The organism is Nocardia sp. CS682, assembly GCF_004634405.1.
GTDB lineage: Bacteria > Actinomycetota > Actinomycetes > Mycobacteriales > Mycobacteriaceae > Nocardia > Nocardia ninae.
This window is the reverse complement of the sequence record NZ_CP029710.1, coordinates 400028-456298: the sequence shown is the minus strand read 5'-3', so window position 1 is coordinate 456298 and position 56271 is coordinate 400028. Positions and strand designations below refer to the sequence as shown.

Here is a 56271-nt window from a genome sequence, read left to right as displayed (position 1 = left end):
AAGGTCGCCGACCTGGCCGCCCAGCTGGTGGCGGTGCGCGAGAACGGGTGGGCAAGTGTGCGTGAGGAATTGGAGATCGGGCTGAACGCCGTCGCCGCTCCCGTCTTCGACAGCAACGGCGCGATCGTCGCGGCGCTGAGCGTCTCGGGGCCGTCGTATCGGCTCGGCCCGGACCGCTTCGCGCCGATGGCGGAACTCGCGATAGCGAGCGCCGCGGACATCAGCAGGCGGCTCGGCTACTTCGGCTGACGGGCCGGGCTGGTACGGCCGGGGTTCGCCATTGACAACGCGCGCGGCCGCCGACAATACTGAGTGCCGTATTGCGCAGTTGTTGCGCTATATGCAACAACTGAATATTCGCCGCACACGCAGCGGGAGATCTCCATCCGTTCGATGGAGAGCCGAAGGAGCAACACCTCCCGGGAATCTCTCAGGCCCAGTACCGCTGCGCATCAGGCAACTCTGAAAAGTAGTGCATCGAGGCACTCGCCGACGGGGCAAACGCACAGCGCGTGAATCTCTCAGGCCCTAGGACAGAGCGGGAGGAGCCACACTTACGCGCGCGCACGCGTCGACGAAAGGCTCCCCATGGCAGATCCCGCCGCCGATCTCCGTACCCCACTCGATGTCTCCCTGCGCGAATTCGACCCCGTGGTCGCCGCGATGGTCGATCGGGAGACCGACCGCCAGCAACGCGGGCTGGAGATGATCGCGTCGGAGAACTACGCGCCGCTCGCGGTGATGCAGGCCCAGGGCACCGTGCTGACCAACAAGTACGCCGAGGGCTACCCGGGACGCCGCTACTACGGCGGCTGCGAGCACATCGACGAGATCGAGTCGCTGGCCCTCACGCGGCTGCGCGCACTGTTCGGTGCGGAATACGCGAACGTGCAACCACATTCGGGTGCGCAGGCGAACGCCGCGGTGATGCACGCGCTGCTGCGGCCCGGTGACAGCATCCTCGGCTTGGCGCTGGACCACGGTGGTCACCTCACGCACGGCATGAAGATCAACTTCTCCGGGCGGCTGTACGACGTTGCCGCATACCACGTTCGGGCCGAGGATCAGCTGGTCGACATGGCCGAGGTGGCGCGGCTGGCCGAAGAGCATCAGCCGAAGCTGATCATCGCGGGCTGGTCCGCCTATCCGCGGCAGTTGGACTTCGCCGAATTCCGGCGGATCGCCGATCAGGTCGGCGCCTACCTGATGGTCGATATGGCGCACTTCGCCGGTCTGGTCGCGGCGGGGTTGCATCCCTCGCCGGTGCCGCACGCGCACGTCGTCACCTCGACCACGCACAAGACGCTGGGCGGGCCGCGCGGCGGATTCGTCCTCGCCACACCGGAATTGGGCAAGAAGCTGGATTCGGCGGTGTTCCCCGGCCAGCAGGGCGGACCGCTCGAACATGTGATCGCGGCCAAGGCGGTCGCCTTCAAGATGGCGGCCGAGCCCGCGTTCCGCGAACGGCAGGAGCGGACCCTCGCGGGTGCCCGGCTGCTCGCCGAGCGGCTGCTGACCGAGGATTGCCGGGCGGCCGGTATCGGCGTGGTCAGCGGCGGTACCGACGTGCACCTGGTGCTCGTCGACCTGCGCGAGGCCGCGCTGGACGGTAAACAGGGCGAGGACCTGTTGCAGCGGCTGGGCATCACGGTGAACCGCAACGCCATTCCGTTCGATCCGCGACCGCCGATGATCAGCTCGGGACTACGGATCGGCACACCGGCACTGGCCGCGCGCGGCTTCGATATCGCGGCGTTCACCGAGGTCGCCGACGTCATCGCGACGGCGCTGTGTACCGGCGAGGCCTCGGCGGCGCTGACCAAGCGGGTCGACGCCTTGGCACAGCAGTTCCCGCTGTATGTCGGAATGCGGAACCCGGCGTGACCATCAGCGTTTTCGACCTGTTCCGGGTCGGTGTCGGTCCGTCGAGCTCACACACGGTCGGGCCGATGCGTGCCGCGGCCGCATTCGTGGAGCGATTGAAAGACCTCAGCGTGCTGCACGAGACGGCCGCACTGCGGGTGGAACTGTACGGGTCGCTCGGGGCGACCGGGCGTGGTCACGGCAGTGTCGAGGCGATTGTGGCCGGACTGGCGGGTGCGCAACCCGAGAGCGTCGACCCGGACGCCATGCGCGCCACCGTTGCCACGGCCCGCGCCACCGGGCGGCTGTATCTGGGCGGTGTGCACTCGATCGCGTTCGCCGTGGACGAGGATGTCGAGTTGCTCGGGCTGACGAGGTTGGCCTTCCACACCAATGGCATGCTGTTCGCCGCGCGCGACGCGGCGGGGAGGGTGCTGCTCGAGCGCCGGTATTACTCCGTCGGTGGCGGTTTCGTCCTCGACGAGGACGAGATCGACGGGCGTACGGTCGAGGCGCCGGTCGCCGTGGCCCACCCGTTCCGCTCGGCGGACGAGCTGCTCGCGATCACCGAGGCCACCGGACTGTCCATCAGTGCCGTGGTGCTGGCCAACGAAATGTCTTCGCGCAGTGCGGATCAGGTGCGCTCGGAACTGCTCGACATCTGGGAGGTCATGCAACGCTGTGTGGCGCGCGGCATGTCGACGGGCGGGGTGCTGCCTGGCACGCTGCGGGTGCGGCGGCGTGCGGCGAACCTGTTCGAGCGGCTCGGCGCCGAAGCGGAGGACAACGATCCGCTACGCGCGATGGAGTGGGTGACGCTGTACGCGATGGCGGTCAACGAGGAGAACGCCGCGGGTGGCCGGGTCGTCACCGCGCCGACCAACGGTGCCGCGGGCATCATTCCCGCTGTGCTGCACTACATTCAGCGTTTCGTCACCGGCGCCGACGAGGACAGCGTGGTCGAATTCCTGCTCACCGCAGGCGCGATCGGCCAATTGATGAAGGAGAACGCCTCGATATCCGGTGCCGAGGTGGGCTGCCAGGGTGAGGTCGGTTCGGCCTGCGCGATGGCCGCCGCCGGCCTGGCCGCCGTCCTGGGCGGCACGCCACGCCAGATCGAGAACGCCGCGGAAATCGGCATGGAGCACAACCTCGGTCTCACCTGCGACCCCATCGGCGGGTTGGTGCAGATCCCGTGCATCGAACGCAACGGGATCGCGGCGGTCAAAGCAATCACCGCGGCTCGCATGGCGATCCGCGGTGACGGGATGCATCATGTCTCGCTGGACCAGGTCATCCAGACCATGCGGGCGACCGGGGCGGACATGCTCGACAAGTACAAGGAGACCTCGCGCGGCGGTTTGGCGGTAGCCGTCGTGGAGTGCTGAGGCCCTAGCGTGCCGGGAAGCGGATGACTCGATCGTCGCCGGCCCGGACGGTGCCGCGGCCGTCGGTGTTGGAGGTGCTGAGCCACAGCGCGCCGTCCGGTGCCACCACCGGGGTGCGCAGGCGGCCGTACTTGCTGCGCAGCTGCGCGACCGGCCGGTCCAGCGTGCCGTCGGCGCGCTGGGGGATGGTCCACAGCCGCTGGCCGCGCAGTGCGGCGACGTACAGCGTGTTCGCGGTGATCGCGAGGCCGGAGGGGGAGGCTTCACTGGTCGACCAGGTGACGAGGGGGTTGGTGTAGCGGCCGTTCTGGGTGTCGCCCTTGCCTTCCACCACGGGCCAGCCGTAGTTGCGCTTCGCCTCGATCAGATTGACCTCGTCGTAGGTGTCCTGTCCGAATTCGGTGGCATAGAGCCGGCCGGTGGCGTCCCATGCCAGACCCTGCACGTTGCGGTGGCCGAGGGAGTAGACCGGTGAATTCGGCGTTGGGTTGCCCGGTGCCGGTTTGCCGTCGGGATCCAAGCGGAGAATTTTGCCGTTGGGGCTGGCCGGGTCCTGCGACCTGTTCCGTTGTCCGGCGTCGCCGGTTCCGACATAGAGCATGCCGTCGGGGCCGAAGGCGATGCGGCCGCCATTGTGAATGTTGGCCTTGGCGATTCCGGTGAAGATCGCTTGCGGTTGTCCGTCGAGGCGGAAGCGCACGATCCGGTTATCGCCGCTGTCCGTGAAATAGGCGTAGACGTAACCATTTTCAGCATATTTCGGTGAGACAGCGAGGCCGAGGAGTCCGCCTTCGCCGCGCGCGACCACGCCGGGCACCCGGTACACCTGGGTAGGTGTGGTGCCGGGTGCGATGCGCTTGATCACGCCGGTATCGCGCTCGGCTATCAGGGCGGCGCCGTCCGGGAGGAAGATCAGACCCCATGGCGCGTCGATGTCCCGAGCCACCTCTTGCGGGGCATTGAGGTCCGGGGTGCCTGCCGCGGTGACCGGTCCCGCGAGGGAACTGGGCAGCGCGACGAAAAAACTTGCCATTACAGCGATCACAGCGGTGCCGGCATAATGTGCCGCACTTCGAAGTGTTGAAGTCATAGCTAAGTAGAGCCACATCTCGGCGGTCATCTCGACTGGAGAACGACTGGGGAAGATAACGGGTGTACGGCGTCTTACGCTCATGAAGTCCGAATCTTTCTCGAGCGACAATCGGAGGCATTCGCATGCACGCCAGCGGCCAGAACAGCATTCTCGAGGTAGTCAAGAAGACTTGGCATCGACCCGATTTCGCCTTCTTCGATACCGCCCTCGAAATCACCGCTTACGCGGGCCGTAGTTGATATCCATCCCCGCGGTTACGGAAGGCCGAATGCCAGCAGCACATTGCCCGGCATGCCGGTGGTGATCTGGCGTCCGTAACCGGAGTTGGTGAACAGCATGCCGTTCGCGACGACGGCGCCGTGACCGTTGATGGCGCCGCCGAGGCCAGGCACGCCGTTCACCGTCTTGAACGGTTTCGCGGTGTTGTATTGCCAGAGGATCGCGCCGGTGTCGGCCGAGAAGGCGCGCATCTTGCCGTCCATGCTGCCCTCGTAAACCAGGCCGGGAGTGGTGGTGACGGCGTTCGGCATGGCGAGCTGGCACAGCGGGGACATCGGTACCGGCGGCACATTGATCAGGCAGCCCTCGGTGGGATTCGGGGTGGCCCAGATCATTTCGCCGGTGGCCGGGTTCAGCGCGTACAGCGTGCCGGGTTGCGCCTGGTAGGTGGCGACGTACAGGCGGTTGCCGTCATAGCTGGCGCCCCATTGAATACCTTGCAGCGACTCCGAGCCGGGGGCGGGCAGAATCGGTTTCGGGGTGGACAGCCGGGTCTGCCAGATGATTTCACCGGTGGTGGCGTCGAGCAGGTGGTAGACACCGCTCTTCTGGCCGGCGCCGACGACCAGGCGGTCATTGATCTCGAAGAGGTTCGGGTGCGAACCGAAGTCGAAGTCGTGTCCGGGATCCGGGCAGTTCCCGCCGGGTGGTGGTATCACGCAGCGGCCGTTCCAGGGTGGGTCTCCTGGCGTCATACGTCGAACCCACCGGGCCGTTCCGGTGTCGAGGTCCAACGCGCCGATCGCTTCCGCCCCTTCGGGGTAGCCGCTGTAGGGGTTGCCCGAGGTGTAGTAGAGCGTGCGCGATGGCACGTCGAGAGTCTGCGAGGACCAGACCGGTGCGCCGCTGGGTGCGAAGTTCGGTTTGCCGCCGGTCGGTTGCGGTTGCGGAATCGTGTAGTACTGCCACTGCACGTCGCCGGTCGCGGCGTCGAGCGAGACGACACTGCCGCGGAAGGTGCAGCAGGGGTAGTGGTCGCTGGTGGCCTGGCCCAACTCCTGGCTGGACACGCCGACGTAGATGTGGCCGTCGAACACCAAGGGCGAGCCGGTGATGATGGCGAACGGGTGTGGGTCCAACTGGCGGACCCAGCGCTGCTGTCCGGTCGCCGCGTCGAGGGCCCACATCCTGGCGGAGTTGTCGCCGAAGTAGACCAGGCCGTCCGCGACCGCGGGCCCGTTGCGCAGGCCGAAGGTCGGCAGGTTGCCGCCGAGCGGCGTTTCGGCCTGGAACGACCATCGGGTCGCACCGGTGTCGGCGTCCAACGCGTAGAAGGTGCCGTTGCGGCCACCGACGTAGACGGTGCCGTCCACGACCGCAGGCTGGCTGGACGCGGCGATGGTGTCGGGGAAGGCGAACGCCCACTTCAGTTGTAGCGAGCCCACGGTAGCCGGGGTAATGGCGGTCTCGTGGGGATTGTGCCGAGAACCCTGCAGGTCGTATTGCCACATCGACCAGTCACCCTGGGCGGCGGTGGACTGGCCGAAGCTGGTGCCGGTCACCAGCAGGACAGCGGCGACCACCAGGATGGGCAGGCGCAGATACGAGCCGCGTCGGCGGGGCGTTGCGTGTGTTTTCTTGTGCATGAGGGTGGCTCCTCGCCCGGACTCAGGAGTTTGCTAAGCCATACGAATTACAGGAGCGTCAAGCATGTTACCCACGCCGCTGTGACGTTTCGGACGACCGGCGTGCGCGTTCGGCTATCGGTTCGGTTACGGCACCGAAGGCAATCATGCAGAGACTGCCGAAACCTCTCTACCCCTTATGGGGTGCATTTCCCCAGTTGCTGTGGGGCCATATTTGCTTGCGCTCAGGCGTGTTACGCTCGCGAACCAGAGTGTTCGGCTCGCTGTATTCACGCATCCTTTGACAAGCGGAGGCATTCGTATGCAGGCCATCGTCGAGAACCGCACTACCGAAAAGGTCGAGACGGGCAAGAAGGTATGGCGCCGTCCCGATTTCGCTTTCTTCGATACCGCATTGGAAATTACCGCCTACGCCGGCCGTGACTGACGCGGCGGTGACGCGAAGGGCAAAGGTGTACCGGGATGTCCACGGCCTGTGACACGGAGACTCGCTGGAGCGACGCCGAGTTCCGACAGTCGCTGCACGCGCTCGAGGCTTCGTATTGGGACCGGCATCCGTTCCACGAACGGTTGCACCACGGGCGGCTGGACAAGGACGAGTTGCGGTTGTGGGTGGCGAATCGCTGGTACTACCAGCGCTGCCTGCCGCAGAAGGATGCCGCGATCATCGCCAACTGCCCGCTGCCGGAGGTGCGGCGGGAGTGGTTGCCGCGGATCGTCTATCACGACGGGGCCGACGGCTCGCCGGGCGGCGCGGAGAAGTGGCTGCACCTGGCCGAGGCGGTGGGTCTCGAGCGCGCCGAGGTGGTCTCGGAGCGTCTCGTCTTGCCCGGGGCGCGTTTCGCGGTGGACGCCTATCTCGACTTCGCTCGACGCCGCCCGTGGTTGGAGGCGGTGGCGTCCGGGCTCACCGAGCTGTTCTCGCCCGGGTTGCTGAGCTACCGGCTGGGCCGGATGCGACAGCACTATCCGTGGATCGCGGAGCAGGGTTTCGCGTACTTCACCGCGCGCATCGACATGGTGGAGGCGGAGGGGCGTTCGCTGCTCGACCTGGTGGTCCGGCATGCCGAAACCCGTGCGCAGCAGCAGGCTTGCGTCGATGCGCTCGCCTTCAAATGCGATGTGCTGAGCGCTGTGCTCGATGCACTCGACTATCACACGGGGGCCGGTGATGGCCGAGCTGTCCGATAGAACGCTGCCGCGGCTGCGGCCGGGTGTCCGGCTCACCAGTGATTCGGTGCGTGGTGAATTGGCGCTGCTGCCCGAAGGGGTGGTGGTTCTCAACGACACCGCTGCCGCGGTGCTCGCGCTCTGCGATGGTGCGCACAGCATTGATCGCATTGTGCAGCGGCTCGGCGCGGAGTACGACGGCGTCCGTGCCGAGGACATAGCCGAGCTGTTGGCGCGGCTCGCGCAGCGACGAGTGGTGGCACTGGATGACTGAGACGTCGATCGAGGCACCGCTCGGCATGCTCGTCGAGCTGACGCATCGTTGCCCGCTGCACTGCCCCTACTGCTCGAATCCTGTCGAACTCGTCTCGCGCGCTGAGGAATTGACCTTTGCGCAGTGGCGCGATGTACTCACCGAGGCTCGTGAGCTCGGAGTGGTGCAGATGCATTTTTCCGGTGGTGAGCCGCTGTCGCGGCGGGATCTGCCCGACTTGGTCGCGCATGCAAGGGAACTCGGGGCCTACGTCAACCTGGTGACCAGCGGTGTCGGACTGACCGCCCAGCGGGCGCAACAGCTCGCGGAGCGCGGGGTCGACCATGTTCAGCTCTCGATGCAGGACGCGGATCCGCAGTCCGCCGACCGGATCGCGGGGGCCCGGGTGCACGCGCTGAAACTCGCTGCGGCCGAGGCGATCACGGGTGCAGGACTGCCGCTCACCGTGAACGTCGTGCTGCACCGGGGGAATATCGATCGGGTCGAGCAGATCGTCGATCTTGCCGTCGGTCTCGGCGCGGACCGAATCGAGTTGGCCAACACGCAATACTACGGGTGGGGGCTGCGTAATCGAGCCACGTTGCTGCCCAGCGCGATTCAGCTCGACAACGCGCGACAGGCGATGCAGCGGGCTCGAGCGAAATACGCGGGCGGGCCCGATCTGGTGTATGTGGTCGCGGACTACTTCGCGGACCGGCCGAAGCCGTGCATGGATGGGTGGGGGAGAAGGCAACTGACCGTCACGCCCGAGGGCAATGTACTGCCGTGCCCTGGTGCTTCGGTGATCGCGACCTTGCCGGTAGAGAACGCGCTCGAACGACCGCTGGCCGAGATCTGGTATTTATCGAAGGCGTTCAACGCCTTTCGCGGAACCTCGTGGATGCCCGAACCCTGCCGCTCCTGTCCCGAACGGTTCACCGACTTCGGCGGCTGCCGTTGCCAGGCGTTCCAGTTCACCGGTGACGCGGCGGCGACCGACCCGGTGTGCGGGCTGTCCCCGGATCGGCCGCTCGTCGACGCCGCATTGAGCGAGGCGGCGACGGCTTTCACCATGCGGGCGCAGGCGCCGTGAAGGTGATCCTGCTCGGTACCGCTGCCGGAGGTGGGTTCCCGCAGTGGGACTGCGCCTGTGAGCTCTGCCTGAGTGCCCGTAACGGCGAACTGCCCTCGCGCAGTCAAGAGTGCGTCGCCGTCAGCGGCAACTCGCGAGATTGGTGGCTGCTCAACGCTTCACCCGATATTCGCGCCCAACTGCTCGCCACGCCCGCCCTCCGCCCCGGCCCGGGACCGCGAGAAACCCCCGTGCGCGGCGTGCTCCTCACCGACGCCGAGGTGGACCACACGATGGGGCTGGCCATCCTGCGCGGAGCCGCCGACCTGACCGTCTACGCCAGCCCCGTAGTACTCGACGCGCTCCAGCCGCTGCGCAGCCTGCTCACTCGCTACCGCCCATGGAAGTGGCAGGACAGCACCGTGCCCGGTGTCGAACTCGCCGGCGGGCTCCGCGTCGTCGCGCACCCCATCAGCGCCAAGGCGCCGAAGTACGTCGCGACACCGTCCCCCTCCACCCACTGGGTGACCGCCCTCCGCATCGAAGACCCGGTGACCGGCGGCGTATTCGTATACGCGCCGTGCCTGGCGAATTGGCCTGTCGCCCTGGACGACCTGCTCGCCTCCGCCGACTGCGCACTACTGGACGGCACCTTCTTCAGCGCCCAAGAACTCGGCTCGGCCGTCCACTCCCAAGACCCCGACGCCGGCCAATCCCTCATGGGCCACCTCCCCATAGCCGGGCCCACCGGCTCCCTCACTGCCCTCACCCGCCACCCAGGATTGCGCCGAATCTACACCCACCTCAACAACACCAACCCCCTCCTGGAACCCTCCTCCACCGCTAGCGCTCTGGTGGCGCAAGCGGGTGTGGAGGTCCTACCCGACGGTGCCGAACTCACCGTGTGAGGTGATCGCATGGCACGACGCAGCTGACTACAAGAAGCCCGCGTCCAACGCGGCCACGAACAGCATCAGTATGGATATGAGGATCAGCCACATGCCCGCAAGCAGCGTGCCGGTGAACGTACTGAAGAAGAGAATTGCGCCGAAGAAACACCAGGTGAAGACGGTGAAGGCCAGCACCCCACCGAACTTTCGAATGCCCTTGTCCTGAGCGGAGAGCGTGCCCACCGCGACCCCCGCCCCGACGATGGCCAGGAAAGCGCCCCAGACGAACAAGCCGGCCGCGCCCGGGGCTTGCCCACTTTCGAATGGGTAGACCTGGATGGTCTGGACAATTCCCCAGTCACTGTCGGTGAAGTCAGCCAGCGGCTGTGTCAGAGCTGCCGCCCACAGCGCCGCCGCCAGCCCTACGCACCACCGAAGAAACCGGATGTCGAACTTTATCTCGCGCGGCGTCTCCTCGCCGCTGCCGCCACCAGGAACCGACTCCACAGATGCCCCCGCTCAACGCATGTACGCCACCATTGTTGCCCCGCAGCGCCATTGACGGTGCGAGAACCCCGCCATCAATCGCTGCGCGTCACCGCGGCGGGGAGTGCGAAGTGCTGTGCCCGGCCATGCTCACCACTTACCAGATCGCCGCTGCTGCTCGGCGAAAGGGGCTTTGCTGCGCCAGAATCCATGGATGAGTGAAATCGTTGTTCGCCCAGCCGAAGAGGACGATCTGGACGCGGTGGCACGGCTTCGTTGGCGGTGGGTCACGGAGAAGCGCGGCACGCCGGAGATCACTCGCGAGGAGTTCACGGCGTGGTTCGTGGTTTGGGCAAAGGACAACGATCGCTCGCACCGGTGCTGGGTCGTCGCCGACGATGGGGTCGTCCTCGGTATGGCATGGCTCGCGGTCATCCAGCGCGTACCGACGCCACATAGGCCTGAACGGGCGTCGGGCGATCTGCAATGTGTGTATGTGGTGCCGGAACGTAGGGATACCGGCTTGGGTGGCAGGCTGATTGATGCCGTTCTCGCCGAGGCGAGCCGCCTCGGACTGGAGCGAGTAACGGTGCATTCCAGCGATCGCGCAATCAATGCCTACGCACGCCACGGCTTCACCGTCTCCCCTCGACTGCTCCAGGTCGAGTAGCCGGCTCGCTAGTTCCAAATAGCCGCACTCGTTCCCGGGATCCGCACCGAATGTTCAGAGCGAGTGCGGATCCCGAGAGTAGGGGCGGATTCCGGTGCGGCGGGCTCGGGTGCGGGTGGCGCAGTCGTGGGTGAGGGTGAGGATGTGGTTCAGGAGGCCGGGGCTTACGCCGGCCATGCCGGTGGGGTGGGGGGTGGCGTCGGTGTAGGCGCCGCCTGCCATGCGGTTGTGCAGGGTGCGGAAGGTGACCAGGGCGTTCATGATTCGGATGGCGCCGTCCATGGCGTCGGCGAGTTTGGTGGGGGGTGGGCCGGTGGGGCGGTCGAATTCGCGGACGAGGCGGGTGATCAGGGAGGGGGTGCCTTCGGTGCGCTCGAACAGTCGACGCCATTGGGGGAGAGCGTATTTGACGAGGTCGTGCTGGAAGTAGCGGAGGTCGGCGTCGCCGTGGTCGGCGGACCAGACGAGGCGGTCGATGAGGTAGAGGGGGACGTGTACGGGTGCGGGACCGTAATATTGGCGGTCGGCGATGACCACGTCCGCCATGAAGGGGCGCAGTCGGGCGGCGTAGAAGTCGACCGGGTCGACGTTTCGGTAGACGTCGTTCATCAGCTCCGGCAGGGTCTCCAATTGGTCCGCCGCGGTGTGGCAGATTTCGCCGAAGGCGGTATCACCGGGGTGGATTTCGGCCAATCCGGCGATGGTCGGGGCTATGTCGTCGATGAGAATGGTACCGACTCGGACGGCGTCGATGATGACGTTCTCCTCGCGGTCGCCGAGGAACATCCGCTGACGTTTGCCGCGCGGGTTCCACACGCCGTAATGCAGGACGGTGTCGCGCGGGACCATATCCACCGAGAGCCCCCACGCGAGCAGCGCGTCCGTGCCCTCGGGTGCCGCCTCGAGCGGTTCGACGCCGTGGCGCTGCAATGAGGAGAGCAACATTCCGACATCGCGCATCGCGGCCAGTCGATCGGCGACGTCGGTCAGTTCTATTTCCCGGGCCCGCCACAACAGCTCTCGAAACGAAGTGACGAGTTGCGGCACATCGGCGGCGGCATTCAGTTCGGGCAGCCGCGCCAGCAATGCGTCGGCGGACAAGGGGTCGCGGTGCGCAACGTGCTGGCACGACGCTTCGTCGAGGCGTATTTGCTCGACTCCGCTACTGACTGGCTTGGTGTGTTCGGGCAAGCGTGACCGCTTCTTCAGGGCTGGCATCGGATCCTCTCTTGCTGCTGAGAGTCATCACAACTCACAGGTCGTCGCGCATTCGTGCCGTCACCCCGAACGGTCCGGAGCGACAGTGTGCGCAAGGCAAACAAACATCCCATGATCGCGGGCGGCTGAATTGGGCAAACTTTTGGTAAATGCCGCCTGTTTTTCAAGTGGGGAATCCCCGGATACGCGATGGCTGGTTTCGCTCGAACTGGACGTGTGACCATTAGGCCTGTTGTCGGCCACCGGATCGGGGAAGCCAATGCGAACAATGATGATGAGGGCGGTTGCCGCGGCACGGGCGCGTGCCCGGCAATGCGCGATCGGCGCCGCCGTGGCCGCGATCGCGTGTTCGGTGCTGGTCCCGACTTCGCAAGCCGCCCCGCCGGCACTCGGTCAGATTCAGGTCGAGGGTAGTTATCTCGTCGACGCGCAGGGCCGCAAGGTACTGCTGCACGGAGTCAACAATGTCGACAAGCAAGCGCCTTATGTGGAGCCCGGTGACGGCTTCACCGTGACCGACCAGGACGCGGCACTGCTCGCCCGGCACGGATTCAACACCGTGCGCCTCGGTGTGAGCTTCGCCGGACTGATGCCCACCCGCGGCGTCGTCGACACCGCCTACCTCGAACGCCTCGTCAGAGTGATCGATACCCTTGCCGCGCAAGGCATCTACACGCTGCTCGACAATCACCAGGACGGACTGTCGAAGATCTGGGGCGGCAACGGATTTCCGGAATGGTCGCTGCGTGCGCGCCCGGCCGCCTGGGAACCGAACCCCGGCTTCCCGCTCTACTACCTGATGCCCAGCATGAACCGTGGCTGGGATGAGGTGTGGGACAACAGCAATGGCGTCCTCGATCATCTCGGCACGGCGCTGGCGGCACTGGCCGAGAAGGTCAAGGGACGCACCGGCGTACTCGGTATCGAGCTGATGAACGAACCATGGCCCGGATCGGCGTTCCACACCTGCTTCCCGAACGGCTGCCCCCGCTTCGACGCCAAATATCAAGCGGCCATGCAGAAGCTGACCGATGCGGTACGTGCCCGCAACGCGAACATCCCGGTCTTCTGGGAACCGAACGTCACCTGGAACGAAACCATGCCGACCAACCTGGGCAAGAACCCGCCGATCACCTCACCCGGCATCGTCTTCGCACCGCACGACTACTGCATCCCCAGCCAACTCGCCATCTATCTGGGCCTGCCTGAAGAACTGCGCGGCGTCTGCCCGGTCCAGCAGGACAAAACCTGGGGCAATATCGACTCCTTCACCAAACGAACCGGAATCCCCACGCTGGTAACGGAATTCGGCGACGGCGACGCAACAGTACTGCGCAACACCCTCACCCGCGCCGACGAACGCTTCATCGGCTGGCAAAACTGGCACTACGCGTCCAGCTTCGGCCCCGGCGCCCCCAAACCCGACCCCTTCCTCGGCGACATCGGCCGCGACCTGGTCCGCACGTACCCCCGAGCCACCGCAGGCACCCCCGGCCGCCTCATCTTCGACCCCGCCACCGGCGATTTCGCCTACCGCTACACCCCCCAACCCCGCTCCACCCCCACCGAAATCTACGTCTCCGACCTGCATTACCCCAACGGTTACGAGGCCCGCGCCGACGGCGGCACCATCACCTCGGCCCCCGGGGCGCGAGTAGTCACCGTGCAAGGCAACAGCACCGACCCGGTAACGGTGTACATCAATCGACCCGGATCGGCGGGCGCCAAGATCCCGACCGGGGCGGTCAGCGGCGGCTGATTGCCTCGCGCCGGTCAGCGCGGTGTGCGCGCATCGGTTGGCCAGATTCGGTCGATGAGGCCGTGTCCGACGATGAGCCGCACCGCCTGCCGGGAAATGGTGCGCGGAGTGAATGTGCTCAAGAAATCGGGGAGACGTAGGTCGTTGTAGGAGATCGCGCGAAAGTACTTGTACATCAACGTTGGCATCGAATAGGCAAGTGGTGTCAGTATCACGCCTATGACGATGGCGAGTGTCGGCGTCGAGCGCGGGCTGAGTATTGCGGCGGCGATTGTCGCGGTCACCAGCGTGAACACGGCCGCCACGGTGACGAGAACGTCGGCCAACCAGCGCGAAATCAGGATGGGCAGACCTACTCGGACGGGTAGGGTCGCCCACAGCATGAGGGCGGCCATCGCAATCAGCGCACAAACCCAATAAGGCGCTGCGTGCCAGGGTATTCCCCACATTCTGCCGACCAGCAAGAGGGCGAGTGCGGTCGCGATCAGGAGGGCAGCGTTCCATATCGCATGCGGCTTGGCGCCGTGGTCGAGCCAGTGGTTCCCTCGCCCGTCGAATGCCGAGGTACTGACCGGGATGGTCTGCTGGAGTGGTTCCACAGACGACCGAGTCTGTCTGAGCAGCAGGAGGAGGTGCGGTTTCCGGGCGATCAAGACGTCGGCAAAGAAGATTCGTCTGCCGTACACCATTCGGCTTCGGCTCACGTATGTTCCGCCTTCGAGACACCAGGTCATGGAGACGAAGACGATACCGAGAAAGAAGCAGTAGGCGGCGAGCTCGAGCACGATCGGCCATTCGGTTTCGATGCGCAGGCCGAACGGCGGCGTCCAATCGTCTTGACCGGGCCACACCCAGTTCCAGGGCCATTCCCACTGCCAGGGCAGGTCCCAGTTCCATGGCCATTTCCATTCCCACGCAATGTCTTTGCCGCCTCCGGTGGTCGGCGGCAAGCTGAGGCCGAGGAAGGCGCGCAATGGGTATCCCAGGCCGACCGCCGCGACGACCAGCCAGCCGATGATCGGCGGTCCGTGGCGGCGTGGATCGCACGCATCGAATCGGTTGCGTTCGACGCTGCGAATCCCCTCGTACAACACCGCTATCGCCAAAACCCCTGCCGCCAGGGGGATCACGTGATGGAAGAAGGAGACAAACGGGAGTCCGCACAGGATTACCGTCAGGACAACGCGTGCACCGATTGCCCCCAACGTCGCGTAGGCCGCCACTCGAAGACCCGCCGCCCGGGTCGGGATTCTGCCGCGCTGCGCGGCATTCGGCGACACCTGATCCTCGTCCAGCCCGCGTAGATCATTGAGCTGATATCGCCCCTGGTAAATCAGAATCTCCAGGATGAACCACAGAACGAGCATCCGTGGAACGAAGTAGGGGACCTCGAGCACCGACGGCTGCATCACGATCAGGGTCAGCGTCCCGATCGGAAAGAACAGTGCCTTGCTCAAATCCATCGGCCGGGGCAGCAGCAGATATGACAGCAGCTTCCGCTCACCGGTCGGCGATTGCGCCAGTGGCAGCAGTGGCGTTGCTCGGCGAGCCCTGGTGTCACGCACCAGCTTCAGGAAGTAGGAACGTCCGTTCACGGTGCCGTTACCCGCTTCCACCACCAGCAAGACGATGACGGGTAGATAGACCACCAACATGATGAACTGAAGATAGAACGCATACTGCCGGGCCATGTAGCACAGCAATCCCAGGAAGATGAACTCCAACGACAACATGGCGACGAGCTGCAGGATTCGCGGAATGCGGTAACCATGGCTGAGCGAGTTGAGCTCAGCGATCATTTCCCGGTACATGACCGGCCGCAGCAGCGGATAGCCGGCCATATCGGGCTTGCCCGGCGGCAGCAACTTCGCCAATTCGCGTTCGAGGGCACGGGAATAGAAGCTGCGCACAGTGGCCTGCGAGGCGGTGACTTGCAACATGCAAGCCAGCGCCAACGGAATGAGCGGCACCGCGGCCGCGGCCGCGTCATGGATGTGGTTGGACGGCTCGTTGCCGCTGACGAAGGTGACGAAAGCGCCGAACAAGGCCAGCGTCGTCACCACGCCACCGAAAACGCCGACGAGCTGGTTGTTCAGCTCGCGCTCGTCATCACGGGCGGCGACATAATCGGCGATCAGCGCATCGAAGTAGTTCTGTTCACGATCCACGTTCCGCGCCCATCGTCACCTACCGTCGCAGTCGACTGGGCCGAACGGCTGCAGCGCTACCTGCGTGTACCGCTCAGTGTGGCAATCGCATCCGGTGATCGGTATCCGTTGTTCGCACGACCGAACCGTTCGGCGGGTTGCTCCTGGCGGTGCAGGACATCGAAATTCGAAAGCTGCGTCGGCGAGTAATCCATCGGCGACACAGGGGTTTCGGGGTGGGTACGGTGGGTGGGGTGGGGCTCGGCGATGGGGTCTCATGGGTGGGCGCGGGCGGCGTGGGCGCGGGACGTAGGGAGGGCAGGATGGGCGAGATCGAGGCTCAGGATCAGGTCGAGCTGTTGGGGGCGGATTTTTTCGAGGATCCGCACGTGTATTACCGGCGGTGGCGGGAGCGGGGGCCGGTGCTGCGGGTGCAGTTTCAGCGCGGCGTGTCGCAGTGGCTGGTGATCGGGTATGCGGAGGGGCGGGCTGTGCTCGCCGACCCAAGGATGCACAAGAACCTGGCCGAGGTGATCGAGGTGTTTCGGCAGAAAGACCCTGCGGCGCTGATGGATTCGCCCGTGTTGCCGCTGGTCGCGCACATGCTGAACACTGATCCGCCGGACCATACCCGGCTGCGCAAAATGGTCAACAAGGCCTTCACCGGCCGCCGGGTGGCGGCATTGCGGCCGCGCATCGAGGAGATCACCGCTGCGCTGCTCGATCGAATGGCCGAGCACGACGAGGTCGACCTGCTGGAGGCCTTCGCGGTGCCGCTGCCGGTCACCGTGATCTGCGAGCTGCTCGGGGTGCCGTTCAGCGATCGGGAGTCGTTCCAGCACTGGACGAAGGTGCTGGTCGGGGCGGTCGGCGGGCTGGAAGAACGCAACCGTTGCTCGGCGGAGATGGCGCAATATCTCGCCGCCCTGGTCCAGACCAAGCGCACCGACCCGGGTGAGGACCTGCTCTCCGGACTGGTGCAGATCCGCGACGGCGGTGACCAGTTGACCGAGAACGAATTGATTTCGATGGCGTTCCTGTTGCTCATCGCCGGACACGAAACCACGGTGAACCTCATCGGCAACGGCACATACGCATTGCTGCGCAACGAATCCCAATTTCAGGAACTACGCGCGGATCCGTCCGGCGTGCCCGCCGCGGTGGAGGAGTTCCTCCGCTTCGACAGCCCGGTCGACTGGGCCACCGTGCGCTACACCTCCGAGCCCGTGCAGGTCGGCGACGTCGAAATCCCGGCGGGCGAACTCGTGTACGTCGCCCTGTCGGCCGCGAACCACGACCCGGCCCGCTACCACGACCCCGACCGACTGAACGTCACCGGCGACGCCGGGGGTCACCTGGCCTTCGGCCACGGCATCCACTTCTGCGTCGGCGCCCCCTTGGCCCGCGTCGAAGCCGAAATAGCCTTCACCGCACTGCTGCAACGATTCCCGGACCTCACCCTGGCCCCCGACGCCACCACGCCGACCTGGCAACACAGCCTCCTCATCCGCGGCCTCACCGCCCTGCCTGTCCGGTTGCGCAAGGAGGCGGCGGTCACGACGGGGGAGTGACGGCCAAGTAGACGCTGCTCCAGAGCTGTGCCGCATTGGATTCGGTGACATCGGCTTCGCTGGCACCGAAGGGTGCGACGCGATAGCGGTCATTGTCGAAGCGCCAGCTCCACAGTTCGGAGTTGGCCATCGACTCGGCCGCCTTGATCGCCTCCCAGAGGGTGCGCTGGGCGCGCACCAGCCGGTCTCTGACCGGCTGGGGTAGGTCGGTGCGGTCGAGTTGGCGATCGAGACCGCTGGCCAGCGCGGCCTGCACCCAGGACCAGACCACGGTGCCGTGGTAGTCGTGGTTGGTGAACTGGGATTGCAGGGCGGGGCCGGCGAAGACCGGATTCGCCACGACCAACCCGGCTTCGGTGATCAAGCCGAGTGGGAAGGGGCGGAACATGGCGCTCACCTGCTGGTCGAGGATCTCGGGCGGTGGTGCGCCGAACAGCAGGTCGAACGTGTCGTCGGAGTGCGTGATCGGAATCGGTGCGCCGTCGGCGTCGAGGGCGATAGCGGGGAAGGTGATCGGGTTGTTGTCGAGCGAGGCGAGCGCGTCTCGTGCGGTGACACCGATCTTTCCGGCATAGGAATCGACGGCGGCTCTAGCCTGTTCGGCGTCGCGGGTCACGGTGAACAGTCGCGGTGCCTCGGCCCGCCAGGTTTTCGCGGCCGCGGCGGCGAAGGACAGTTCCAGCCGATCGTCGGCGGTCAAGAAGGGATCGAGCACCCCGCGGTCGAGCAGCCGGGCGGTCGCCTCCAGCGCGGCGGGTGCGAGGATGGCGTTGACGTCATAGGGGTAGCGGCCGCCGCCGAGACCGACTCCGCTGTCCCGCCATTCGCCTGAGTCGCGCCCCGGTTGCAGGGCGATCAGGTTGCCGTATCGAGGCTCGTCCGCGAAGGCCGCCGTGGTCGACGTGACGAGTCGCAGGTTGCGCACCAACGCTTGACCGAGCAACACGGACGAGTTGTCCAGCGGCGCACCTAGATAGGCGGACGCCCGTTCGGCGCCGGTTGGATCGTCGAGCAGATGGGCGGCGGCAACCGGTGCGAGCAGATAGTTCTCATCGACCATGTTGTAGTCGAATATCGGCGCGCCGCTGAGGGATCCGTTCTTGCGCTTGTTCGTGAGCACCGCGTATTCCGACAGGGACTCCTCGTGTGCGACCTGCCCCTCGGGTCCGAGCCGAGTCAGTACGGAGCGAATGCCCGCTTCGATCGCCTCGGGCGCCAGCACCGGCTTCAGCAGCATCATCGAGATCAGGGTGTCGCGGCCGAAATAGGTGTTGAAGCGCCATGAACCGGCGAGAAACTTCTCGCGGTAGCTGAGGAAGGTGAGCGTGTTCTTCGCGCCGTCGAGCTTGCGCTCAGCGCCGTTGAGCAGTTCGGATCCGGACAGCGGCGTCAACGGGGTGTCGCCGGTCGCGGCAGTGACGCGCAGGGCGATCCGGCCGTCGGGCCCGGCGGTGATCGTCGCGTCCGGGGCCACCGAACCGTCGAGAACCTCGAGGCCGAGCTGGTAGCCGGGCGCGCCGTCGAGACGGTCCCGCACCCACGTCACGGTGTTGCCGGCAATGGTCGGCGCGACCACGAGCTCGGTGGGCACGATCGCGTACTGGTCGTAGTCCCGCAGGACACGAACGTTGGACAAGACGGCCTGCTTGGGTATCAACGTAGGCGCGCTGATGGAGGCATCGAACTCGATCCCGTGCCGCGGGCGGCCCTGAGAATCGTTGGACGCCTTCGCCTTCGGCGGTGAGTCCAGCACCCAGTCCGCCGCGGCAGCGATGGGCCCGAACCAGACCCCGGTGCCGCTGTTGCCGGCCGGAAACGCCGCCACGATGCGCGGATTGCGGCCCGAACGCAGCAGCAGATGCGCTGCGGTCTTGTCCTCGCGCAGGAAATAGTTCTGGTTCAGCCCTTCGCGCACCTCGAAGCGGAACGCCGTGTGGCTCGGTGCGGACGCGCACCCGGTGGCGAGGAGCAGCAGCCCGACCACCCACACTGCCGCATACTCGAGGAACGACCCAGTCCGGTGCCCGGTCCGCAGTGCCTTGACGTGGTGCATGACAGAGCCCTTCCGTCCGTGCTCCGGGAGATCCTTTTCCGAACACGCCGAGCCCGCACAGCACTCGGCTGGGACCGTTTCAATGTATCGCCGATCAATGTTCCAGCTGGACGGAATCGGCGTCTCCGGCAGCATGCTGCGGTCCTGGCTTCGGTGACCGAGGCGGCCCGTGATGGAGTGACGGGTATGACGGATGAGAAGCGGACGCCGGGGGCGCTGTCGGGAATTGTGGTCGCTGACTTCGGCAGGATTCTCGCCGCGCCCTATCTGACCATGCTGTTGGCCGATCTGGGTGCCGAGGTCATCAAGGTGGAGCGGCCGGGCGCGGGGGACGACACGCGGGGGTGGGGGCCGCCGTTCGTGGCTGGGCAGGCGACCTATTTTCAGTCGGTGAACCGGAACAAGACGTCGGTCACACTCGATCTGGGCAGCGAAGAGGGGCAGCGCTACGCGCGGGAGCTGGTGCGGCGTGCCGACATCGTGGTCGAGAACTTCCGCCCGGGGACGATGGCGAAGTTCGGCCTGTCGTACGCGGACGTGCAGGAGTTGAATCCGCGGGCTGTCTACTGTTCCCTGTCCGCGTTCGGCGGGGGCAAGGGTGCGGAACTGCCCGGTTACGACCTGCTGGTGCAGGCGGCGGGCGGGCTGATGAGCATCACGGGGCCAGGCGAAGGCGAGCCGACGAAGACCGGTGTGGCAGTGGTCGATGTCCTCGCGGGCCTGCATGCGACGGTGGGAGTCCTTGCGGCACTGCGGCATCGGGACGCGACCGGGCAAGGGCAGCTGGTCGAGGTGAATCTGCTGTCCAGCCTGCTGGCGGGCATGGTGAACCAGAGCACGGCCTACGCGCTGGCCGGCGTGGTGCCGACCATCATGGGCAACCGGCATCCGTCCATCGCGCCGTACGAGGTGTTTCCGACCGCCGACCGGCCGCTCGCCGTGGCGGTGGGCAGCGACGGGCAATTCGGCACGTTGTGCCGGGCGATCGGTGCCGATCACCTGGCCGACGACCCGCGCTTCACCGACAACACCGCACGGGTCGCGCATGTCGAGGTGCTGGCGGCGGCGCTCGGCGAGATCCTGGTGACCCGGCCCGCCGCGGCGTGGGAGGCGCTGCTCACCCCGCTCGGCGTTCCGTGTGGGCCGGTGAACGATATGGCGGGGGCGTTCGCGCTCGCCGATCGGCTCGGGCTCGAACCGCGTATCCCCTCGGGTAGGGCCGATATGCCGCCGTTGGTGACCAATCCGATCACCTTGTCGCGCAACCCGGTTCGCTACACCACCCCGCCACCCGAGCTCGGCTCGGGCACTGATCGCGTCCTGGCCTGGCTGGACGAGAACTGATCGCCGCAGCGCTGATCAGTGCGCGCTGACCGCCACCGGAAGTCGAGCCGCCATGCGTCGCGCCAGCAGAATCACCACGTGGGCGCGCAACATTCCGATCGTGCCCGCGCACTGGTCCGCTCGGGCCATGGCGGCGTAGTCGTGCACGTTTTCCGGGTCGCTCAGCAACTCGTCGAGTTCCATTCCGGCCCTGGCTTGTTCGCGGGTCAGCGCCCGATCGGGCAGCCAGCTGAGCCGCCAGACCGCCCGGCCGTGCTCGGCGACGCGAGACGCACATTCCGGACTGATATCACTGGTGATAGACCACTCGGTGCAGTAAAGCGCCATGTCAAACTCCTTTGGGCCCGGGGCATAAAAGCTCTCCCGAACGAAATTCGCAGCGATAATTCAGTTTTCGGCTTCGCGGCCGGTCCGGTCGGTATCACTGGTTGTAGATCTAGGTCCAAGGTAGAACGTGTCGGCGCAATAGACGACCCTTGGGTCGGTTTCTAAAATCGAGTTCAGGTTGCGTTAACTGGCAGATCACCGCCGATCACGGTCCGATCACGTGCTGATCGCGCTGTATCACGCTCATCCCTGACGGACCCGCGCCAGCCGGGCAGCTGCACCCCGCGTCGATACCGGTCAGTCGTCCCCTACGCAACCCCGGCAAGGTGGGGTCGACGCAGACCTCGCCTCGGGACCGGCGGCTCGACGCGGCGACCCAGCCCCGTAATGCGCTCTCGGCAAGGCGAACTCGCCCGTGTAGCAAGTATCTGTCAATCCCGAACTTTCCCGGCCGATAAACCCTCTTGCGAAACTACCCTGACGACGTCCTGCGAATTTCGGCAGGAATCGATCGACAGCACAAGGATCGTTCGATGGATATCGGGGGAATACGCCGGGCCACACCAGGATTCGTTGATAAGCACCACGGTTCCTCGCCCCGGCGCGCGTGTAGAGATGTGGTCGACCTCGGATGAGTGATGTGATCACACTCAACAGCGATGAGGGCACGACGTCGTTCGTTGGCCGCGGTGCCGAGCTGGGCACAGTGCAGCACCTGCTCGTTGCAGGGCAGCAAGACGTGCTGGCCGTGGTCGGCCCGGGCGGTGTCGGCAAAAGCAGGTTGGTCGCCGAGGCGGTGCGAATGGTCTCGGACCGGTTCCAGTGCGTGCTGCGTTTGGATTTCACGCGCGCGTTCGATCCGGCCCGCGTGTTCGAACCACTGTTCCGCGGCGAGCACCGTAACGATTTCGATATGTTGTTCGTGGACAACGCCGACGCCGGTGTCTATCAGATCTGGTCGTTCGTCAACGATGTGGTCGTGGCGAATCCCGGCCTGCGGGTCGTGGTGACCAGCCGCGAGCCGATGCGGATTCGCGGCGAGAAGATGCTGCGTCTGGGGCCGCTGCCCATTCCCGTCGACGGCCGGAACGACCTGGACGAACTGCGGTGCAACCCGTCCGTGGCATTGTTCACGCAGCGGGCCAGAGCGGTCGACCCGGCCTTCGAACTGACCGAGCGCAACGGCCCGATGGTCGCCGATATCTGCGTGAGTCACGGCGGATTGCCGCTGGCCATCGAGCTGGCGGCCACCCAGCTCGGCACGCTCGGCCTCGCGGCGCCGGCGCAATCAACGGATTTCGGCGCCGACGACCGGACCATTCCGATTCGCCGGAGTATCGCGGGGAAAGCGGATTTCAAGGAAAACCTGGAGCCATTGTCGAGCGTGCTCACCAATCGGGAATACGAGGTCGCCCGTCTGGTGGCCGAGGGGCTGACCAATCATATGATCGGGCGCAGGCTCGGTATTTCGGATCACACGGTGGCCAATCATATGCGGAGCGTCATGCGAAAATTGAACTGCCCGTCCCGGATCCACGTGGCGAGGAGAATATTGTGAGCTCAGCGCGACCGCAGGGTGTGCTGTATCGCCTCGGGGCGTGGTGCGCGCATCATCCCTACCTGGTGTTCGCGATGTGGTTGGCGGTGCTCGTCCTCGGCGGGGTGCTCGCGGTGACCGGCGGCGGCCTCTACCGGCAGTATTCCGACCTACCAGGCACCGAGACGCAGCGAACCGTCGACGTGCTGCGCAAGGATTTCCCGCAGTTGAGCGGGCCGGTGGCCAATCTCGTCTTCGAGGCGCGGCCCGGGGTCTCGGTCGCCGATCCGGCGGTCGCGGATCAGGTGAGCAGGGCGCTGTATGCGGTGGGCGAGCTGCCGAGGGTGGCCTCGGTGGAGAACCCGTTCGCCGGCATCGGTGGCGAGCGCAACGAGCGTGCGGCCGTCGCACACGTGTTCTTCGAAGGCGACCTGGCCGACATTCGGCCGAGCGACCTGGACGAATTGCGCACGGCCACAGCGCCCGTGGACGAGGTCGGGGTGACGGTCCGGCTCGGCGGCATGGTGCCCGGCCTGCTCGACCAGCCGGAGAACTCCTATGTCGAAGTGCTCGGCGTGCTGGTCGCGATCGTGATCCTGTTGCTCGCCTTCGGGTCCTATTTGGCGGCGGTGCTGCCGGTCGTCATCACCTTGCCCGCGTTGGGCGTGGCGATGGCCGCGGTGCAGGTGGCCGCCGCACACGTGGAAGTGAACCCGACCGCGCCCATCATGGTGGCCATGCTCGGGCTCGGTGCGGGCATCGACTACGCGCTGTTCGTGGTGACCCGCTATCGCGAGCAACTGGCCGACGGCGCACCGATCGACCATGCGATTGCGCATGCGGTCGCGACGGCCGGGCGATCGATCCTGTACGCGGGCGGCACCGTCGCGCTGGCGATCAGCGGCGTCTGGCTGTCCGGCGTGCGTTTCATCGGCGTGATCGGCGTGGCTATCGCAGGCGCCGTGCTGATCATGGTCGTCGCGGCGCTGACCTTGCTGCCCGCGGCGCTGTCCGTGCTCGGTGCCCGCATCGACCGCTACCGGCTGCCGTGGGTCCGTCCCGGGGTGTCGACCGCGGGCTGGCAGCGCTGGGGCAGGCAGGTGAACCGGCGCGCGGTGCCGTACGCGCTCGGCTCGATCGCGGTGCTCCTGCTGCTGGCCGCGCCGGTGCTCGACCTGCGATTCTCGGTCATCTCCGACAGCACCGAGCCGGCCCGCAGCGAGACCAGGCAGGCCTACGAGGTGATGGCTCGCGAGTTCGGGCCGGGCTCGGCAACGGTTTTCCTCGTCGCCGCTACGACGAGCGGTCCGGAGGCCGACATCGCCCGGGTGAGCGCCGAACTGAAGCCCGCGCTGCAACGGACACCGGGGGTGGCGGCCGTCGACGGACCGCTGCGCAACGGGGGCACGGCGGTGTTCCGGGTGGTGCCGACCGGCGGCCCGACCGACGCCGCGACCGCGGAGCTGGTGCATCGGCTGCGGGCCGACGCGATCGCCGGCGTGCGAGACCGTAACCCCGCCAGCGAGATCCACCTCGGTGGCGACGTCACCGCGATGATGGACATGGCCGACGTGATCCGCGGCCGGATGCCGCTGGTGGTCGCCGTCGTGGTCGGTGTCGCACTGGTGCTGTTGGTCGCCATGTTCGGATCGGTCGTCGTGCCGCTGAAAGCGGCCGTGATGAATCTGCTGTCCATCGGCGCGTCCTACGGCGTGGTGGTAGCGGTGTTCCAGTGGGGATGGGGCCTGTCGCTGGTGGGACTCGACCGGCCGACGCCGATCATCTTCTTTGTCCCGCTGTTCATGTTCGCCGTGGTCTTCGGGCTCTCGATGGACTACGAGGTGTTCCTGCTGTCGCGGATCAAGGAGGACTACGACCGCTCCGGCGATCCCGACGAGAGCGTCGTCGCGGGCGTCGCGTCGACCGGACGGTTGATCACCAGCGCGGCGCTGATCATGGTGTGCGTCTTCCTCAGCTTTGTGCCCCAACCGAACTCCACGGTGAAGATGATGGCGCTGGCCTTGGCGGTCGCGGTGACGGTGGACGCGACGATCGTCCGGCTCGCACTGGTCCCGGCGCTGATGAAGCTGTTCGGCCACCGCAACTGGTGGCCGGGCAGTCCACCCGCCCACCAGGAGCCGAAGGAACCGGATCAGGTGACGCCGACCCGCGCGTAGAAGTCGCGCAGTTCCCGATCGACCTGGTCCGCGGCGATATAACCGAGGAAGTGCTCACCGCCCGGCACCAGCCGGAACTGTGCTTGCGGCCCGATGAGCTCGGCCATCCGGCGGGCCTCGTCCACCGCGACGATGCGGCTGCGGTCTCCGGTGAGAACCAAGGCCGGACAACGGAGTTCGTCAGGCGCAGGCTGATGCTCGAAGAACATCGGCAGCATGCTGTGCTTGAACAGCTGCGGGAACTGCGGCACATCCTTTGCGCGCCTGCGTAATAGGCTCGGCGATGCACCGGGGCCGCCGAGATAGTGGCCGAGCAGCAGTCGCACCACCGCGGGCGGCACTACCCGCTCCAGCGGACTCCGGTAGAGCAGCGTGGTGATCGCCTGCATCGGCGGCGGCCGCAGCCGGTACCGATCCGGCAGCACGAGCAGTGCCACCGAGGCGCAGCAGTCCGGCTGCTCGGCGGCGAAGCGGTAGCCGACCGCGCCCGCGTCGCTCCAGGTCAGCAGGTGTGCCGAGGACAGTCCGAGGGTGTCGAGCACGCACCGTAGTTCGCGCACCCGGTCGTCCACCGTGACCCGCCGGGTGCGGCTCACCACCGGTTCGTACAGGAAGACCTCGTGATCGACCGCGAGAGCCTCGATCTGCGGTGTGTAGACGAAGTTGAGTTCGGGCAGCAGCGGTACGCACACAATCGGTGCGCCACGGCCGAACCGGGCGAGCGGCCGCGTCACACCATCGGTGCAGCGCAGCGGCCGCGACTCGCTCGCCAGTCGTTCGGTGTCGCGGTCGACCCGGGTCAGCAGGTCGCAGGCGGCTTCGGACATCAGAATTCACCTAACCCGCGACGGTGCCCGCGCGCTGGTGCGCGCCCGGCTGCCGGGGCAGCCAGCGGTTGACCTGCGCGCAGTAGTCTCGATACGGCTGTCCGAAACGGGATTTCAGCTCCCGCTCCTCGTGCAGCACATACAAGTGCATCACCGCAGTGAGCACCACCGCATAGCCGAGATACGTCCACGACTGGAGGGCGAGTCCGATGCCGAACGCCAGCAAGGCATTCGCGATGTACATCGGATTGCGGACGTAACGGTACGGACCTTCGGCCACGAACACGGTCGGCGGATCGATCGGCACCGGCGTGCCGTGGCCGCGCACGGCCAAGTTCAGCGCGCAGGTGTAGTTGAGGGCGAAACCCGCTGCGGTGACCAGGAATCCGCCGATGCGGACCCAGCTGCCGCCATCGAACGTCGCCGGTCCGACCAGCAGGATCACCAGCCACGGCACCAGGGCCAGCCCGGCGAGCAGCACCAGCGCGCCGAGCAGGTGGGTCTTCACCACCGCCCCGGTCATCGCCGGTCCTCCGGTGCTCCTGCGCGGGCGACAGCCGCGCCCGCGAAAACGCCGATCATCATGTTGAACCCTTTCCGGGTGTGCCGCCGGTCAGCGGACGTTGGCGAAGCGTTTGCACAGGGCTTTCTTCAACGGCGCTGTGCGATCGAAAGTTTCGATGAGGCGGCGATTGGCGGAGAGCGCGGTCTGCTGGCTCCCGGCCCTGCCGATCAGATGGGTGCGCCGGAACACCGGCGCCAGTGCCTTACGGCGCTGCTTGGCATATCGGGCGCAGGCTTTGTCGATGGCCGCCGCCCCGTCGGCGTTGGCGAGCGACAGTGCGAGTGCTTCGGCATCCTGGAAGCCGAGGTTCATGCCCTGGCCGCCGGCCGGATGCACCACGTGTGCGGCGTCGCCGAGCGTGACAGCGCCGGGTATCCACCAGTTCTGCCCGATCGATCGGCGCATGTGATAGATACTCGCCTCGCGGAGTTCGAGCTGATCCGGATCGAGCACCCGGCAGATCCGGGTGGCCCACTCGACGAAGTTCGCGCGATTCGGTCGTGCCGGGGCGGTCGTCGAGAACTGGATGCCGATCCGATGTTGGTTGTGCGGCAACGGGATCAGTACGAGGAACCCTTGATCGTCGAGCACGTAGTAGGCGCAGTCCCGGAACTCGGGCAGCGCAGGGACGCACACGTTGAACAGCGAGGTGCCGTACTCGAAGACCGTGGGCTTGCCGAAGTATTTGTCCCGCAAGGTGGATCGGCCACCGTTGGCGACAACCGTGAGGGCGGCGCGGTACTCGCCGGACTGGGTGGCCACGCCGTGCACCCGGCCGTCGTGCACCAGTAGATCGGTGACCCGGGTGCTCGGCACGATCTGCACCAGCCCACTGCGCAGCGCTGCCGCGTGCAACGCCCTGGCGATATCGGCGTGCCGGATCGCGGTGAACCGGTACTGCGGGCCGAGCAGGGTATCGATCTGCATCTCGAACAGCTTCTTGCCGTCGCCGTCGATGATGCGGAATTGCCGCAGGCCCAACGGATCACCATGGTCGATGTCCGCGCCGACACCCCAGCCGCGCAGCAACGAGATACCGTCGTGATGCACCATGTCGCCCCGGTCGATCTCATCGAAGTTGCGACGGCTCTCCAGCACGATGCTCGGACGCCCACGCGCCGCGAGCGCGACCGCCGTCGCCAGCCCCGAGGTGCCGCCGCCGACGACGACCACCGGCTCGGCCGGCATCAGACCACCTCGACAGCCATGGCGCCGAAGGAGAACCCGAGTCCGAAGGCGAGCAGGATCAACCGGGTACCCGGCTTGATCTTGCCCTCGTCGCGGGCGAGCGAGAGATTGATCAGCAGGCTGGACGGGCCCATGTTGCCGTAGTGCACCACCGGCAGCGGCACCGACTGCACGTCCCAGCCGAAGCGCTGCGCGCTCAGCTCCAGCAGCTTGGCGTTGGCCTGGTGGGCCAGGAACAGGTCGACGTCCTCGGGCTTCCAACCCGCTTCCGCCATCACCCGATTGAGCAGGCCGGGCAGCAGCCCGAGCGCCACGGTGGCGAGGCGCTCACCCTGCATCTCGTAGTAGCTGGTCTCGATGCTCACCCCGTCGTCGTGCTGGACGGTGTTACGCACGTCGACGACGCCGAGGCGCCAGTGCCTGGCGTGCGTCTCCCACTGCAGGCCGCGGACAACGCCTTTGAACCCGCCGACCGGGCCGCCGTTGGCCGACAGCACCAATGCGCCTGCGCCGGAGCCGAACAGCCCGGCGGTCTGCGGGTCGGCCTTGTTGATCACCTCGAAGAAGTCGACCGAGGTGGACACGATGGCGCGTTCGCACCGGCCCGCCTGCAACATCAGCATCGCCATCTCCATGACGGCGATCGGTTCGGCGCAGACGCCGTCGATGCCGAGTGTGCGAATCTTGTTGAGGCCCAAGTGAGCTGCCAGCACGATGGGCGCGGGCGGTGCGAAATGGGTTTGGCCCATCTGGATGTGGAACAGCACGGTCTCGGTGCCGATGTCGTCGAAGGCGAGCTGGGCGTCGGCGCAGGCCTTGGTCACCGCGTCGGTGGCCAGGGTGAGCACGTTCTCGTTCTCGGCGGAGACGCGGCGCTCCACGATGCCGGTCCGCTCGACCATCCATTCATCCGGCAGGCCAAGTGATTTGGAGACATCCTGGTTGTCGCTGACCGCCGATCCGATGGAGTGACCCATGCCGGCTACGGTGATGTTCGAGGCCATGGTGACCGCCCTTCCTGACGTTGCGGGCGTGGAATCCAGCGCCCGGTTGTTTGTCGGTAACGCCGGTAGGCGGGACCGAAGGTGGAGTCGAGTGCCGTCGTCTCGTGCCGGATCCACAGCAGCAGAGCGAGGGTGAGCACCGCCGCGTAGCCGAGATAGGTCCACGAGCCGAGGGCCAGTCCGAGGCCGGACACCATCGCGATGGTGCCGGCGTCCATGGGGTTGCGCAGGTAGCGATAGGGCCCGTCGACGACGAGATATCGCGGTGGTGAGGCGGGGCAGGCGGTGCCGCCGCCGCGCATTGCGAACACGAGCACGCAGGCGTAACCGAGCACGAATCCCGCTGTCGCCAGCGCGATCCCGCCGAAGCGCACGATAGGGCCTGGTTCGAAGGCGTAAGCGCCGACCAGGCGGATGACGAGCCAGGGCAGCAGTACGAGCGCCGGCACGAGCATGGCGACGCCGTAGAGGTGCGCCTTGATCAGCAGGGCCGTCGTCGTCATTCGACAGTCGCGCTTTCCGCCCGGTCGCCGGCCTCGGCGGTGGTGCGGTCGGCCAGGACGGCGGTCGCGCCTTCCGCACGGTCGCCCAGCTCGGCGGTGATGCTGTCCGCGAGCTCACCGGCGGTCAGCTGCCGCCACAGATGCCTGCGTCGCGGCTTGCCGCTGGTGGTCCGGGCGATGGTGCCCTGCTCCACCTGGAGCACGCGCAGCACCACCTGATCACCCGCGAGTTTGCGCACCACGCGAAGGACCTGTTCGGGTGGCAGTTTCAGCCGTTCACACAGCAGCGCGACGGTGGGCGCGCCACGATCGGTGCCGAGCAGCACGGTCACCCGGTTCTTCGGCGCACCCGCCGCCGCGGTGACGGCGGACTCGATGTCCTCGGCAAACAGCGTTCTGCCGTGCACCTTCATGCTGTCGCCCATCCGGCCGACCAGGTAAAGGTCGGTGCCGCAGACGAATCCGGCGTCACCGGTGTGATACCAGTCGTCGTGGAACGGCGCGGTCTCGCGATGCTCGTCCAGGACGGCCCTGGTCACCGACGGCCCGCTGATCGCCACCTCGCCGAGCACGCTGTCGCCGACCGGTGTGCCGTCCTGGCCGAGAATCCGCACCTGCGCGGAGTGCAGTGGTGACCCGCAGCTGGTCAACCACGTCCGCGTGGCGTCGGATTCGGCGACCGGGGCCGGGTCGTCCGCCTCGCCGAGTGTCGCGGTGCCGAGCACCCGGACCGCGGCGCCGAGCTGCAGAGTGGTCGGGTCGACCGCGATCGCCGACGGTATTTCGTCGGTGCCGGAGCCGGTCACCGCAAGTGCCGCCTCGGCGAGGCCGTAGGCGGGCAGCAGTGTGCGCGAATCGAATCCGTGCGGAGCCAGCAGCGCGGCGAATCGGCGCAGCACATCGAACTCGACCCGTTCGGCGCCGATGATCAGGTGCCGCCACGTGGTGAAGTCCATGCCCTGCAAGTCATCCGGGGCGACCTTGCGCAGGATCCAATCCAGTCCGAAGTTCGGTGTCGCGGTGCTCCACACGCCGTCCCGGCCGAAGCATTCGAGCCAGCGCAGCGGCCGCGCGATGAATTGGACCGGTTGCAGCAGCCGCAGATCGAACTGATGCACCAGGGCGGGTAGCAGCAGCCCGACCAGACCCATGTCGTGGTGTAGCGGCAGCCAGGACGCGGCGGTCAGTTCGCCGCTGACATCGAGCCACGAGGTGATCAATCGTTGCTGGGCTTCGACATTCGCGCCGGTCAACAGGACACCGCGGGGTGCGCGGGTGCTGCCGGAGGTGAACTGTAGCAAGGCGTATTCGGCGCGGACGGGAGGAATATGGCCGGGCACCGGTGCGCTGCCGTCGATCGCGAGCACGGGGGCGTCGAGCTCGGCCGCTGCCAGCGCTGCTTTGACGCCCACGTGGAACCGCTGCTCGGCGACCACCACATCGGGGCGGGCCGTCGCGAGGATGCGGCCGAGATAGCCTGCGTAGTCACCACTTACGGTGTGCGTCGGCGGCGCGACCGGGGCCACCGTCGCGCCGATGAGCAGGGTCGCGCAGAACGCGGCGATGCCGGTCTCGGAGGTGTTCATCACCACGCAGACCCGGCCACCGGGCCGTGCGCCCGCCGCCGCGATCTGCTCGGCGCCGCGCAGACAGAGCTCGGCGAGTTCGGCGTAGGAGACGAACCGCCAGCCGTCGGTGTCGTCGGCGAAGCGGACGCCGCGGTCATGCCTGGGCTCGCTGATCCAGTCGACGAGCCGGGAACTGTTGGGGGACACGAGGATTGTTCTACCGACCGGTCAACGGCCCGGACCATGACACGAATTCGCTAGCGATCTCTGGGCATAGGCCGGCGGTCGCGGCGACTGCCAGACTCGTCGGCATCGCTGATGAGGATCGCTCATCCGGTACAGGAAGGGGTTGCCTCTCGTGACGACGCAGGTAAGTCTCGCGTCCCCCATCGACCCGCAGACCGACGGCGGCGCACTGCTCGACGCGGGACTCTACGGTCCGCATGTCGACGAGTTCCGCGCCACCGTTCGTGATCGGATCGATCGGCTGGTGCTGCCGCATCTCGACAGCGCCGAAGCCGCGGGACGGTTTCCGGCCGAGGTGATCCGCGAGCTCGGCGCGACCGGGTTGTTCGCCGAGCGCTGGCACGGCGGCGGCGACACCGGACGCTCGGTCGTGCTGGCCAACGAACTCGGGCGCGCGGGCGCGGGCGGGCTCGCCGTCGGTATCAGCCTGCACCTGGAGACAGTGCTGTCCATGCTGGTCCGCTTCGGCGGCAACGACTATCTGCGGCAGCTGCGCGATCAGGCGATGCGCGGCGAGCTGGTCGGCTGTATCGGGGCGAGCGAGGCGACCGGCGGATCGGATCTGGAGCGGGTCGGCACGATCGCCCAGCGCACCGCCGCAGGCTGGCATATCGAGGGGCGCAAGAAGTTCGTCTCGCTCGGCAGCGTCGCGGATTTCTGCCTGGTGCTGTGCCGGGTGCACCGCGACAACGGCAAACAGGTGGCTCGGCTCGGTGTCGCGGCGGTGCCACGGGACGGCCTGCACGTCGAGCACAGTCACGCGAAGGTCGGCACGCACAGCCTCGACACGGTGCGCGTCGCTGTGTCAGCGGACATTCCGGAAGAAGCGATGCTCGGGCGACCCGGGCTGGGCCTGGCCGTGATCAACTACGGATTGACCATGGAGCGGCTCGGCGCGGCGGCCCAGCTGATCGGCACCTGCGAGCTGGCGCTCGGACTCGCGGTGGCGCACGCGGATCGGCGCAGCCAGTTCGGTGCTCGACTGCGCAAGCATCAGGTCATCGAATACCGGCTCGCCGATCTGGCCGCCCGGATCGAGATCCTGCGCGCCGCCGCGCTGGCCACCGCCGCGGGCTACGGACGCCCCGGCGGACCCGGCGCGCATCAGGTGGCCGGGCTGAAGGTGACCGCGGCACAGACCGCGGAGCAGGTGGTCAGCGAGTGCATGCACATCTTCGGCGGTGCGGGCTATCTACCCGAAGAGACCCCGATGGGCCGGCTGTGGCGCGACGTGCGGCTCGGCCGCATCGGCGCGGGCACCGACGAGATGATGTGGTCCATCCGCGCCGTCGGCCTCACCCCGGACAACGACTCCTACGACCGCCTCGTCCACATCTCGACCTAACCCAGGAAGTGAGCAAATCATGGCTGACCGGACAAAGATCCTCGACGTGCTGGAGAACGCCTACACCTCCGTCACCCGCGTGCCGCGCAAGCTGACCGGCACCGAGTCGCTGCGCGACGACCTCGATGTGAACTCGGTGTCGCTGCTGGAGCTGTTCTCCAAGGTGGAGGAGGAACTCGACATCGTGCTGTTCGAGAACATGGAGCTGCCCGATGTGCAGACCGTGGACGATCTCATCGCATTGATCTCCACCGAGATGGACACGCCCGCGCACTCGTAACAGCGGTGCATCGCAATCCCTTGTCAGGCAAGGGATTGCGACTGACGCCTGTGTGACGTTTCGGCGAAATGTGGTGTCAGCCGGGCAGTTTGCCGAGCAGCCAGCTGCCGACACCTTCCGGGTTCTCGCCGAAGTAGTAGTCGTGGATGGCCTGGAGCAGATCGTCGGTGGTGACGAAGCCGTCGCCGTCGGTGTCGAGCCTGCGGTGATTGTCGCGGGCATCGTCGGCAGGCAGGTGCATGAGCGCCCCTGTCCAGCGGACGTACTCCTCGGCGTTCAGTTTGCCGTCGCCGTCCACGTCGGCGATCGTCATGATCGCCGCGAGGAACGGTCGATAGCCCTGCTCGAAGGATTCCTCGGTCACCAGCAGGCCTTCGGCGAAAGCGTCCTTGTACTCGGCGAGATCGACCGAGCCGTCGATGTTCACATCGCCGGCCGAGGCCAGGCGCCCCCACAGTTGCAGGCTCAGTCGTAGCAACTCTTGTGCGGCAGGCGAATCCGGTTCGTGGCCGAACTCCGCGGCCAACGCGCGTGCCGAGTTCTCGAAGTCGCTGCGCTCGATCCGGCCGTCCCCGTCGAAATCGAACGTCTCGAATCGGCGCGCCAGCTTGCGCGCCAAGAACTCACTGATCTCCATGACCTGCCCATCCATTCGCATCCGGTCGTGACGTCATCGGCACGGTAGTCGGTCGGCCACCACCGGAATTCTCCGCTGATCGCTGTCGCGCCGCGCCACGAATCCTGATAACTACCACAATGCTGCCGCGCCAGCAGCTTCCGCGGCAGCGGTCAGTCCGCCGGGAGAGCCACCGACGATCGGTAGTTCGGGCAGCGCTCCAGTTCGCCGTCGTGCGGGCAGGTGAGCAGCCAATGCAGGTACCGCCGTGCGGTTTCGAGTTCGTGCATGCGGGTGTCGATGGCGGACATGTGCGCGTGGACGGTGGCGCGCCAATCGCCGGTGGTGGAGCGGGCGGCGAGCAAGGTGGCGATCTCATCGAGGCTGAGCAGGCCGGTGGTCTGCCATTGCTTGATCAACGCGATGCGGTAGAGCTGGTCCCGGTCGTAGCAGCGGCGGCCGCCGCGGCGGTGTGCGGTGAGCAGTCCGCGGCGCTCCCAGTAGTGCAGCGTGGACAGGGGGATGTCGAAGTGGTCTACGACGGTGGCGATGGGCGTCAATTGCGGCATTCCGCTAGTTGACCTCAACCCCGGTTGAACAGGCAAGGTAAGCCTAAGTTGCTGATCAACTCGGAGGGTGAGAATTGTCGGACGAGCCGTTTTCCATTACTGAAGCTGCTCTCGCGCTACGTGCGGGGGAGACGAGCAGTGTCGCGCTGGTCGAGTCCGCGATCGCGCGGGCCGATCGGGACGACAGTGAACTGGGTGTCTACCTTTCCCGGTTCGACGAGCAAGCCAGGCGGCAGGCCCGGCGTGCGGACGAGGAGCGGGCGCGTGGTGTCTGCCGCGGCGTGCTGCACGGCATACCCGTCGCGGTGAAGGACACCATCGCGGTGGCCGATGGGGACACGACAGCACAGAGTGTGGTGCACGATCGTGCGTGGGCGGCGGGCCGGGATGCGCCGGCGGTCGCCAGATTGCGGCAGGCCGGGGCGATCATCACCGGCAAGACGACGACGATGGAGTTCGGTTGTGGCGTACCGAATTCCACGGAGCCGTCTCCGCTGCCGCGCAATCCGTGGGATCCGAGCCGCTGGGCAGGTGGGTCCAGTTCCGGAACGGCCGGTGGGATCGCGGCGGGGCTGTTCCTCGGCGGGCTCGGCTCGGATACGGCGGGCAGTATTCGGATGCCCGCGGCGTTCTGTGGGGTCACCGGGTTGATGCCGAGCTTCGGTCGGGTGCCGAAATCTGGTTGTGTGCCACTGGGTTACAGCTTGGATCGGGTCGGCCCGCTGGCTCGGACCGCGGCGGACTGCGCCGCGTTGCTGGCGGTCATCGCCGGTCCGCATCCGAGCGATCCTGATTCTGCGGGCGTGCCTGAGCTGTCGATCGGTGAGTTCGGAGCTGTGGATGCCGATTTGACCGGATTGCGCGTCGGAATAGTGCGTCGCGAGCACTTCCCGGCCGGTGCCGATCCCGAGTTGGCCGGTGTATTCGATTGCGCTGTCGATGTTCTCGTGGCGTGCGGTGCTGAGGTCGAGGAGGTGGTGCTGCCGTATCGGGCGGAGGTCATTGTGGCGACGGTGGTGAGTGCTACCTGCGAAGGGCTCGCGTATCACCGTGCGGTGTTGTCGCGGCGATGGGATGACTATTTCGTGGCCTCTCGGGGATTGCTCGCCAAGGGGGCGCTGGTGTCGGGCGCCGATTACGTTCAGGCGCAACGGGTTCGGCGGGTGGCACAGGCGGCGATCGCTGAACTGTTCGATCGGGTCGATGTGGTGGCCGGTCCGACGGCGGCTGTCGGTGCGCCGCTGTTCGACGAATTGGTCGATGCGGCGGGCTTTCAGGACGACGCTCGGCTGTTCGGGAAGGTGCACACGCCGTACTGGAATGGTCTCGGCAACCCAGTGCTTGCGGTGCCGATGGGGTTCGGTGCGGGTCACCTGCCGTTGTCGTTGCAGATCGCCGGTCCCGCGTTCGGTGAGGCGATGATTTTGCGGGTCGGGGAGGCGTTCCAGTGGCGGACCGCATGGCACCGGCAACTGCCGCCGACCTATCGGACGGTGGCGGCATGAGTGAGCCGTTGGACACTGTTCGGGTGCTGCTGGGTGCGGCCGGACTACCGGCCAGTGCGGCCGAGATGGCAGGTCTCGCAGCAACGTACCCGGAGTATCGCGCTGCCACCGATGCGTTGTATGTCGTGTCTGCTGCGCGATACGTCGACCCCGCACTGCGGTTTTACGCGCAGGCGCGGACAGCGGAGTGGGACCGGTGAGCGCGAACGTGACGGCGGAACGTCAGATTCGTGACCGTCGGCGATGGGCGCCACAACGATGGGTCCTGGCGTTGGCCTGTATCGGATCGTTCTCCGTCATCATCGACGCCACGATCGTGTCGGTCACCCTGCCCGACCTGCGCGCCGACCTCGGGTTCTCACCCGCCGCGCTGCCGTGGGCGGTCAACGCCTACACCCTCGCGTTCGCGGGATGCCTGCTGTTCGGCGGACGCTGCGCAGATGTGTTCGGACGCCGCCGGATCATGCTCGTCGGAATGGGGATCTTCACGGTGGCGCGCGTGGCCGTCGGGCTCGCCGGGTCGCCTGTGTTCCTGTTGGCCGCGCGAGCAGTGCAAGGGGTAGGCGGCGCGCTGTTGATGCCGGTGACCTTGTCCATGCTGACCACCACATTCGTGGAGCCGGCGGCCCGCGCCCGCGCGCTGGCGCTGTGGAGCGCGGTCGGTGCCGCAGGGGCCGCGAGTGGACCGGTGATCGGTGGACTGCTCACCCAGATGGCGGGGTGGCGCTGGGTGTTCTTCGTTCTCGCCCCACTAGGCGTGGTCGGGATGATCGGCGCGATTCTCATACTGCCCCGGCAACTTTCGGGAGCCACCCGATCGCGATTGGACGTGATCGGCGCGCTGCTTGTCACCGCTGGCATCACCGCAGTGGTGCTGGCCATCATGCGCACGGCAGCGGCCGGCTGGACCGACCGCACAGTGCTCGGCCCGCTACTGGCCGGATTCGCCCTGCTCTGCCTTTTCGCCGCCCACCAAACGTACTGGGCCCCAGACCCGATCCTGCCACCCGCCATCTTCGGTCTCCGCGCCGTCCGTAGCGCGAACGCCGTAATGTTCCTGCTGGGTGCGGGCTTCCTCGCCAGCCCAGTACTCCTGTCCCTGTATCTCCAAGACGTGCAAGGCTATTCACCTTTGCTGGCCGGAGTTGGCTACCTACCCGTCGGCGCGGCAATGGTCACCGGATCACGCTCAGCAGGCTGGCTCACCGTCCGCCTCGGATCACGCAACGCCACCATTCTGTGCTGCACCATCGGCGCCGCAGGCCTAGCCTGCACCGCCGCCTGCATCGCACTCGACGCCCCCTACCCCTGGACAGTCCTACTATCCGGCACCATCCTCGGCTACGGCACCGCCGCCGCCTTCACCCCCCTCACCATCGCCGCCACCGACAACGTGCCCCCCGACCGCAGCGGACTAGCCGCCGGCGTCCTCAACACCGTCCGCCAGACCAGCGGCGCAGTAGGCCTAGCGGCCCTGAGCGCCATAGCCCTGGCCGCCGGCTACGCAGCAAGTTTCGCCGCCAGCGCCGCCTGCCTAGCCGCCGCCTCCCTGGTCGCAATGTTCACCATGCCGCGGAGGCGGCCCGGTGAGGGGACGGACACCTTGGTCGGATGATCAGGAGGAATTGAGGCCAGCATCGGTCGAGAGGCCAACTGCACCAGTTCCTCGTGATCGTATGTCCAGCGGAGTATTTCGGCGATCGAGGCTACGGGTGCACCGGGGCGGTGGGGGTGGAGGTGGGGAGGTCTACTTGGGTGGCGATGTTTCCGCGGAGGGGGAGGAAGGTTCCTTGGCGGAGGGATTGTTCGATGTCTTCCAGGGAGTGACCCTTGGTTTCGGGGACGAAGAAGAAGACGAATATCAAGGACAGGAGGTTGAAGAGGGCGTACATGATGAAGGCGGGGCCGAGGCCCAGGGTGTCGATGGTGGTCAGGGCGGTGAGGGTGAGGAAGAGGTTGGAACCCCAGAGGGCTACGGCGTGCAGGCTGGTGGCGCGGTCGCGGATGCTGAGGGGGTAGAGCTCAGAGCCGAGTAGCCAGCCGACGGCTTGCAGGCCTGCGGCGTTGCACGCCATGTAGGCCAGCATGAGAGCGAGGGTGAGGTAGCGGTTGGGGTGGGCGGTGAGGACGAAGAGGAGTCCGAAGCCGAACAGGAACAGGGTGGCGCCGGGGATGAGGGTGAGCATGAGTTGGCGGCGGCCGACGACGTCGACGAGGCGTTCGCCGACGGCGGTGAAGATCAGGTAGACGGCGGCGATGCCGAGGCCGGACCAGACGACGAGTCCGCTGCTGAAACCTGCTGCGCTGCCGAGGATTGTGTGCGAGTAGTAGATCATCATCTCCAGCCCGGAGAGCTGGGTGAAGGCGGCGATGCCGAGTCCTGCGACGAGGGCGGGGCGGGCCCACTTCTGGGTCAGGTTTGCCCACCCGCCGCGGGATTCCTTGTTCTCCTGCTGGGAGATCGCCCAGATCTTCAGGGTTTCGTCGACGGCGGCGGACCGGTTCGGGCGCATCCAGCGCAGCACGACCCTCGCCTTGCCGACGGTGCCGTTCTCGATGAGCCAGCGCGGCGTCTCCGGCAGTTGCAGCATCGCGACGGCCAGCACGATCGCGGGGATGACCGCGATGCCGATCATCCACCGCCAGTCGTCGCTGGCCTCGAAGGTGCCGCCCGCGGCAACGCTGACCAGGTTGGCGAGGAAGATGCCGACACCGATGGCGAGGTTGAAGAAGGTGACCATCGCGCCGCGGCGGTGCGGCGGGGCGAGTTCGGCGATGTAGGTCGGCACGATCTGTGAGCAGGCACCGACCGCGAGGCCGAGGAAGAACCGGCAGATAGTCATCATCCACGCGTCTACCGCCAGCGCACAGGCCACGACCCCCACGGCGAACACGCAGGCGATGATGAAGATGGTTTTCCGTCGGCCCAGCGACTTGGACAGGGACCCGCCGATGAGGGCGCCGACGACGGCACCGGCGAGAATGGCGGCGGTGAGAATCTCCTGCTGGGTGTGGTCGATACCCCACTGCGCGGACATTTTGGGCAGCGCGCCGGAGATGATCCCGGTGTCGTAGCCGTAGAGCATGCCGCCGAGGGCGGCGAACAGCGCCACGATCAGAACATTACGATTGGCGTTCTGTTTTTCGTCCCGCGTCGCTTTCTCGGGCGCGGAAATAACCATCTCGTAGCCATCGAGGTTGCGGCGGCGCAGGCGAGGAATGAAATTCCTGCGTCTGCTTATTGTCGAACGCTCGCTGGGCATACGCCCCAGTCGACCGTGCGCGGTCGACCGGCGCAAACTTAGCGGTCTTATTTGTGAACAGAATTACTTTCACGTTTGGCGTATTGCGTAGTTTCGGAGTATTGCGGCAGTTCTCGCACGTCGGCGAGAACTGCCGCATCGAAACTACGTGGCCGCCTCGACGGGCACCGGCTGGTCGGCCGCCACCGTCTTCTCGGCCCGCCCGGCAGTGAGGACCACCACCAGGACCGCGGCGATCAGGCTGGTTATCGCGATGATCGAAGCCACCCGTCCCGTCGCGTCGCCGGTCGAGACACCGATCTGCCCGAAGACGACGGTCGCCACCGCCGCCCCGATAGCCCCGCCGAGGTTGTGGAACGTCCACGAAGCACCGACAGCGAAACCGGATCGATTCGGCGGCACCGTCGAAATGGCCAGCACGGTCGCGGGTCCCAGCACCAAGGCCCACCCCGCGCCGAATAGCACCAGAGCGACGAACAGGACCGCCAGTAGATTGCCGAAGGCGGACCAGGCGATGCCCGCTCCCGCGAAGGTCAACAACCCGAACCCCCACGGCAGCAACGAATGTGCGCCGAACCGATCAACGAACCGCCCCGCGACCGGCGAGGCGAGCGCGAGCGTGCCACTGACGAGCAGCAGCACGAACCCCGCTTGGCGCACGTCGAAGTCGCGTCCCTGGGTGAGATACGTCGGAATCACCAGCAGCGCAGCGGCATAGAACAGCCCGAGCGAGAAATCCGAGACGATCGCGGCGACGAATCTCCGATTGCCGAACAGTGCCGGGTCGATCAACGGATTCGCCGCCCGCCGCTCCGCGACGATCCCCACCGCGACCGAGACCACCAGGACAACCGCAGCGATGAGGACCCAGGGGGAAAGCCATCCCCGCAGGTCACCCAGGACGAAGATGCCGACGGCCGACACGACGGCGAATGCGACAACGACCTGTCCGGCCCAGTCCGTACCGCCGGTGGTGTCCGGCGGTACCCGGGGACGGCGAAGGCAATTGCGACCAGGGCCGCGAGGCCGAGCGGAATGTTGATCCAGAAGATCGACTGCCAGCCCAGACTGGGCACCAGCAGACCGCCGAGCACCGGACCGATGGCCAACCCCAGGCCGTTCACCGAGTACAGCCAGCCGATGGCCTTGCCTCGATCCCCCGGCGGAAAAAGCGATTCCACCAGCGTCGAGGTACTGGTGTAGAGCACGGCACACGCCGCACCCTGCACGAAGCGCGCGACGAGCAGGATGCCGATCGACGAGGCAGCCGCCGCCCCCGCCGACGCGACCACGAACAGGGCGAGCCCGAACAGCAACACCTTTCGGCGTCCGAGGTGATCGGCGACGCGCCCCGCCGTGACCATGAACATGGACAGCGCCATCAGGAAAACACCGAGGGTCAGTTCGGTATTCGACGTACCGGCCTGCAAGTCGGCCCCGATGGCGGGCAGCGCGGTGGTGACGATGGTGAGGTCGATGCACCCGAGGAACGACGCCACCGCCAGCCCGCCGAACCCGATGACCCGCCGCTTGGCCGGGATCTCGAGCGTCACAGCTGTGCCTCCGCCGCGGCGTTCAGCGCCGACTTGCGCTTCTTGAATCGCAAAGGGAGCCAGGCGACGCGATCCGGATGCTCGGGTTCGACGAACAGTTCCCGCGTGCGCCCCATCGCGGCGGAGATGCGCTGCGGGTAGATGACGAAGTCGAAACCCTCGTGCGCCCACAGCGGCATGATGATCGGGCATTCCTCCAAAAGATATGCGCGGCAGGAGGTCCGGACCGCGTCCTGGTCGACGTCGGGTTCGCGCGCCAGCCGCCGCTCGATGAATCGGTCGATGGTGCTGTCGATGGCATGCCGATACGGCTCGTCGGTCTCGTAGGCGTGCTCGATGGCGTCGTAGAGATCGCCGTACCGGGGATGGGACAGCGCGAAGTCCCAGCGCAGAATGTTTGTCGGGCAGTCGATCTGGTCCAGATAGCTTTGGTTACGGGCGATCCATTGGTCGCCGGCGATGCGCGCACGAGCGTGCCGGTCTCTATCGGTGCCGCCGCTGAGGTTGTGCCGCTGCAAGGTGTCCGCGACGGCGATCGCGCAGCGCCCGAAGTTCGAGCGATTGATCAAATCGATGGTCGCGGCGAGCTTTTCACCCTCGTGATAGTCCGCGCCGACGCTGACCAGCAGAACGGTGGAGCGGCCGTCTGTGGTGATGCCGTCCGAGCGTAGGTCGTAGGCGGCCTTGTGCGACGCCGAGAGCAGCGTAGTCGTGGTCATCAGCTCCACACCTTCAGCGACGCGGCGGGATCGGTGACTCCGATGAAGAGGCCGATGGTGATGCGGGGGCGGTCCTGGGAAGGCGCGACCGCGTGCACCCGGCGCGGATCGATGAAGATCGCATCGCCCACGCGCGGCGTGATGACCAGCGCCGGATCGCCGACCGCGGCACGGTCGATGCCGTATACGCGGTCGCCGGATCGGTCGCGATACTCGCGCTCATCGGGATAGTCGTCCCAGATCTGTAATTCGCCGCCCCGCTCCGGCACGTCCAAATAGACATTCACCGACAGTTGCCGAGTGATCCGAATATCGAAGTCCGACGGCAGGTTGCGGCCCACATTGTCGGTGTGCGGCTCCAGATCCACCCCCGCCAGCTGGTAGCGCGCAACACCGGCGAAGAAGGCCTGCCCATTGCGCCGCAGCAAACTCGCGCCGGCCGGCCAGATCTCGTCGAGCAGTAGCCGCAGGTCGTCCGCGGGATACGAATACGGCGAGGCGATATCGCGCAGCCGATCGATATTGTCGCGCGCCTCGTCGAAGTACCGTCCGCGCCCGGCGTCGGTGCTCGTCTCCGAGAACGCGTGCCCGATCCGCCGGAACTGCGGGTCGGTGGCGAGCGGGCCGTGGTCCTGCCTGCCGACGAAGGCCTTACGCAGGTGGTCGAGCGCGTCCGGCCGGACGAAGCCGGCGAGCCGCACCGCGTGCACGTCGCCGTTCAGCAGTGCGGTCAGTGATTCGTGGTCGAATCCCTGCCTGGTGGTGTCCAGCACGCGGTCTCCGAGAGTTGGCGTGGCCGTGGTCATGTCGTTCCCCTCTGGTTGTCGCTCGATGGACCGGGCACAGGCCCGGGCAGGAGAAGGGAGGGCGTTTCGGACATGAGTCGACCCCCGTCTCTCGAGGGGCTCCAACACACCGACGGAGCCCGCGCTTGCCCGGACCGCATTACGCGGCTCGGCCTGGTCTTGACCCGGGGCACCCCGCCGCGGTTGGAGGGTTGCCGGCCAGCTAGCCGGGGACTTGACGCTGGCACTCTTGACCTGAGGTAAGCGTGCCGCCCGTCAGAAGCGTTGTCACGCTTTAGAATCGCGCTGAGTTATGAATCCGGATGGAAGGAATTCAACCCGGCGGTGCGGGACGTCGCACCAGGTCAACCCCCTAGCAGGCCGAGGCCGCGCAGTTCGAGTGCGGCCAGTCGGCGCACTGTGTCGTCGTCGCCGCGCCGCCAGGCGTCGACCACATCCGGGTCGATCCGGTTCAGTTTGCGCAGCGGCTGATTGGCGAGGGCGCGCAGGGCGAGCAGATCGCGTCCGCCGGGGACGGCGCGCAGGCGGGCTGCTGTTGCGGCCCTGCGCATCCAGCGCACCCGCAACGGAAGCCAGAGGAACAGCACCAGCCCGAGCGGGACGATCAGTAATCCGATGGCGAGGGCCATGGCGAGATCGTTGACCAGGGCCTGCTGGTCGCTGCCTGCCTCCGCCATCGACCGCGCCGCCGCGGCCGCGCGCTCGAACGGGGAGGTGAGATCGTCGCCCACCATCGGTACCCGGCCGACCTTGCGGCCGATGTCACCGAGGCTGTCGGCCATGCCGCCGCCCGCACCTTCCAGCTTCTGGCCGGGCACGCCGAGCTTCTGCACCAGGTCGTGCACCCACAGCGCAGCCATGACCGAGGCGTATACCCAGGCCACTACCAGCAGATCCGTGACCAATTGACGGGCGGCGACGGGAGCCCGATCGGCATAAATCCTCACCCGCTCGGAATTCCCCGGCGGGTCGATCGAAAACAGCACGTTCCCCCGCTCGAGGGCGCGGCAATACCGTTCAGAGAGTCCCTCGGCGCGCCGATCGCCACAGATCGACTTCGCCGTCATCATCGAGCAGCGCGTCGATTTCGGCGAGCTCGTCGGCGCTGAATTCGAGATTGTCGAGGGCGGCGACGTTCTGCTCGAGCTGATCGGTGGTGGACGCACCGATCACCAGTGAGGTGACCCGGTCGTCGCGCAGCGCCCAGGACAGCGCCAGTTGCGCCAGCGTCTGCCCGCGCCGGTCGGCGACCGCGGCGAGCTTGCGCAACCGATCGATCATCGCCGGGGTGAGTAATTCGTTCTGAAACGACTTACCTTGGGCAGCACGAGATTCCGGTGGAATGCCGTCGAGGTACTTCGAGGTGAGCAGCCCCTGTGCGAGCGCGGTGAAGCCGATGACGCCGAACCCTTCCGTACCGGCCGCGTCGAGCAGACCCTCGGTCTCTATCCACCGGTTGAGCATCGAGTACGACGGCTGATGGATAAGCAGGGGAGTGCCGAGTTCCCGCAGCATGGTGGCGATGGTGACCGAATCCTGTGCGGTATACGAAGAAATTCCTACGTAGAGCGCTTTCCCCTGACGGACAGCGGTATTCAGCGCCGCCGCGGTCTCCGCCAGCGGAGTCGTCGGGTCGAACCGGTGCGAATAGAAGATGTCGACATAGTCGAGCCCGAGCCGGGTCAGCGACTGATCGAGTGAGGCGAGCAGATACTTGCGCGACCCGCCGCCCTGCCCGTACGGACCGGGCCACATATCCCAGCCCGCTTTGCTGGAGATGACGAGTTCGTCGCGGTACGGTGCGAGATCCTCGCGCAGAATGCGTCCGGCGTTGATCTCCGCCGCGCCGTACGGTGGCCCGTAATTGTTCGCCAGGTCGAAATGCGTGATGCCCAGATCGAAGGCGCGCAATGCGATTTCGCGCTGGGCGAGGTAGGGGCGGTCGTCCCCGAAGTTGTGCCAGAAGCCGAGCGAGAGCAGTGGCAGATCCAGGCCCGAGCGTCCTGACCGGCGATAACGCATCGCGCCGTCGTACCTGGCCGGTTCGGGAACATATGCCATCGAGATCTCCTCATCAGCTGCACGGACGGTCCCATACTGCCTGACCGGTGTGCGGTGCCGACCCGAGCCCGGCGGATCGGCAATCCGCGAATCCATTCCCCAGTTATTCCTCAGTCGAGTTGCCGGACCAAATGTGGTTCCTTGATGAGGAATTCGACAGACCGAAGCGCGGCCCGCGCCGTCCGGGTCGAAATCGCGAACCACTCGAGGAGCTTTGCCATGCCCTTGTTACGACGCATGTTCGCAATCATGCTCGGCGCGTTGATCATCGTCGCGATGTCGGTCGCGACCGGATCGGCCGCCCCCACCGAAGAACGAGAAGTGTTCTCCCCGGACGGCACCATCGCTCGCGTGGTCCTGCCGGTCCGCCCGGAAGCCCCGGCGCCGCGCTCGGCGGTGCAGGCCGACGTGGTGACGATCCAGCAGACCGGGCCGTCCAGTCAGCGGTTCGATCTGGTGTTCGTCGGCGACGGGTACACCTCGAGCCAGCTGGACATCTACAAGCAGCACGCCGTCAACCGGTGGAACGAGATCGCCCAGGTCGAACCGTTCAAGAGCTACAAGAACTCGTTCAACGTCTGGGCGGTCAACGTGGTGTCTCAGCAGTCCGGCGTCGACAACGATCCACGCGGCACCATGCGGAACACCGCCCTGGACATGACGTTCTGGTGCGGCGGCACCGAGCGGCTGCTGTGTGTGAACGAGACCAAGGCCTTGCAGTACGCCCGGTTGGCGCCCGAGGTCGACCAGGTGGTCGCGCTGGCCAACACCACCAAGTACGGCGGGGCAGGCGGCAAGGTGGCGACGTCGTCCGGCGGCAACGCGCAGTCGGGGCAGATCGTGGTGCACGAGCTCGGGCACTCGGTGGCCGGGCTGGCCGACGAGTACGACTACCCGAACGACCGCTACACCGGGCGCGAGCCGCGCGAGGTGAACGCCTCCACCTACACCAGCGCGCAGATGCAGCAGAACAAGGCCAAGTGGTACGAGTACCTCGGCAAGCAGTCGCCGGACGGTGGCGTGGTCGGCACCTACGAGGGCGCGGTCTACCACAAGCGCGGGGTGTACCGGCCGACGCAGAACTCGTTGATGCGCTCGCTCGGTCGTGAATTCAACCTGATCGGGCTGGACGCGATGAAGGCCGCGATCGAGCGGAAGGCCCCGCCGACCCAGCACTGATTCATCACCGGATGCCCGGCCGCCCCGGCCGGGCACCCGAGGTAATTCCCCTGAGCCAGCAGGTATTTCGAGTCTCGCACGGGAGCACCTCGTGATGAGTTGTGAAGGAGAACGCAATGGCATCCAGACAACATCAGCACCGACGTGACCGGGGCGGGCCGCGCACCCGCGTGGTCGCGGCCCTCGGGTGGACCGTGCTGACCCTGCGACGGTTACCGCGGCTGGCCCTGTTGGTCGTGGCCGCGGCACTGCTCCTGTCCGGCGCGCCCGCGCTGGCCGAACCGACGAACGGCCCGGATGTCAGCGGCGGCGAGGCGCAGCCGACGTTCGACCCGAAGGCGCCGGTCCGGCAGGACCTGTGGGTGCGTGCCCCCGTGGACAGCGACCGGGACGGCAAGGACGACGAGGTGCACGTCCAGGTCGTCCGTCCGGCCGGCGCCACCGGCAAGCTGCCGGTGGTGTACCAGGCGAGCCCGTACTTCTCCGGTGGTAACGACGTCGCCAACCACAATGTCGATGTCGAGCTCTACGTGCCGGACGGCGCGGACGCGCGGCGCATGGCTCCTGCGCCCGGCGAGTTGCGCGCGCGGGTGGCCGAGGACCTGCGGGTGGCGGGCATCACCGTCGCCAACGGCCAGATCACCTGGCAGTACGAGGAATTCTTCCTGGCTCGCGGCTACGCGGTGATGTACGGCGAGTCGCTCGGCACCGGCACCTCCACCGGCTGCCCGACCTCGGGCGCGCGCAACGAGACCATCGGCGCGCGGGCCCCGATCGACTGGCTCAACGGCCGGGCGAAGGCGCGCGACGCGCAAGGTAAAGCCGTAGTGGCCAATTGGGCCAGCGGCAAGGTCGGCATGATGGGTGTGTCCTACAACGGGACACTGCCCAACGCCGTCGCCGCCACCGGCGTGCCCGGGTTGGAAGCGATCGTGCCCATCGCCGCGATCAGCAACTGGTACGACTACTATCGCGCGGCGGGCGCGGTGGTCGCTCCCGGCACCTACCAGGGCGAGGACGCCGACGTGCTGGCCAAGTACGTCTACACCAGGGCCGATCGGAAGATCTGCACACCGGTGATCGACAAGCTCGAAAAGGACCAGGACCGGGTCACCGGTGATTACATCGGCTTCTGGAACGAGCGCAACTACCTCAACGATGTCGGCAAGGTGCGGGCCGCGGTGCTGGCCGTGCACGGTCTCAACGACTTCAACGTCAAGACCAAGCACGTCGCGCAGTGGTACGACGCGCTGAAGAAAGCCGGTGTGCCGCACAAGATCTGGCTGCACCAGTCCGGCCACACCGACCCGATCAGCCTGCGCCGGGACGAGTGGTTGCGCACCGTGAACCGCTGGTTCAGCAAGTACCTGCTCGGCCGGGACAACGGCATCGACCGCGAGCCCAAGGCCACGATCCAGCGCGAGGACAAGTCCTGGGTGAACGAGCCGGAATGGCCCGCACCGGCCACCTCGGCCGCGACCGCGGTGTTCCAACCCGGCGGCCGCAATACCGGCGGACTCGCGACATCCGGACCGGGGCGGGTCACCGAGTCGCTCGACGATGACGCGACGAAGCCGGCCTCGACCCTGGTCGCGGCACCGAGCTCGCCGAACCGGTTGGCGTACTTCTCCAAGCCCACCACGGCTCCGCTGCGGATCAGCGGCACGGTCGACGTCGCCCTCCGGCTGTCCTTCCAGCGTCCGGCGGCCAATGTCACTGCGCTGCTGGTGGATCGCGCTCCCGACGGCAGTTCGAAGATTGTCACGAGGGGTTGGGTGGACCCGCAGAACCGGGACTCGATCGATAAGACCAGCCCGATCACCCCGGGTAAGGAGTATGCGATCAACCTGTCCATGCAACCGCACGACTACGTGCTCGCGCGCGGACACAAGCTGGGTGTGGTGGTGTTGTCCAGTGACAACGAGTACACCCTGCGGCCCAAGCCGGGGCCCGGCTTCGGGATGAACCTGGCCGAAACCAAGGTCTCGTTCCCGGTGGTCGGCGGGCAGGCCGCCCTCAAGGCCGCGATCGGCTGACACCCCGAGATCCGGTCACGCCCGAAAGCCATTGGGCGTGACCGGATCTCCGGTGTCTACTGCTTGGCCGCCACCGCGATCAAATCGCTGACCGCGCCCGGCGCGGAGACGCTGACCGCATGCGAAGCCGAGATCTCGACGGTGTGCGCGGACGCCCGCTCGGCCATGAACCGCTGGGCCTGCACCGGGATGTTCTTGTCCGCGGTGGTGAGCAGGGCGAACGCGGGGATGTTTCGCCAAGCCGCCGCGGTCGCCGGCTCCTGGAGTGCGGCGAGTGCGACGGGCCGCTGGGTCGCCGCCATCAGCTCGGCGGTGTTCGCGGGCACGTCGGCGGCGAACTGGGCCGGGAATTCGTCCTGACGGATATACAGCTCGGTGCCCGAATTACCGTCCGCGAGTGGGTAGTTCGCTGGGCGGGTGGTCGGCCCGAGGGTGGAGCCGGGGAACTTATCGGTCAACTCCAGCGCGCTTTCGCCCTCGGCGGGGATGAAGGCGGCGATATAGACGAGGGCTGTCACGTTCACCTTGCCCGCGGCGGCGACGGTGATGACGCTGCCGCCGTAGGAGTGACCGACCAGGACGCAGGGGCCGTCGATGCCATCGAGGACCGAGCTGATGTAGGCGGCGTCGGTGTCCAGGCCGCGCAGCGGGTTGGCCGCGGCCACGACGGAATGGCCCTGTGCGCGCAGCGTTTCGATGACGCCGTTCCAGCTGGACGAGTCGGCGAACGCACCGTGCACCAGCACGATGGTGGGCGAGGAGGTACTCACGAATCTTCCTTAGGTCCGAAGGAATTGGTCACGCGGGGTGCAGGGCGGCCCGCAGCACGGAAACCGCCTGGGCGACGGCCGCTTTGGCGGCGTTGGTGTCGTGCATCGAATTCACCATGACGAAGTCGTGGATGATGCCCCCGTAGCGCGCCTGAACGACGGGCACGCCCGCGGTGCGCAGCTTGCCCGCGAAGGCCTCGCCCTCGTCGCGCAGCACGTCGTTCTCGGCCGTGATGACCAGCGCGGGCGGCAGGCCCGACAGCTGCTCGGTGCTCGCGCGCAGCGGCGACGCGGTGATCTGGGCGCGGTCCTCGGCGCTGGTGGTGTACTGGTCCCAGAACCACTGCATGCCTTCGCGAGTCAGGAAGTAGCCTTCCGCGAAGCGCTCGTAGGAACCCGTGTCGAAGTTGGCGTCGGTCACCGGGTAGAACAGCACCTGCTGCACGAAGGAGACGTCACCGCGCTCCTTGGCCATCAGCGTGAGGGCGATGGCCATGTTGCCGCCGACCGAATCACCGGCGACGGCAATGCGAGTCGGGTCCAGGGCCTTGTCGGCGCCCTGGGTGCTGACCCACTGGGCGACGCGGTAGGACTGCTCGTTGGCCACCGGGTAGCGGACGTCCGGTGAGCGGTCGTACTCGGGGAAGACGACCGCCGCGTGCGCGCCGACGGCGAGGTCGCGGACCAGCCGGTCGTGGGTGTGCGCGTCACCGAAAACCCAACCGGCGCCGTGGGTGTAGACGATGACGGGCAGGGTTTCGGTGACGCCGCGCGGCCGGACGATCCTGGCCCGCACGGAACCGGTCGGCCCGCCGTCGACGGTGATCCACTCTTCATCGATCTCCGGCTTGTAGATCGGCGCGTCCTGCACCGAGTCCACCGCCTTGCGGCCCTCTTCCGGCGGCAACTGGTAGAGGAACGGGGGCTGGGAGGTCGCGTCGACGAACTCTTGCGCGGCGGGCTCCAGGGAGATTCCGTGTGGGTTACCGGTCATCGTCGTTCCTTTCGATAGAGGTTGGGGTACAGGTGGTTTCGAGAAATCAGGCCAACTCGGCGAGCGCGCCGGTGATGACGGCGGCGACCTCGGCGGGATGGGTCTGCATGACCAGGTGCGGTGCGTCGATCTCGACCACCGAGCGCAGCTCCGCGCGCTGGTAACCGAACCGCTCGACCTCGGGGTTGATGGTGTGGTCGGCGCTGGACACGATGCCCCAGCCCGGCTTGGTCTTCCAGGCCGCCGCGGTCGCAGGCTCGCTGAACGCGATCGCCGAGAGTGGCCGCTGGGAGACCGCGAGCACCTGCGCCCGCGCCTTGTCGAGGCCCGCCGCGAATACCTCGGGGAAGGCGGCGATATCGACCGACACATCGGTGCCCGGCTCGCCGTCGCGGACCGGGTACGGCGCGTAGACGAGGTTGGCGGCCAGGTCGGAGTCCGGGAAGCCGCCCTGCAATTGACCGAGGCTCTCGCCGACTTCGAGGACATAGCCCGAAACGAACACCAGACCGACGACATTGTCGGCGACCCCGGCGACCGTGATCACCGCGCCGCCGTAGGAATGGCCCGCCAGCAGCACCGGTCCCTCGATCTGCTCGACGAACGACTTGATGTAGGCCGCGTCCTCGGACAGGCTGCGGTTGAATACCGGCGGCGCCAGCACCCGGTGACCCTCGGCGAGCAGCCGCTCGGTGACCGGTGCCCAGCTGGCGGCATCGGCGAAAGCGCCGTGCACGAGAACAATGGTTGTCGCGGAAGACATGGAGTTCCTTTCTCGATCACTCGGATCGATGGCGTTGTGCCGCACTCAGTTTCCGCTGAGCAACCTGTCCGGCGCCCCTCCACACCGGCCGCAAAAGCCCCCGATCAGGACACGGCGGCCGTCATCGGCTCGAACGCGGCGGTCGCGCCGGTGGAGCGAAAACGCTGCTGGTACTTGCGCGGTGAGATGCCGAGCCTGGCCACGAACGCGCGCCGCAAGGCCTCGCTGCTGCCATATCCGGCGCTCATCGCGGCCTCGGTGACGCTGTGCCCGGCGTGCAGCAGGTCCCTGGCAACCCCGAAGCGGATGAAGGCGACGTATTCGGCAGGGGAGCGTTCGAGCTCGGCGCGGAACAGCCGCGTCAGGTGCCGGACACTGACCATGGCATGCGCGGCCAGGGTCTGCACGGTGTGCGGAAACGCCGGGTCCGCGCAGACCAAATCGACCACCTTGCGCACCAGCGGACTACGCGGCACGGGTCCGGTCAGCGAGGCCGAGAACTGCGATTGACCGCCCGCGCGCTGCATGTACACCACGAGCAACTGCGCCACTCGCCGGGCGACGTCGGCGCCGTAATCCTCCTCGACCAGCGCCAGCGCGAGGTCGACGCCGGCGGCGACGCCCGCGGAACTGTAGAGATTCCCGTCGCGCACGAAGATGGCATCGGGGTCGACCGCGATCGCGGGGTACTTGCGCGCCAGATCCGCGGCGAACTTCCAGTGCGTGGTCGCGCGCCTGCCGTCGTAGAGGCCCAGTTCGGCGACGACGAACGCGCCGCTGCAAATCGAGGCCAGCCGGCGCGTGTTCCAGGACAGGTGCCGGGCGGCGGCGATCAGCTCGGGGGTGACGAACTTCGCGGGCGGCAGTTCGCTGCCAGGGATCACCACGGTGTCGAAGCGCCCCGCGTCGGCCGCGGCGGCGCTGACCTCGATGCGGGCGCCGATCGAGGTCTGCACGTCCCGGCCGTCGGTGGAGAGCAGGACCACCTCGTAACCGGGCGCGGTCTGGTTGGCCTCCACGAAGACCTCTGCCGGACCGACGAAGTCGAGCATCTTGACGCCGTCGAAGACCAGAATGCCGACCCGTCGACGGGGCGGCGCAGCGAATTTGGGGGCCATGTCAACCATTATTATGGAGCCACGCCTCCAGAACAAGCGGTGTGGGCGACATCGCACAACGGTTGGTACGGTGAGGCCATGGGACGGCCACGACAGTTCGACGAATCGGGCCTGCTCGACGCCGCTACCGAGCTGTTCTGGTCGCAAGGTTTCGATGAGACGTCCGTCGAGGACATCTCCCGCGCGACCGGCGTCGGCAACGGCAGCGTCTACGCCGCCTACGGCAACAAGCAGGGCTTGTTCCTCGCCGCGTTCGAACGCTACTGCGAGCGGCGCGCCCGGTTCGTGCGCGAGGTCGTCGGATCGGCGCCCGGCTCGGCGCGGGCCGCGGTACGCGCGCTGTTCCAGGCGATCATCGACGACTGTGCCGCGCAACCGAACCGGCGCGGGTGCCTGATGATCAACAGCATCGCCCAGCTGAGCGGCCGGATCCCCGAGGTCGCCACCATCGGGGCGAAGACCACCGCGGCGATGGAGCAGGGCGTCGCCGAACGGCTCTCTCCCGCAGTGCGTCTCGGCGACGGCAAGGTCGACGACGCCGTGCTGTCGGCGCACAGTGCGAACATCATCGTCGTGGCGCAGGGGCTGATTCAGTTGAGCCGCTTGGGGACTCCACGCGCACGTCTCGGTGAGATCGCCGATGTCACCAGTGCCGGACTGCCCTCGGCGTGGGCCGATCGGGTGGCCGGCTGACCCACCGCGTTCGGCGCGGACTCGGGTTGGCTACAGCTCGGCGGCTGCGGCCATCAGCAGTTCCCGCGACCGCTGCGGTGTTTCGGCTTGGACGGCGAGCTGATCCATCACCTCGCGGTAGAGGTGCAGATCCTCCCTGCGATCCAGGTAGAGCGCGCTGGTCAGCTGTTCGAGGTAGACGATGTCGGGCAGCTCGGCTTCGGCGAAGCGGAGCATGGTGAACGAACTGCCCGCCGCCGGGTGACCGCCCGCGTGGTAGGGCAGCACCTGGATGGTCACCCGGCGGCTCTCCGACATCGCCACCAGGTGTTCGATCTGCTTGCGCAGCACTGCTTTGCCGCCGATCGGCCGGTGCAGCACGGCCTCGTCCAGCACCGCCCACAGCGCGGGCCCATGCTCGGTGCTGAGAATCTCCTGGCGCTTCCTGCGCAGCTCCACGCGCCGGGAGGCCTCGGCGTTCTGGTGGCCGACCGCGATGACGGCGTGGGTGTAGTCCTCGGTCTGCAACAAGCCCGGAACCAGCTGGCCCTCGAACGTTCTGATCGTCTGCGCGGCGCCCTCCAGTCCGAGATAGGTCTCGAACCAGGACGGCAGCAGGTCGTTGTAGCGGTGCCACCAGCCGGGCTCGTTGGCCTTGCGGGCCAGATCCAGGAACATCTCGCGCTGGTCTTCCTCGGTCACGCCGTAGAGCGTCAGCAGATCGAGGATGTCGCGGTCCTTGTATCCGGTCCGGCCCAGTTCGAGTCGGCTGATCTTGGCGTGCGAGCCACGGATGTGCTCGCCCGCCGCCTCGCGAGTGATGCCACATCCCTCGCGTAACTTGCGCAGCTGTCCACCGACCGCGATGCGTAGCGCCGTTGGGCCGCGCTCCGCAACCCGCGAGTCGATACCCTTGATCCGGACCGGTTCCGCGACCATGACCTCTACTCCGATTCTCGAATGCCATCGGCGAAATCCGCGTACGTTCCCGTGACGAACTTCACCGCGCCACCCCTGATGGTATCGCGCTGGAACGTCATTTCAACCGCACTTGCAGCTGACTATGCAGATGGTGTTGCGGGTCGGCCGCGAATCGCCCAGCGGCGAGGGCGAAGCCGCGCGGTTCAGGCGCCGATCGGCCGGGGATACGCGCTGCGCATCGACAGCCACCTGATGTCGAGGTCTTGCTCGAGGTAGTCCATGCGGTGCTCCCAGAACTCCTTCATGTGTGGCAGCTCGAGGTGGCGATCGAGGTCCGCCTTGGATCGCCACACCTCGTAGAAGATGAAGCTGCCCGGATCGTCGGCGTCCTCGTGGAAGTGATATTCGAGCGCGCCCGGTTCCTCGCGGGTCGGCGCGACGAACGACAGCAGCAACTCTCGCAACTCTGCCGCGCGCTCGGGTTTGGGGCGGGCGAACCCGACGAGCGCGAACGGAACATCCGGGGTAGGTACGATCTCAGTCATACCTACGGACGATAGAGCGTCGCGAGGTACGATGCAATTCGTACCTGACGCGAAAGGTGAGCAGTGCCCGACCACGACGACCAGCCCAGCCCGGCGGAGATGGACCTCGGCGCGATCTTCGCCGCCCTCGCCGACCGGCACCGCCGCGCGGTCGTCCTGGCCCTGCTCGCCGAGCCGGACGGGACCGAACGCCATTGCAGCTCGTTCGAGCTGCCGGTGTCCAAAGCCACACTCACCCACCATTTCCGGACGCTGCGCCAGGCGGGGCTGATCAGGCAGGTCAACCGGGGCAACAGCAATATGGCTCAGCTGCGCCGGGCCGAACTGGAGCAGCGCTTCCCCGGGTTGATGGAGCTGCTGCGTGCCGAAGTGGTGGCAGCTGATCGGGCCACCGACACCGGCTAGGGCTGTCCGGTTCTGCGGTAAGGGACAGCGGCTGGCCGCGAAGTGTTGGCCCGGAGTTGGTGCGGCGGATACGTCCCATCGCGGACACTCGAATCGGCAAGAGAGTCAACATGACTCGGTTCATGGTGCGCAGCGGCGCGGGTGCGCGCCGGGCAGGGTGAACTGCCCGAGGCTACTCGGAAGGATTCGTGTGATGTTCGGTAGAGCAGCGGTGGCGAGCGCGTGTGCGCTGGCCGCGATCTTGCTATCGGTTCCACCCGCCGCCACTGCCTGGGGCGTGCAGGGCCACAACACCACCGGGGCGATCGCCGACCTGCGGTTGACCGCGGCGGCGCGGGACGAGGTCGGCCGCCTGCTCGCGGGCGAGCCCGATCCCACGCTCGCGGGGGTGGCCAACTGGGCCGACGAGGTGCGCGCCAATGATCCCGAGCTGGGCAAGATTTCCGCTCCGTGGCACTACGTCAACATCGGCGAGAACGGCTGCGTCTACGACCCGGCGGTGAACGGCAACAACGGCCAGAACGTCATCGAGGCGTTGCGCAGGCAGACCGCCACGCTTGCCGACCGGAGTCGTCCGGTCGCCGATCGTGGCCAGGCCTTGAAGTTCATCGTCCATTTCGTCGGCGATATCCACCAGCCGATGCACGCGGGATACGCGCGCGACCGCGGCGGAAACGAGATCAAGGTGCAGTATCTCGGCCGCAGCACCAATCTGCACTCGGTGTGGGACAGCCGGATGCTCGACACCCGGCACGCGAGCGACGCCGAGGAATTGCAGCGGCTACTCGCCCTGCCCGCCCCCGATCTGCCGCCGACACAACCGGATACCGACCCGATCCGCTGGGCGGAGGACAGCTGCCGGGTGCTGGAAACCCCGGGTGTCTATCCGGCCTCGTCCACCATCGGTGACGAGTACACCCGTCAGTTCCTGCCGATAGCCGAGACTCGCCTGCGCCGCGCGGGGGAGTTGCTGGGACGTCTGGTCAACGCGGTGCTCGACCCGGCGCCGGGAACCGGCTCGGCGGGCTAGCCGAGGCACGACTGAGCCGGGCCCGTGTTTCCACGGACCCGGCTCGTATGTTGCTGTCGTTTACTGCTTTTCGGTCACGACTGCGAAGAGGTCGTCGTAGACCTTCGGCTTGGCCGGGGGCGGCGTGGCCGAACGGGGCGCGCGCTTGGAATTCGAATCGAAGGTCGCGTCGGTCGGCTTGTACGCGGGCTTGCCCTTATCGGTCAGCCAGGTCTTGAACAACGCGTTCGTGCTGCGGCCGGTGACGGCGTTCGCCAGGTCGATGAAGTCCGAGACCTTGGCATTGCTGTACTGGTACTTGGTCAGCCACTCGCGGATCAACCGGAAGAAGACCTCGTCGTTGTTGATCGCGCTACGCAGCGCCTGGATGGCCAATGCGCCGCGGCTGTACAACTCGGCGGGCAGCACATTGGCGGGCCCGGGATCGGTCAGTACGACATTCCAATCGATCCTGGTCGAGGTGGCGTAGGCGTAGTCGGCGATCTCCGCCGCGGTGCCGGTGCCGTTCTTCTCCGACCACAGGTACTCCATGTAGCTGGCCCAGCCCTCGTTCAGCCAGCCGTCCTTCCAGGTGGCGACGGAGATCGAGTCGCCGAACCACTGATGGGCCATCTCGTGCACGACAACCGAATCATTCTTGCCGCGCCGGAAGAATCCGTCGGTGTAGGTCGGCATCGTCTGGGTTTCCAGGGCGAAGCCACCCATCTTCGCGTCCACCAGGCCGCCGGTGGACTCGAACGGGTACGGGGTGAGCGCGCTGGCGAGCCAGTCGGTGATCTCCGGTGTCCGCTCGATGCTGGCCTTGGCGTTGGCCCGGATCGTCGGGTTGAGGTCGGTCGAGTACGCGGTGAGGTTCGGCCTGGCCGGGGTGCCGCTGTTCTGGCCGCCGCGCTCGTACTTGCCGACCGCTAGGAAAGTGGCGTAGGTCATCTGCGGGTGCTTGCTGAGCCAGTTGTGCCGCTTCCAGCCCGGAATGTTCTGGGTGACACTGGTTTCCACGCCGTTGGAGAACACGTCCATGTCGGCCGGTGCGAGCACCGACACCGCGTAGGTCGCCTTGTCGGTGGGGTGGTCGTTGCTCGGGTACCACCACTCGGCCGAGAACGGCTCGTTGGAGATCAGTGCGCCGTTGGCGTTCTCGACCCAGTTGCGGGCGCCCGCCTGATTCTGCACGCGCGACGGGATGTCGTTGTACGCGACGACGGTGGTGAACTCGGTGCCGGTCGGCAGGTTCACCGGCACGGTCACAGCGAGCTTGTCCTTGCCGAGATTGTATTTGGCGGGCTTGTTCTCGACGAGCACCGACTGGGTCTGCAAGAGGAAGTCGAAACCGATAGCGGTGCCGGCTTTCAAATCCTGCTTGGCTTTAGCGGTGATCGTTGTGGTCCCGGACAAACGACCCGAGGACGGCTCGAACTTCAGGTCGATACTGTAATTGGAGACATCGTATGCGGCACTGCCGATATTAGGGAAAACGGGATCGCCGATGCCGGGCACTGTTGCCGCGGATGCGGTTCCCATGCTGGCCGCGAGCGCTGCGACCACCAGCAGCGGAACCGCTCGGGCCGCGGCAGTATGCACCAAGGGATAACGTCTCATAAAGCGAACTCCAATGTGTCGGGCACGAGGATTGTTTCGAGCAAACGCCGATATCCCTCCGCGTCCTCGGCCGGGGCATTTCGCTACACAGCGAATCACATCGGAGTGGCCATCTCCACCTGTCTATCAACTGGGGAATTCGATGAGAAGTGCTTGTAATCGGTAAAGGCGCAAAGGATTCTGCGCATTATGACTAGTTGCCGCGAGCGATACCTCTTTCCATTGGTCATCGGAGTCGAGGCATGGCGCAGCGTCAAGTGTCGATGACGGGTGACGCCGCCTGGTGACCGGCGCGGAAACTGTGGCCGCGCCGGTCATTCGGCGGTCAGGCGAAGCTCACCTGAGCGGTGACGGCGAGGGTCGACAGGCCGTTGGTGCGGCACCCCTGGTTCGGTTGCGCACTACGCGCCGCCACCGTGATCGCATCACCGTTCAGCTGACCGGCGGTGACGTTGGCGCTGAACGCGATACCGGTGATCGGGTCCGGGCTGATCCGCCAGGCGAGGGAGCTGTCGCCCCCCGATATCCAGGCGATCGTGCCACTGCCCTTGGCGGTGACCAGCAATCCGCACGGATTGAAGCCGCCTGCGGTGGCCGTAGCATCGCCGGCGGCGGTCAGCTTGCCGGACCGGAGCGCGGTGTACTTTCCGTTGCGGGAAACGCAGTTGGTGAGGTCTCCGCTGATCGACACTTTCGCGCTGCCGCCGGCCCGCAACGGCGGCTCGAGGGTGAGATTCA

The 56271-nt window shown here is 66.7% G+C and carries 55 protein-coding genes and 2 riboswitches (2 of these 57 only partly in view); of the genes, 25 read left to right on the top strand and 30 right to left on the bottom strand.

The window, feature by feature from the left end; all coding sequences use genetic code 11:
* From DMB37_RS02125 to DMB37_RS02115, 3 genes are all read left to right on the top strand, one after another.
* Positions 1 to 249, top strand: the 3' end of a protein-coding gene (locus tag DMB37_RS02125; protein ID WP_135231194.1) for an IclR family transcriptional regulator. Its footprint begins 537 nt before the window's first position; only the last 249 of its 786 coding nucleotides appear in the window; its start codon lies off the left edge, out of view; the stop codon is at positions 247 to 249.
* A 203-nt stretch (positions 250 to 452) separates the two neighbouring features.
* A riboswitch (glycine riboswitch) is annotated at positions 453 to 547 on the top strand.
* A 41-nt stretch (positions 548 to 588) separates the two neighbouring features.
* On the top strand, positions 589 to 1884 hold the full coding sequence (gene glyA / locus DMB37_RS02120; RefSeq protein ID WP_135231193.1) for a serine hydroxymethyltransferase: 1296 nt from the start codon (positions 589 to 591) through the stop codon (positions 1882 to 1884).
* A complete protein-coding gene (locus DMB37_RS02115) occupies positions 1881 to 3251 on the top strand; it encodes an L-serine ammonia-lyase (protein ID WP_135231192.1) in 1371 nt (456 codons plus the stop codon). Before glyA ends, DMB37_RS02115 begins: the two co-directional genes overlap by 4 nt.
* Before the next feature lie 4 nt (positions 3252 to 3255).
* Here DMB37_RS02115 and DMB37_RS02110 read toward each other — a convergent pair whose 3' ends face one another.
* The gene (locus DMB37_RS02110) at positions 3256 to 4284 is read right to left on the bottom strand and encodes a sorbosone dehydrogenase family protein (protein ID WP_167768685.1); all 1029 of its coding nucleotides are present in this window, start codon (positions 4282 to 4284) and stop codon (positions 3256 to 3258) included.
* Between the two features lie 182 nt (positions 4285 to 4466).
* Here DMB37_RS02110 and pqqA point away from each other — a divergent pair, with 182 nt between their 5' ends.
* Positions 4467 to 4583 (top strand): pyrroloquinoline quinone precursor peptide PqqA, encoded by a 117-nt coding sequence (gene pqqA / locus DMB37_RS02105; protein WP_135231190.1) that lies wholly within the window; start codon positions 4467 to 4469, stop codon positions 4581 to 4583.
* 15 nt (positions 4584 to 4598) lie between these two features.
* On the opposite strand, the gene DMB37_RS02100 is transcribed toward pqqA, so the two are convergent.
* A complete protein-coding gene (locus DMB37_RS02100) occupies positions 4599 to 6209 on the bottom strand; it encodes a PQQ-binding-like beta-propeller repeat protein (protein WP_135231189.1) in 1611 nt (536 codons plus the stop codon).
* Between the two features lie 301 nt (positions 6210 to 6510).
* Here DMB37_RS02100 and DMB37_RS41680 point away from each other — a divergent pair, with 301 nt between their 5' ends.
* Genes DMB37_RS41680 through pqqB form a run of 5 tightly spaced genes read left to right on the top strand, consistent with a single transcriptional unit; the run spans position 6511 to position 9612 of the window.
* Entirely contained in the window at positions 6511 to 6636 is a 126-nt protein-coding gene (locus DMB37_RS41680) for a hypothetical protein (protein ID WP_255508361.1), read from the top strand.
* A 35-nt stretch (positions 6637 to 6671) separates the two neighbouring features.
* Positions 6672 to 7400 carry a pyrroloquinoline-quinone synthase PqqC gene (gene pqqC, locus DMB37_RS02095; protein ID WP_135231188.1) on the top strand — a complete coding sequence of 243 codons (729 nt, stop codon included), beginning with the start codon at positions 6672 to 6674 and terminating at the stop codon, positions 7398 to 7400.
* Complete coding sequence (pqqD, locus tag DMB37_RS02090) at positions 7381 to 7653, top strand: pyrroloquinoline quinone biosynthesis peptide chaperone PqqD (protein WP_135231187.1); 273 nt, start codon at positions 7381 to 7383, stop codon at positions 7651 to 7653. The genes pqqC and pqqD overlap by 20 nt, the downstream gene beginning before the upstream one ends.
* Positions 7646 to 8725: a pyrroloquinoline quinone biosynthesis protein PqqE gene (gene pqqE, locus DMB37_RS02085; protein WP_135231186.1), complete on the top strand. Its 1080-nt coding sequence runs from the start codon at positions 7646 to 7648 to the stop codon at positions 8723 to 8725. Before pqqD ends, pqqE begins: the two co-directional genes overlap by 8 nt.
* On the top strand, positions 8722 to 9612 hold the full coding sequence (gene pqqB / locus DMB37_RS02080) for a pyrroloquinoline quinone biosynthesis protein PqqB (protein ID WP_135231185.1): 891 nt from the start codon (positions 8722 to 8724) through the stop codon (positions 9610 to 9612). The genes pqqE and pqqB overlap by 4 nt, the downstream gene beginning before the upstream one ends.
* A gap of 27 nt (positions 9613 to 9639) precedes the next feature.
* Here the strand turns inward: pqqB and DMB37_RS02075 are convergent, their stop codons facing one another.
* Positions 9640 to 10101: a hypothetical protein gene (locus DMB37_RS02075; RefSeq protein WP_135231184.1), complete on the bottom strand. Its 462-nt coding sequence runs from the start codon at positions 10099 to 10101 to the stop codon at positions 9640 to 9642.
* Between the two features lie 193 nt (positions 10102 to 10294).
* Here DMB37_RS02075 and DMB37_RS02070 point away from each other — a divergent pair, with 193 nt between their 5' ends.
* A complete protein-coding gene (locus tag DMB37_RS02070; RefSeq protein WP_135231183.1) occupies positions 10295 to 10750 on the top strand; it encodes a GNAT family N-acetyltransferase in 456 nt (151 codons plus the stop codon).
* A gap of 54 nt (positions 10751 to 10804) precedes the next feature.
* Here the strand turns inward: DMB37_RS02070 and DMB37_RS02065 are convergent, their stop codons facing one another.
* Positions 10805 to 11968, bottom strand: coding sequence for a monodechloroaminopyrrolnitrin synthase PrnB family protein (locus DMB37_RS02065; protein WP_135231182.1), 1164 nt, complete (start codon positions 11966 to 11968; stop codon positions 10805 to 10807).
* Positions 11969 to 12236: 268 nt separating this feature from the next.
* Between DMB37_RS02065 and DMB37_RS02060 the strand changes: the two genes are divergently transcribed.
* Entirely contained in the window at positions 12237 to 13727 is a 1491-nt protein-coding gene (locus tag DMB37_RS02060) for a cellulase family glycosylhydrolase (protein ID WP_370465306.1), read from the top strand.
* Between the two features lie 14 nt (positions 13728 to 13741).
* Here the strand turns inward: DMB37_RS02060 and DMB37_RS02055 are convergent, their stop codons facing one another.
* Entirely contained in the window at positions 13742 to 15787 is a 2046-nt protein-coding gene (locus DMB37_RS02055) for a hypothetical protein (RefSeq protein WP_135231180.1), read from the bottom strand.
* A 410-nt stretch (positions 15788 to 16197) separates the two neighbouring features.
* Between DMB37_RS02055 and DMB37_RS02050 the strand changes: the two genes are divergently transcribed.
* The gene (locus DMB37_RS02050; RefSeq protein WP_135231179.1) at positions 16198 to 17445 is read left to right on the top strand and encodes a cytochrome P450; all 1248 of its coding nucleotides are present in this window, start codon (positions 16198 to 16200) and stop codon (positions 17443 to 17445) included.
* Here the strand turns inward: DMB37_RS02050 and DMB37_RS02045 are convergent.
* A complete protein-coding gene (locus DMB37_RS02045) occupies positions 17429 to 19498 on the bottom strand; it encodes a hypothetical protein (protein ID WP_240772204.1) in 2070 nt (689 codons plus the stop codon). The genes DMB37_RS02050 and DMB37_RS02045 overlap by 17 nt on opposite strands.
* A 186-nt stretch (positions 19499 to 19684) precedes the next feature.
* On the opposite strand from DMB37_RS02045, the gene DMB37_RS02040 reads away from it, so the two are divergent.
* Positions 19685 to 20842 (top strand): CaiB/BaiF CoA-transferase family protein, encoded by a 1158-nt coding sequence (locus DMB37_RS02040; protein WP_135231178.1) that lies wholly within the window; start codon positions 19685 to 19687, stop codon positions 20840 to 20842.
* A gap of 15 nt (positions 20843 to 20857) precedes the next feature.
* Here the strand turns inward: DMB37_RS02040 and DMB37_RS02035 are convergent, their stop codons facing one another.
* Entirely contained in the window at positions 20858 to 21169 is a 312-nt protein-coding gene (locus DMB37_RS02035; protein WP_135231177.1) for a hypothetical protein, read from the bottom strand.
* Positions 21170 to 21800: 631 nt separating this feature from the next.
* On the opposite strand from DMB37_RS02035, the gene DMB37_RS02030 reads away from it, so the two are divergent.
* Together DMB37_RS02030 and DMB37_RS02025 are read left to right on the top strand one after the other, a co-directional pair.
* Positions 21801 to 22727 (top strand): LuxR C-terminal-related transcriptional regulator, encoded by a 927-nt coding sequence (locus DMB37_RS02030; protein ID WP_135231176.1) that lies wholly within the window; start codon positions 21801 to 21803, stop codon positions 22725 to 22727.
* On the top strand, positions 22724 to 24883 hold the full coding sequence (locus DMB37_RS02025; RefSeq protein WP_135231175.1) for an MMPL family transporter: 2160 nt from the start codon (positions 22724 to 22726) through the stop codon (positions 24881 to 24883). The genes DMB37_RS02030 and DMB37_RS02025 overlap by 4 nt, the downstream gene beginning before the upstream one ends.
* Here DMB37_RS02025 and DMB37_RS40365 read toward each other — a convergent pair.
* The 6 genes from DMB37_RS40365 to DMB37_RS01995 all read right to left on the bottom strand — a co-directional run bounded on the left by DMB37_RS40365 (position 24859) and on the right by DMB37_RS01995 (position 30745).
* Positions 24859 to 25710: an alpha/beta fold hydrolase gene (locus DMB37_RS40365; protein ID WP_167768684.1), complete on the bottom strand. Its 852-nt coding sequence runs from the start codon at positions 25708 to 25710 to the stop codon at positions 24859 to 24861. The two genes, DMB37_RS02025 and DMB37_RS40365, sit on opposite strands and share 25 nt — an antisense overlap.
* 10 nt (positions 25711 to 25720) lie before the next feature.
* Complete coding sequence (locus DMB37_RS02015; protein ID WP_135231173.1) at positions 25721 to 26233, bottom strand: isoprenylcysteine carboxylmethyltransferase family protein; 513 nt, start codon at positions 26231 to 26233, stop codon at positions 25721 to 25723.
* A 90-nt stretch (positions 26234 to 26323) separates the two neighbouring features.
* The gene (locus DMB37_RS02010; protein WP_135231172.1) at positions 26324 to 27463 is read right to left on the bottom strand and encodes an NAD(P)/FAD-dependent oxidoreductase; all 1140 of its coding nucleotides are present in this window, start codon (positions 27461 to 27463) and stop codon (positions 26324 to 26326) included.
* Complete coding sequence (locus DMB37_RS02005) at positions 27463 to 28440, bottom strand: 3-oxoacyl-ACP synthase III family protein (protein ID WP_167768683.1); 978 nt, start codon at positions 28438 to 28440, stop codon at positions 27463 to 27465. Before DMB37_RS02005 ends, DMB37_RS02010 begins: the two co-directional genes overlap by 1 nt.
* A gap of 5 nt (positions 28441 to 28445) precedes the next feature.
* On the bottom strand, positions 28446 to 28970 hold the full coding sequence (locus DMB37_RS02000) for an isoprenylcysteine carboxylmethyltransferase family protein (protein WP_135231170.1): 525 nt from the start codon (positions 28968 to 28970) through the stop codon (positions 28446 to 28448).
* On the bottom strand, positions 28967 to 30745 hold the full coding sequence (locus DMB37_RS01995; RefSeq protein ID WP_167768682.1) for an AMP-binding protein: 1779 nt from the start codon (positions 30743 to 30745) through the stop codon (positions 28967 to 28969). The genes DMB37_RS02000 and DMB37_RS01995 overlap by 4 nt, the downstream gene beginning before the upstream one ends.
* Positions 30746 to 30896: 151 nt before the next feature.
* Here DMB37_RS01995 and DMB37_RS01990 point away from each other — a divergent pair, with 151 nt between their 5' ends.
* Together DMB37_RS01990 and DMB37_RS01985 are read left to right on the top strand one after the other, a co-directional pair.
* Positions 30897 to 32129, top strand: coding sequence for an acyl-CoA dehydrogenase family protein (locus tag DMB37_RS01990; protein ID WP_135231168.1), 1233 nt, complete (start codon positions 30897 to 30899; stop codon positions 32127 to 32129).
* 19 nt (positions 32130 to 32148) lie between these two features.
* On the top strand, positions 32149 to 32409 hold the full coding sequence (locus DMB37_RS01985; RefSeq protein ID WP_135231167.1) for an acyl carrier protein: 261 nt from the start codon (positions 32149 to 32151) through the stop codon (positions 32407 to 32409).
* A 76-nt stretch (positions 32410 to 32485) separates the two neighbouring features.
* Here DMB37_RS01985 and DMB37_RS01980 read toward each other — a convergent pair whose 3' ends face one another.
* Positions 32486 to 33046, bottom strand: a complete 561-nt coding sequence (locus DMB37_RS01980) for an EF-hand domain-containing protein (RefSeq protein WP_135231166.1) — start codon at positions 33044 to 33046, stop codon at positions 32486 to 32488.
* A gap of 152 nt (positions 33047 to 33198) precedes the next feature.
* Positions 33199 to 33594, bottom strand: coding sequence for a MerR family transcriptional regulator (locus tag DMB37_RS01975; RefSeq protein WP_135231165.1), 396 nt, complete (start codon positions 33592 to 33594; stop codon positions 33199 to 33201).
* 74 nt (positions 33595 to 33668) lie between these two features.
* On the opposite strand from DMB37_RS01975, the gene DMB37_RS01970 reads away from it, so the two are divergent.
* Genes DMB37_RS01970 through DMB37_RS01960 form a run of 3 tightly spaced genes read left to right on the top strand, consistent with a single transcriptional unit; the run spans position 33669 to position 36714 of the window.
* The gene (locus tag DMB37_RS01970) at positions 33669 to 35099 is read left to right on the top strand and encodes an amidase (RefSeq protein ID WP_135231164.1); all 1431 of its coding nucleotides are present in this window, start codon (positions 33669 to 33671) and stop codon (positions 35097 to 35099) included.
* The gene (locus DMB37_RS01965) at positions 35096 to 35299 is read left to right on the top strand and encodes a hypothetical protein (protein ID WP_135231163.1); all 204 of its coding nucleotides are present in this window, start codon (positions 35096 to 35098) and stop codon (positions 35297 to 35299) included. Before DMB37_RS01970 ends, DMB37_RS01965 begins: the two co-directional genes overlap by 4 nt.
* Positions 35296 to 36714, top strand: coding sequence for an MFS transporter (locus DMB37_RS01960; RefSeq protein ID WP_240772203.1), 1419 nt, complete (start codon positions 35296 to 35298; stop codon positions 36712 to 36714). The genes DMB37_RS01965 and DMB37_RS01960 overlap by 4 nt, the downstream gene beginning before the upstream one ends.
* Before the next feature lie 91 nt (positions 36715 to 36805).
* Here DMB37_RS01960 and DMB37_RS01955 read toward each other — a convergent pair whose 3' ends face one another.
* From DMB37_RS01955 to mgrA, 7 genes are all read right to left on the bottom strand, one after another.
* Entirely contained in the window at positions 36806 to 38362 is a 1557-nt protein-coding gene (locus DMB37_RS01955) for a sugar porter family MFS transporter (protein ID WP_135231162.1), read from the bottom strand.
* A gap of 144 nt (positions 38363 to 38506) precedes the next feature.
* Entirely contained in the window at positions 38507 to 39253 is a 747-nt protein-coding gene (locus DMB37_RS01950; RefSeq protein ID WP_240772472.1) for an MFS transporter, read from the bottom strand.
* The gene (locus DMB37_RS41160; protein ID WP_167768681.1) at positions 39151 to 39915 is read right to left on the bottom strand and encodes an MFS transporter; all 765 of its coding nucleotides are present in this window, start codon (positions 39913 to 39915) and stop codon (positions 39151 to 39153) included. The genes DMB37_RS01950 and DMB37_RS41160 overlap by 103 nt, the downstream gene beginning before the upstream one ends.
* Positions 39912 to 40634 carry a tRNA-dependent cyclodipeptide synthase gene (locus DMB37_RS01940; RefSeq protein WP_135231159.1) on the bottom strand — a complete coding sequence of 241 codons (723 nt, stop codon included), beginning with the start codon at positions 40632 to 40634 and terminating at the stop codon, positions 39912 to 39914. The genes DMB37_RS41160 and DMB37_RS01940 overlap by 4 nt, the downstream gene beginning before the upstream one ends.
* A complete protein-coding gene (locus DMB37_RS01935; protein WP_167768680.1) occupies positions 40634 to 41440 on the bottom strand; it encodes a 2OG-Fe(II) oxygenase in 807 nt (268 codons plus the stop codon). Before DMB37_RS01935 ends, DMB37_RS01940 begins: the two co-directional genes overlap by 1 nt.
* A gap of 116 nt (positions 41441 to 41556) precedes the next feature.
* A riboswitch (SAM riboswitch) is annotated at positions 41557 to 41675 on the bottom strand.
* A 109-nt stretch (positions 41676 to 41784) separates the two neighbouring features.
* A complete protein-coding gene (locus DMB37_RS01930; protein ID WP_135231158.1) occupies positions 41785 to 42387 on the bottom strand; it encodes a hypothetical protein in 603 nt (200 codons plus the stop codon).
* Between the two features lie 70 nt (positions 42388 to 42457).
* On the bottom strand, positions 42458 to 43501 hold the full coding sequence (gene mgrA / locus DMB37_RS01925; RefSeq protein WP_135231157.1) for an L-glyceraldehyde 3-phosphate reductase: 1044 nt from the start codon (positions 43499 to 43501) through the stop codon (positions 42458 to 42460).
* 219 nt (positions 43502 to 43720) lie between these two features.
* Here mgrA and DMB37_RS01920 point away from each other — a divergent pair, with 219 nt between their 5' ends.
* Together DMB37_RS01920 and DMB37_RS01915 are read left to right on the top strand one after the other, a co-directional pair.
* Positions 43721 to 44680 carry a M64 family metallopeptidase gene (locus DMB37_RS01920; protein ID WP_135231156.1) on the top strand — a complete coding sequence of 320 codons (960 nt, stop codon included), beginning with the start codon at positions 43721 to 43723 and terminating at the stop codon, positions 44678 to 44680.
* A 116-nt stretch (positions 44681 to 44796) separates the two neighbouring features.
* Positions 44797 to 46716 carry a Xaa-Pro dipeptidyl-peptidase gene (locus DMB37_RS01915; protein WP_206055156.1) on the top strand — a complete coding sequence of 640 codons (1920 nt, stop codon included), beginning with the start codon at positions 44797 to 44799 and terminating at the stop codon, positions 46714 to 46716.
* Between the two features lie 56 nt (positions 46717 to 46772).
* Here DMB37_RS01915 and DMB37_RS01910 read toward each other — a convergent pair whose 3' ends face one another.
* From DMB37_RS01910 to DMB37_RS01895, 4 genes are all read right to left on the bottom strand, one after another.
* Entirely contained in the window at positions 46773 to 47486 is a 714-nt protein-coding gene (locus tag DMB37_RS01910; protein WP_135231155.1) for an alpha/beta fold hydrolase, read from the bottom strand.
* A 28-nt stretch (positions 47487 to 47514) separates the two neighbouring features.
* The gene (locus DMB37_RS01905) at positions 47515 to 48480 is read right to left on the bottom strand and encodes an alpha/beta hydrolase (RefSeq protein ID WP_135231154.1); all 966 of its coding nucleotides are present in this window, start codon (positions 48478 to 48480) and stop codon (positions 47515 to 47517) included.
* 46 nt (positions 48481 to 48526) lie between these two features.
* Positions 48527 to 49243 carry an alpha/beta fold hydrolase gene (locus tag DMB37_RS01900; RefSeq protein WP_135231153.1) on the bottom strand — a complete coding sequence of 239 codons (717 nt, stop codon included), beginning with the start codon at positions 49241 to 49243 and terminating at the stop codon, positions 48527 to 48529.
* Positions 49244 to 49347: 104 nt separating this feature from the next.
* Positions 49348 to 50361, bottom strand: a complete 1014-nt coding sequence (locus DMB37_RS01895) for a GlxA family transcriptional regulator (protein ID WP_135231152.1) — start codon at positions 50359 to 50361, stop codon at positions 49348 to 49350.
* A 78-nt stretch (positions 50362 to 50439) separates the two neighbouring features.
* Between DMB37_RS01895 and DMB37_RS01890 the strand changes: the two genes are divergently transcribed.
* Positions 50440 to 51054: a TetR/AcrR family transcriptional regulator gene (locus tag DMB37_RS01890; protein ID WP_135231151.1), complete on the top strand. Its 615-nt coding sequence runs from the start codon at positions 50440 to 50442 to the stop codon at positions 51052 to 51054.
* Between the two features lie 30 nt (positions 51055 to 51084).
* Here the strand turns inward: DMB37_RS01890 and DMB37_RS01885 are convergent, their stop codons facing one another.
* Positions 51085 to 51972, bottom strand: coding sequence for a helix-turn-helix transcriptional regulator (locus DMB37_RS01885; protein WP_135231150.1), 888 nt, complete (start codon positions 51970 to 51972; stop codon positions 51085 to 51087).
* Positions 51973 to 52157: 185 nt separating this feature from the next.
* Positions 52158 to 52499: a putative quinol monooxygenase gene (locus DMB37_RS01880; protein WP_135231149.1), complete on the bottom strand. Its 342-nt coding sequence runs from the start codon at positions 52497 to 52499 to the stop codon at positions 52158 to 52160.
* Positions 52500 to 52562: 63 nt separating this feature from the next.
* Here DMB37_RS01880 and DMB37_RS01875 point away from each other — a divergent pair, with 63 nt between their 5' ends.
* The gene (locus DMB37_RS01875; protein ID WP_135231148.1) at positions 52563 to 52904 is read left to right on the top strand and encodes a helix-turn-helix transcriptional regulator; all 342 of its coding nucleotides are present in this window, start codon (positions 52563 to 52565) and stop codon (positions 52902 to 52904) included.
* 193 nt (positions 52905 to 53097) lie between these two features.
* Complete coding sequence (locus tag DMB37_RS01870; protein ID WP_135231147.1) at positions 53098 to 53934, top strand: S1/P1 nuclease; 837 nt, start codon at positions 53098 to 53100, stop codon at positions 53932 to 53934.
* A gap of 60 nt (positions 53935 to 53994) precedes the next feature.
* Here DMB37_RS01870 and DMB37_RS01865 read toward each other — a convergent pair whose 3' ends face one another.
* Positions 53995 to 55533 (bottom strand): M1 family metallopeptidase, encoded by a 1539-nt coding sequence (locus tag DMB37_RS01865; protein ID WP_135231146.1) that lies wholly within the window; start codon positions 55531 to 55533, stop codon positions 53995 to 53997.
* Positions 55534 to 55858: 325 nt separating this feature from the next.
* Positions 55859 to 56271, bottom strand: the 3' portion of a protein-coding gene (locus DMB37_RS01860) for a hypothetical protein (RefSeq protein ID WP_135231145.1). 127 nt of this gene lie beyond the right edge of the window; only the last 413 of its 540 coding nucleotides appear in the window; the start codon falls outside the window, past its right edge; the stop codon is at positions 55859 to 55861.

Bases quoted from the DNA above. Each gene is read 5' to 3' on its own strand.
- glyA (WP_135231193.1), top strand. From the start codon at position 589: ATGGCAGATCCCGCCGCCGATCTCCGTACCCCACTCGATGTCTCCCTG.
- DMB37_RS02110 (WP_167768685.1), bottom strand. From the start codon at position 4,284: ATGGCAAGTTTTTTCGTCGCGCTGCCCAGTTCCCTCGCGGGACCGGTC.
- pqqA (WP_135231190.1), top strand. From the start codon at position 4,467: ATGCACGCCAGCGGCCAGAACAGCATTCTCGAGGTAGTCAAGAAGACT.
- DMB37_RS02100 (WP_135231189.1), bottom strand. From the start codon at position 6,209: ATGCACAAGAAAACACACGCAACGCCCCGCCGACGCGGCTCGTATCTG.
- DMB37_RS41680 (WP_255508361.1), top strand. From the start codon at position 6,511: ATGCAGGCCATCGTCGAGAACCGCACTACCGAAAAGGTCGAGACGGGC.
- pqqC (WP_135231188.1), top strand. From the start codon at position 6,672: ATGTCCACGGCCTGTGACACGGAGACTCGCTGGAGCGACGCCGAGTTC.
- pqqD (WP_135231187.1), top strand. From the start codon at position 7,381: ATGGCCGAGCTGTCCGATAGAACGCTGCCGCGGCTGCGGCCGGGTGTC.
- pqqE (WP_135231186.1), top strand. From the start codon at position 7,646: ATGACTGAGACGTCGATCGAGGCACCGCTCGGCATGCTCGTCGAGCTG.
- DMB37_RS02070 (WP_135231183.1), top strand. From the start codon at position 10,295: ATGAGTGAAATCGTTGTTCGCCCAGCCGAAGAGGACGATCTGGACGCG.
- DMB37_RS02065 (WP_135231182.1), bottom strand. From the start codon at position 11,968: ATGCCAGCCCTGAAGAAGCGGTCACGCTTGCCCGAACACACCAAGCCA.
- DMB37_RS02060 (WP_370465306.1), top strand. From the start codon at position 12,237: ATGATGATGAGGGCGGTTGCCGCGGCACGGGCGCGTGCCCGGCAATGC.
- DMB37_RS02050 (WP_135231179.1), top strand. From the start codon at position 16,198: ATGGGCGAGATCGAGGCTCAGGATCAGGTCGAGCTGTTGGGGGCGGAT.
- DMB37_RS02045 (WP_240772204.1), bottom strand. From the start codon at position 19,498: ATGCACCACGTCAAGGCACTGCGGACCGGGCACCGGACTGGGTCGTTC.
- DMB37_RS02040 (WP_135231178.1), top strand. From the start codon at position 19,685: ATGACGGATGAGAAGCGGACGCCGGGGGCGCTGTCGGGAATTGTGGTC.
- DMB37_RS02035 (WP_135231177.1), bottom strand. From the start codon at position 21,169: ATGGCGCTTTACTGCACCGAGTGGTCTATCACCAGTGATATCAGTCCG.
- DMB37_RS02030 (WP_135231176.1), top strand. From the start codon at position 21,801: ATGAGTGATGTGATCACACTCAACAGCGATGAGGGCACGACGTCGTTC.
- DMB37_RS40365 (WP_167768684.1), bottom strand. From the start codon at position 25,710: ATGTCCGAAGCCGCCTGCGACCTGCTGACCCGGGTCGACCGCGACACC.
- DMB37_RS02015 (WP_135231173.1), bottom strand. From the start codon at position 26,233: ATGACCGGGGCGGTGGTGAAGACCCACCTGCTCGGCGCGCTGGTGCTG.
- DMB37_RS02010 (WP_135231172.1), bottom strand. From the start codon at position 27,463: ATGCCGGCCGAGCCGGTGGTCGTCGTCGGCGGCGGCACCTCGGGGCTG.
- DMB37_RS02005 (WP_167768683.1), bottom strand. From the start codon at position 28,440: ATGGGTCACTCCATCGGATCGGCGGTCAGCGACAACCAGGATGTCTCC.
- DMB37_RS02000 (WP_135231170.1), bottom strand. From the start codon at position 28,970: ATGACGACGACGGCCCTGCTGATCAAGGCGCACCTCTACGGCGTCGCC.
- DMB37_RS01985 (WP_135231167.1), top strand. From the start codon at position 32,149: ATGGCTGACCGGACAAAGATCCTCGACGTGCTGGAGAACGCCTACACC.
- DMB37_RS01980 (WP_135231166.1), bottom strand. From the start codon at position 33,046: ATGGAGATCAGTGAGTTCTTGGCGCGCAAGCTGGCGCGCCGATTCGAG.
- DMB37_RS01975 (WP_135231165.1), bottom strand. From the start codon at position 33,594: ATGCCGCAATTGACGCCCATCGCCACCGTCGTAGACCACTTCGACATC.
- DMB37_RS01965 (WP_135231163.1), top strand. From the start codon at position 35,096: ATGAGTGAGCCGTTGGACACTGTTCGGGTGCTGCTGGGTGCGGCCGGA.
- DMB37_RS01955 (WP_135231162.1), bottom strand. From the start codon at position 38,362: ATGCCCAGCGAGCGTTCGACAATAAGCAGACGCAGGAATTTCATTCCT.
- DMB37_RS01940 (WP_135231159.1), bottom strand. From the start codon at position 40,634: ATGACCACGACTACGCTGCTCTCGGCGTCGCACAAGGCCGCCTACGAC.
- DMB37_RS01935 (WP_167768680.1), bottom strand. From the start codon at position 41,440: ATGACCACGGCCACGCCAACTCTCGGAGACCGCGTGCTGGACACCACC.
- mgrA (WP_135231157.1), bottom strand. From the start codon at position 43,501: ATGGCATATGTTCCCGAACCGGCCAGGTACGACGGCGCGATGCGTTAT.
- DMB37_RS01920 (WP_135231156.1), top strand. From the start codon at position 43,721: ATGCCCTTGTTACGACGCATGTTCGCAATCATGCTCGGCGCGTTGATC.
- DMB37_RS01915 (WP_206055156.1), top strand. From the start codon at position 44,797: ATGGCATCCAGACAACATCAGCACCGACGTGACCGGGGCGGGCCGCGC.
- DMB37_RS01905 (WP_135231154.1), bottom strand. From the start codon at position 48,480: ATGACCGGTAACCCACACGGAATCTCCCTGGAGCCCGCCGCGCAAGAG.
- DMB37_RS01900 (WP_135231153.1), bottom strand. From the start codon at position 49,243: ATGTCTTCCGCGACAACCATTGTTCTCGTGCACGGCGCTTTCGCCGAT.
- DMB37_RS01895 (WP_135231152.1), bottom strand. From the start codon at position 50,361: ATGGCCCCCAAATTCGCTGCGCCGCCCCGTCGACGGGTCGGCATTCTG.
- DMB37_RS01890 (WP_135231151.1), top strand. From the start codon at position 50,440: ATGGGACGGCCACGACAGTTCGACGAATCGGGCCTGCTCGACGCCGCT.
- DMB37_RS01885 (WP_135231150.1), bottom strand. From the start codon at position 51,972: ATGGTCGCGGAACCGGTCCGGATCAAGGGTATCGACTCGCGGGTTGCG.
- DMB37_RS01880 (WP_135231149.1), bottom strand. From the start codon at position 52,499: ATGACTGAGATCGTACCTACCCCGGATGTTCCGTTCGCGCTCGTCGGG.
- DMB37_RS01870 (WP_135231147.1), top strand. From the start codon at position 53,098: ATGTTCGGTAGAGCAGCGGTGGCGAGCGCGTGTGCGCTGGCCGCGATC.
- DMB37_RS01865 (WP_135231146.1), bottom strand. From the start codon at position 55,533: ATGAGACGTTATCCCTTGGTGCATACTGCCGCGGCCCGAGCGGTTCCG.